This window comes from Dickeya sp. MK7, from assembly GCF_000406305.1.
Lineage (GTDB): Bacteria > Pseudomonadota > Gammaproteobacteria > Enterobacterales > Enterobacteriaceae > Dickeya > Dickeya fangzhongdai.
This window is the reverse complement of sequence record NZ_CM001984.1, coordinates 2,640,412-2,698,082: the sequence shown is the minus strand read 5'-3', so window position 1 is coordinate 2,698,082 and position 57,671 is coordinate 2,640,412. Positions and strand designations below refer to the sequence as shown.

The 57,671-nt window shown below is 59.0% G+C and carries 51 protein-coding genes (1 of these 51 running past the window's edge); 27 read left to right on the top strand and 24 right to left on the bottom strand.

Annotation, left to right across the window (positions count from 1 at the left end; genetic code table 11):
* From DXXMK7_RS11725 to DXXMK7_RS11700, 6 genes are all read left to right on the top strand, one after another.
* Positions 1-1,226 carry the 3' portion of an ABC transporter ATP-binding protein gene (locus DXXMK7_RS11725; protein ID WP_038919241.1) on the top strand. Its footprint begins 475 nt before the window's first position, so only the last 1,226 of its 1,701 coding nucleotides appear in the window; the start codon falls outside the window, past its left edge; it ends in the stop codon at positions 1,224-1,226.
* 12 nt (positions 1,227-1,238) lie between these two features.
* Positions 1,239-2,018: an SDR family oxidoreductase gene (locus DXXMK7_RS11720; protein WP_038919240.1), complete on the top strand. Its 780-nt coding sequence runs from the start codon at positions 1,239-1,241 to the stop codon at positions 2,016-2,018.
* A gap of 61 nt (positions 2,019-2,079) precedes the next feature.
* Positions 2,080-3,282: an amidohydrolase gene (locus tag DXXMK7_RS11715; RefSeq protein ID WP_038919239.1), complete on the top strand. Its 1,203-nt coding sequence runs from the start codon at positions 2,080-2,082 to the stop codon at positions 3,280-3,282.
* On the top strand, positions 3,279-4,535 hold the full coding sequence (locus tag DXXMK7_RS11710; RefSeq protein WP_038919238.1) for a D-amino acid dehydrogenase: 1,257 nt from the start codon (positions 3,279-3,281) through the stop codon (positions 4,533-4,535). Before DXXMK7_RS11715 ends, DXXMK7_RS11710 begins: the two co-directional genes overlap by 4 nt.
* A 79-nt stretch (positions 4,536-4,614) precedes the next feature.
* Entirely contained in the window at positions 4,615-5,292 is a 678-nt protein-coding gene (locus tag DXXMK7_RS11705) for a TetR/AcrR family transcriptional regulator (RefSeq protein WP_038919237.1), read from the top strand.
* Positions 5,293-5,334: 42 nt separating this feature from the next.
* On the top strand, positions 5,335-6,249 hold the full coding sequence (locus DXXMK7_RS11700) for a 4-hydroxy-tetrahydrodipicolinate synthase (protein ID WP_038919236.1): 915 nt from the start codon (positions 5,335-5,337) through the stop codon (positions 6,247-6,249).
* 56 nt (positions 6,250-6,305) lie between these two features.
* Here DXXMK7_RS11700 and DXXMK7_RS11695 read toward each other — a convergent pair whose 3' ends face one another.
* The 6 genes from DXXMK7_RS11695 to DXXMK7_RS11670 form a co-directional block, all read right to left on the bottom strand.
* A complete protein-coding gene (locus tag DXXMK7_RS11695; protein ID WP_038919235.1) occupies positions 6,306-7,223 on the bottom strand; it encodes an aminotransferase class IV in 918 nt (305 codons plus the stop codon).
* A gap of 9 nt (positions 7,224-7,232) precedes the next feature.
* Positions 7,233-8,015 carry an amino acid ABC transporter ATP-binding protein gene (locus DXXMK7_RS11690; protein WP_038658117.1) on the bottom strand — a complete coding sequence of 261 codons (783 nt, stop codon included), beginning with the start codon at positions 8,013-8,015 and terminating at the stop codon, positions 7,233-7,235.
* 25 nt (positions 8,016-8,040) lie between these two features.
* Positions 8,041-8,715 carry an amino acid ABC transporter permease gene (locus DXXMK7_RS11685; RefSeq protein ID WP_038919234.1) on the bottom strand — a complete coding sequence of 225 codons (675 nt, stop codon included), beginning with the start codon at positions 8,713-8,715 and terminating at the stop codon, positions 8,041-8,043.
* An 8-nt stretch (positions 8,716-8,723) separates the two neighbouring features.
* Positions 8,724-9,395, bottom strand: a complete 672-nt coding sequence (locus DXXMK7_RS11680; protein ID WP_038919233.1) for an amino acid ABC transporter permease — start codon at positions 9,393-9,395, stop codon at positions 8,724-8,726.
* 317 nt (positions 9,396-9,712) lie between these two features.
* Entirely contained in the window at positions 9,713-10,867 is a 1,155-nt protein-coding gene (locus DXXMK7_RS11675) for a PLP-dependent aspartate aminotransferase family protein (RefSeq protein ID WP_038919231.1), read from the bottom strand.
* Between the two features lie 30 nt (positions 10,868-10,897).
* Complete coding sequence (locus tag DXXMK7_RS11670) at positions 10,898-12,277, bottom strand: cystathionine beta-synthase (RefSeq protein WP_038920992.1); 1,380 nt, start codon at positions 12,275-12,277, stop codon at positions 10,898-10,900.
* A gap of 338 nt (positions 12,278-12,615) precedes the next feature.
* Here DXXMK7_RS11670 and DXXMK7_RS11665 point away from each other — a divergent pair, with 338 nt between their 5' ends.
* A complete protein-coding gene (locus tag DXXMK7_RS11665; RefSeq protein WP_038919230.1) occupies positions 12,616-14,025 on the top strand; it encodes an MmgE/PrpD family protein in 1,410 nt (469 codons plus the stop codon).
* A 17-nt stretch (positions 14,026-14,042) separates the two neighbouring features.
* On the opposite strand, the gene DXXMK7_RS11660 is transcribed toward DXXMK7_RS11665, so the two are convergent.
* The 16 genes from DXXMK7_RS11660 to sctW all read right to left on the bottom strand — a co-directional run bounded on the left by DXXMK7_RS11660 (position 14,043) and on the right by sctW (position 32,879).
* The gene (locus tag DXXMK7_RS11660) at positions 14,043-14,852 is read right to left on the bottom strand and encodes a transporter substrate-binding domain-containing protein (protein WP_371206764.1); all 810 of its coding nucleotides are present in this window, start codon (positions 14,850-14,852) and stop codon (positions 14,043-14,045) included.
* A 349-nt stretch (positions 14,853-15,201) separates the two neighbouring features.
* Positions 15,202-17,157, bottom strand: a complete 1,956-nt coding sequence (locus DXXMK7_RS11655; RefSeq protein WP_038919228.1) for a methyl-accepting chemotaxis protein — start codon at positions 17,155-17,157, stop codon at positions 15,202-15,204.
* 519 nt (positions 17,158-17,676) lie between these two features.
* Entirely contained in the window at positions 17,677-19,662 is a 1,986-nt protein-coding gene (locus DXXMK7_RS11650) for a methyl-accepting chemotaxis protein (RefSeq protein ID WP_038919227.1), read from the bottom strand.
* 624 nt (positions 19,663-20,286) lie between these two features.
* Positions 20,287-21,516 (bottom strand): peptide antibiotic transporter SbmA, encoded by a 1,230-nt coding sequence (gene sbmA / locus DXXMK7_RS11645; protein WP_038919226.1) that lies wholly within the window; start codon positions 21,514-21,516, stop codon positions 20,287-20,289.
* 196 nt (positions 21,517-21,712) lie between these two features.
* The gene (locus DXXMK7_RS11640; protein ID WP_038919225.1) at positions 21,713-22,204 is read right to left on the bottom strand and encodes an OsmC family protein; all 492 of its coding nucleotides are present in this window, start codon (positions 22,202-22,204) and stop codon (positions 21,713-21,715) included.
* Positions 22,205-22,301: 97 nt separating this feature from the next.
* Entirely contained in the window at positions 22,302-23,381 is a 1,080-nt protein-coding gene (sctU, locus tag DXXMK7_RS11635; protein ID WP_038658152.1) for a type III secretion system export apparatus subunit SctU, read from the bottom strand.
* Between the two features lie 44 nt (positions 23,382-23,425).
* On the bottom strand, positions 23,426-24,229 hold the full coding sequence (sctT, locus tag DXXMK7_RS11630) for a type III secretion system export apparatus subunit SctT (protein ID WP_038658155.1): 804 nt from the start codon (positions 24,227-24,229) through the stop codon (positions 23,426-23,428).
* Between the two features lie 7 nt (positions 24,230-24,236).
* Positions 24,237-24,497, bottom strand: coding sequence for a type III secretion system export apparatus subunit SctS (gene sctS / locus DXXMK7_RS11625; protein ID WP_033568601.1), 261 nt, complete (start codon positions 24,495-24,497; stop codon positions 24,237-24,239).
* A gap of 7 nt (positions 24,498-24,504) precedes the next feature.
* Positions 24,505-25,158, bottom strand: coding sequence for a type III secretion system export apparatus subunit SctR (gene sctR / locus DXXMK7_RS11620; protein WP_038919224.1), 654 nt, complete (start codon positions 25,156-25,158; stop codon positions 24,505-24,507).
* The gene (locus DXXMK7_RS11615; protein ID WP_038919223.1) at positions 25,155-26,255 is read right to left on the bottom strand and encodes a FliM/FliN family flagellar motor switch protein; all 1,101 of its coding nucleotides are present in this window, start codon (positions 26,253-26,255) and stop codon (positions 25,155-25,157) included. The genes sctR and DXXMK7_RS11615 overlap by 4 nt, the downstream gene beginning before the upstream one ends.
* The gene (locus DXXMK7_RS11610; protein WP_038919222.1) at positions 26,252-26,782 is read right to left on the bottom strand and encodes a type III secretion system HrpP C-terminal domain-containing protein; all 531 of its coding nucleotides are present in this window, start codon (positions 26,780-26,782) and stop codon (positions 26,252-26,254) included. Before DXXMK7_RS11610 ends, DXXMK7_RS11615 begins: the two co-directional genes overlap by 4 nt.
* Complete coding sequence (locus DXXMK7_RS11605) at positions 26,779-27,258, bottom strand: hypothetical protein (protein WP_049842486.1); 480 nt, start codon at positions 27,256-27,258, stop codon at positions 26,779-26,781. The genes DXXMK7_RS11610 and DXXMK7_RS11605 overlap by 4 nt, the downstream gene beginning before the upstream one ends.
* Positions 27,245-28,624 carry a type III secretion system ATPase SctN gene (sctN, locus tag DXXMK7_RS11600; RefSeq protein ID WP_038919220.1) on the bottom strand — a complete coding sequence of 460 codons (1,380 nt, stop codon included), beginning with the start codon at positions 28,622-28,624 and terminating at the stop codon, positions 27,245-27,247. The genes DXXMK7_RS11605 and sctN overlap by 14 nt, the downstream gene beginning before the upstream one ends.
* Positions 28,624-29,592, bottom strand: a complete 969-nt coding sequence (sctD, locus tag DXXMK7_RS11595; RefSeq protein WP_038919219.1) for a type III secretion system inner membrane ring subunit SctD — start codon at positions 29,590-29,592, stop codon at positions 28,624-28,626. The genes sctN and sctD overlap by 1 nt, the downstream gene beginning before the upstream one ends.
* Before the next feature lie 11 nt (positions 29,593-29,603).
* Positions 29,604-31,706 (bottom strand): type III secretion system export apparatus subunit SctV, encoded by a 2,103-nt coding sequence (gene sctV / locus DXXMK7_RS11590; RefSeq protein ID WP_038919218.1) that lies wholly within the window; start codon positions 31,704-31,706, stop codon positions 29,604-29,606.
* Between the two features lie 3 nt (positions 31,707-31,709).
* Positions 31,710-32,879: a type III secretion system gatekeeper subunit SctW gene (gene sctW / locus DXXMK7_RS11585; protein ID WP_038919217.1), complete on the bottom strand. Its 1,170-nt coding sequence runs from the start codon at positions 32,877-32,879 to the stop codon at positions 31,710-31,712.
* Positions 32,880-33,201: 322 nt separating this feature from the next.
* Between sctW and DXXMK7_RS11580 the strand changes: the two genes are divergently transcribed.
* From DXXMK7_RS11580 to DXXMK7_RS11535, 10 genes are all read left to right on the top strand, one after another.
* On the top strand, positions 33,202-33,756 hold the full coding sequence (locus tag DXXMK7_RS11580; RefSeq protein WP_038919216.1) for an RNA polymerase sigma factor: 555 nt from the start codon (positions 33,202-33,204) through the stop codon (positions 33,754-33,756).
* A gap of 252 nt (positions 33,757-34,008) precedes the next feature.
* Positions 34,009-35,475, top strand: a complete 1,467-nt coding sequence (locus DXXMK7_RS11575) for a PAS domain S-box protein (RefSeq protein ID WP_038919215.1) — start codon at positions 34,009-34,011, stop codon at positions 35,473-35,475.
* A gap of 32 nt (positions 35,476-35,507) precedes the next feature.
* Entirely contained in the window at positions 35,508-36,149 is a 642-nt protein-coding gene (locus tag DXXMK7_RS11570) for a response regulator transcription factor (RefSeq protein WP_038919214.1), read from the top strand.
* A gap of 441 nt (positions 36,150-36,590) precedes the next feature.
* Positions 36,591-37,574, top strand: coding sequence for a sigma 54-interacting transcriptional regulator (locus DXXMK7_RS11565; RefSeq protein ID WP_038919213.1), 984 nt, complete (start codon positions 36,591-36,593; stop codon positions 37,572-37,574).
* 164 nt (positions 37,575-37,738) lie between these two features.
* A complete protein-coding gene (locus DXXMK7_RS11560) occupies positions 37,739-37,945 on the top strand; it encodes a hypothetical protein (RefSeq protein ID WP_033575736.1) in 207 nt (68 codons plus the stop codon).
* Between the two features lie 81 nt (positions 37,946-38,026).
* Positions 38,027-38,392, top strand: a complete 366-nt coding sequence (locus DXXMK7_RS11555; RefSeq protein WP_038658200.1) for an EscI/YscI/HrpB family type III secretion system inner rod protein — start codon at positions 38,027-38,029, stop codon at positions 38,390-38,392.
* A gap of 121 nt (positions 38,393-38,513) precedes the next feature.
* Complete coding sequence (gene sctJ / locus DXXMK7_RS11550; protein WP_038919212.1) at positions 38,514-39,296, top strand: type III secretion system inner membrane ring lipoprotein SctJ; 783 nt, start codon at positions 38,514-38,516, stop codon at positions 39,294-39,296.
* A 2-nt stretch (positions 39,297-39,298) separates the two neighbouring features.
* Complete coding sequence (locus DXXMK7_RS11545; RefSeq protein WP_038919211.1) at positions 39,299-39,892, top strand: serine kinase; 594 nt, start codon at positions 39,299-39,301, stop codon at positions 39,890-39,892.
* A 74-nt stretch (positions 39,893-39,966) separates the two neighbouring features.
* A complete protein-coding gene (sctL, locus tag DXXMK7_RS11540) occupies positions 39,967-40,569 on the top strand; it encodes a type III secretion system stator protein SctL (protein ID WP_038919210.1) in 603 nt (200 codons plus the stop codon).
* A 298-nt stretch (positions 40,570-40,867) separates the two neighbouring features.
* On the top strand, positions 40,868-42,181 hold the full coding sequence (locus DXXMK7_RS11535) for a lytic murein transglycosylase (RefSeq protein WP_038919208.1): 1,314 nt from the start codon (positions 40,868-40,870) through the stop codon (positions 42,179-42,181).
* Between the two features lie 10 nt (positions 42,182-42,191).
* Here the strand turns inward: DXXMK7_RS11535 and DXXMK7_RS11530 are convergent, their stop codons facing one another.
* Positions 42,192-43,352, bottom strand: a complete 1,161-nt coding sequence (locus tag DXXMK7_RS11530) for an alpha/beta hydrolase (protein WP_038919207.1) — start codon at positions 43,350-43,352, stop codon at positions 42,192-42,194.
* Positions 43,353-43,892: 540 nt separating this feature from the next.
* On the opposite strand from DXXMK7_RS11530, the gene DXXMK7_RS11525 reads away from it, so the two are divergent.
* The 9 genes from DXXMK7_RS11525 (at position 43,893) to hrpN (ending at position 54,989) form a co-directional block, all read left to right on the top strand.
* Positions 43,893-44,942: a hypothetical protein gene (locus DXXMK7_RS11525; protein ID WP_038919206.1), complete on the top strand. Its 1,050-nt coding sequence runs from the start codon at positions 43,893-43,895 to the stop codon at positions 44,940-44,942.
* A gap of 171 nt (positions 44,943-45,113) precedes the next feature.
* The gene (gene rdrA, locus DXXMK7_RS11520) at positions 45,114-47,693 is read left to right on the top strand and encodes an antiviral RADAR system adenosine triphosphatase RdrA (protein WP_038919205.1); all 2,580 of its coding nucleotides are present in this window, start codon (positions 45,114-45,116) and stop codon (positions 47,691-47,693) included.
* Between the two features lie 3 nt (positions 47,694-47,696).
* Positions 47,697-50,285 (top strand): antiviral RADAR system adenosine deaminase RdrB, encoded by a 2,589-nt coding sequence (gene rdrB, locus DXXMK7_RS11515; protein ID WP_038919204.1) that lies wholly within the window; start codon positions 47,697-47,699, stop codon positions 50,283-50,285.
* A 181-nt stretch (positions 50,286-50,466) separates the two neighbouring features.
* Positions 50,467-50,694, top strand: coding sequence for a type III secretion protein HrpF (locus tag DXXMK7_RS11510; protein WP_038919203.1), 228 nt, complete (start codon positions 50,467-50,469; stop codon positions 50,692-50,694).
* The gene (locus DXXMK7_RS11505) at positions 50,681-51,115 is read left to right on the top strand and encodes a type III secretion system chaperone (protein WP_038919202.1); all 435 of its coding nucleotides are present in this window, start codon (positions 50,681-50,683) and stop codon (positions 51,113-51,115) included. Before DXXMK7_RS11510 ends, DXXMK7_RS11505 begins: the two co-directional genes overlap by 14 nt.
* Positions 51,108-53,177, top strand: a complete 2,070-nt coding sequence (gene sctC / locus DXXMK7_RS11500; RefSeq protein WP_038919201.1) for a type III secretion system outer membrane ring subunit SctC — start codon at positions 51,108-51,110, stop codon at positions 53,175-53,177. Before DXXMK7_RS11505 ends, sctC begins: the two co-directional genes overlap by 8 nt.
* 34 nt (positions 53,178-53,211) lie before the next feature.
* A complete protein-coding gene (gene hrpT, locus DXXMK7_RS11495; protein WP_038919200.1) occupies positions 53,212-53,400 on the top strand; it encodes an HrpT family type III secretion system protein in 189 nt (62 codons plus the stop codon).
* Positions 53,397-53,807 carry an HrpV family type III secretion system protein gene (gene hrpV, locus DXXMK7_RS11490; protein WP_038919199.1) on the top strand — a complete coding sequence of 137 codons (411 nt, stop codon included), beginning with the start codon at positions 53,397-53,399 and terminating at the stop codon, positions 53,805-53,807. Before hrpT ends, hrpV begins: the two co-directional genes overlap by 4 nt.
* A gap of 159 nt (positions 53,808-53,966) precedes the next feature.
* Positions 53,967-54,989: a harpin HrpN gene (gene hrpN / locus DXXMK7_RS11485; protein ID WP_038919198.1), complete on the top strand. Its 1,023-nt coding sequence runs from the start codon at positions 53,967-53,969 to the stop codon at positions 54,987-54,989.
* A 171-nt stretch (positions 54,990-55,160) separates the two neighbouring features.
* Here hrpN and DXXMK7_RS11480 read toward each other — a convergent pair whose 3' ends face one another.
* A complete protein-coding gene (locus tag DXXMK7_RS11480; protein WP_082202657.1) occupies positions 55,161-55,562 on the bottom strand; it encodes a cupin domain-containing protein in 402 nt (133 codons plus the stop codon).
* A 350-nt stretch (positions 55,563-55,912) separates the two neighbouring features.
* Here DXXMK7_RS11480 and DXXMK7_RS11475 point away from each other — a divergent pair, with 350 nt between their 5' ends.
* On the top strand, positions 55,913-57,589 hold the full coding sequence (locus tag DXXMK7_RS11475; RefSeq protein WP_038920989.1) for a ShlB/FhaC/HecB family hemolysin secretion/activation protein: 1,677 nt from the start codon (positions 55,913-55,915) through the stop codon (positions 57,587-57,589).
* Positions 57,590-57,671 lie beyond the last annotated feature (82 nt).

Genomic DNA, 57,671 nt, shown 5'->3' with positions numbered 1-57,671 from the left:
TGATCGCTATGGCGGTGGCCTGTCAGCCGAAGCTGCTGATTGCCGATGAGCCGACCACCGCGCTGGACGTCACCATTCAGGCGCAGATTCTGGCGCTGCTGGATCGACTGCGGCGCGAGCTTGCCATGAGCCTGCTGTTGATCACCCACGATCTGGGGGTGGTGGAGCAGTGGGCGGACCGCGTGGCGGTGATGGTCGGCGGGCGCAAGGTGGAGGAGGCGGCGACCGACGCGCTGTTCCGGGCGCCGCAGCACCCCTATACCCGCGGGCTGCTGGCGACGTCGCTGCATCTGGCCGATGACCTGCACTACCGGCGGCAACGCCTGCCGGAGATCCGTCATCCCGACAGCGGCGACGCCGGGCAGGTGTCGGTCGTCACGCCGCCCGCGCGCAGCGTACCGGTTCCGGATACCACCCGGACGCCCCTGCTGTCGCTGCATCGGGTGCATACCCGCTACGCCACGTCGCAGGGCGTGGTCAATGCGGTGAAGGATATGTCGCTGGACATTTATCCCGGCGAGACGCTGGGGCTGGTGGGGGAATCCGGCTGCGGCAAATCGACGCTGTCGAAGACCATTCTGCGTCTGCTGCCCGTTGCCGAGGGCCGGATGCTGTTTGACGGTCAGGATATTACCCATCTGAACGAGTCGCAGTTGCAGCCGCTGCGCCGCCGGGTGCAGATGATTTTTCAGGATCCCTACGCATCGCTCAATCCGCGTCACGACGTCCAGCGCATTCTGGAACGGCCGCTGATTGTGCATGGCGTGACACGGCGCGCCGAGCGTCAGCGGCTGATCGGTCAGACGCTGGAGCGGGTTGGTCTGCCGCTGAGCAGCCTCCATCGTTATCCGCACGCGTTTTCCGGCGGTCAGCGTCAGCGTATCGGTATTGCGCGTGCGCTGGTGGTTAACCCGTCGCTGGTGATCTGCGACGAGCCGGTATCGGCGCTGGATGTGTCGATTCAGGCGCAGATCCTCAATTTGCTGGTGGAACTGAAGAGTGAAATGGGGCTGTCGCTGCTGTTCATTTCGCACGATTTATCCGTGGTGCGCTACATCGCCGACCGGGTGATGGTGATGCGGCTCGGCGAGTGTGTGGAAAGCGGCGATTGCCAGCAAATCTGGCGGCAGCCGCAGCACCCCTATACTCGCCTGCTGCTGGACTCCGTGCCGGGGCGGCAGCAGGCGCCGGCGGACGCCGGCCGTTTTTCCGTGGTTAACGCATAAGGAACAACCGATATGGATTTGGGTATTGTCGGCAGACAGGCGTTGGTATGGGGCGGTAGCCGCGGGCTGGGCAAAGCCGTCGCCCGTCAACTGACGCAGGAAGGCGTGCAGGTCACGCTGTTGGCGCGCACGGCGGCCGCACTGCGTCAGGCGCAGGATGAGATCGAACAGGCGGTCGGCGTGCGTCCGCAGGCGACGGTGGCGGACATCACCCGTCATGAAGGACGACTGGCCGCGTTGGCGGCCTGTCCGCAGCCGGACATTCTGATCAACAACGCCAGCGGCCCCGCGCCGGGCGATTTTCGTGACTGGACGCGCCAGCATTGGCTGGACGCGCTCGACAGCATGATGCTCGGCCCGATCGAGATGATGCGTTTGACGGTGGATGGGATGCGTCAGCGCGGCTTCGGGCGCATCGTTAACATCACCTCCCGCAGCGTGAAGATTCCGCAACTGGAACTGGGGTTGTCGAACAGCGCCCGCTCGGGGCTGACCGGCTTTGTTGCCGGGCTGTCCCGCACGGTGGTGCGGGACAATGTCACCATTAACAATATTCTGCCGGGAATCTTCGATACTGACGGCCAGTGGCAACACATTCAGTCACTGACGACGCAGACCGGCAAATCCTATGAGCAGTTGCACCGGGAGCGAGCCGCGGCCAACCCGGCCGGGCGCTATGGGCAGCCGGAAGAATTCGGCGCCGCCTGCGCGTTCCTGTGCTCGCGGCAGGCCGCGTTCATCACCGGGCAGAATTGGCTGATCGACGGCGGCAGCTATCCAGGCACTTTTTAACCGTTTAACCGCTTAACCGTTGCGCCCGCCGTCGGCAGGCGCAGACCAGAGGGAACACGACATGGCGGACTATGAACAGACGCTGCGGCAGATGGTTCCGGCACTGACCGGGATTCGCCGTCATATTCATCAGCATCCGGAAATCGGTTTTGAGGAGTTCGGCACCGCCGCGTTGGTAGCGGAGAAATTGCGCCAATGGGGGCTGGAGGTGACCACCGGCATCGGCGGCACCGGCGTGGTGGGGTCGCTGCGCGGGAAACAATCGGGCGAGGGCGTGATAGGCCTGCGTGCCGATATGGACGCGCTGCGTTTGCAAGAGAAAACCGGCCTGCCGTATGCCTCGGCGTACGACGGCAAGATGCACGCCTGCGGCCATGACGGCCATACCGCCATGTTGCTGGGCGCGGCGTGGCTGCTTTCCCGCCATCCGGATTTCGCCGGGACGGTGCATTTCATCTTCCAGCCCGCCGAAGAGGGGCTGGGCGGCGCGCGGGCGATGCTCGACGATGGCCTGCTGAACCGCTTCCCGTGCCAGCGCCTGTTCGGGCTGCATAACAAGCCCGGCATAGCGCTAGGGCGCTTTTCGTTGTGCAGCGGGCCGATGCTGTGCGCCAGCGACACCTGGCGGGTGGTGTTCCGCGGCACCGGCGGCCACGGCGGCTCCGGCGCGCACCTGTCGATTGACCCGACGCTGCCCGCGGCGCAGTTTGTATTGGCGTTGCAGACCGTGGTCAGCCGCAATGTGCCGGCGATGGAGGCGGCGGTATTGAGCGTCGGGCATATCGGCGGCGGCGATCCGCAAGCGCCCAACGTGATCCCCGACCGCGTCGCCGTGACCGGCACCGGGCGCAGCTACTCGGCCGTCGTCCGCGAACTGCTGGTAAAACGACTGACCGCTCTGGCGCAGCACAGCGCGCAGGCGTTCGGCGCGACGGCGGAAGTCGATTACGAATTTCAGTATCCGGTGCTGGTTAACGACCGGGAGATGGCAGGGCGTGCGCGGCAGGCCGCCGGTCGGGTATCCGGCGCGAGCGCGGTCGATGGCGACATGACGCCGTTGCTGGGGGCGGAGGATTTCGCCTATCTGCTGGAACAGCGCCCCGGCGCGTTCATCATGGTGGGTAACGGCAATGACGACGACGCGCACGGCAGGCCGCTGCATACCCCGCATTACGATTTCAACGATGCATTGATTCCGGTCGGAGTGCGTTACTGGGCGGAGCTGGTGCGTCAGGAACTGCCGATCGCAGGAGGTATCGCATGAAGGTGATGGTGCTTGGCGCGGGCGTGGTGGGCGTCGCCAGCGCCTGGTATTTGCATCAGCAAGGGTTTGAGGTCGAGGTGATCGACCGCCAGCCCGGTCCGGCGCTGGAGGCCAGTTTCGCCAACGCGGGCGGCGTGTGTCCCGGCTTCGCCGGCCCCTGGGCATCGCCCGGTATGCTGCTCAAGGCATTCCGCTGGCTGTTTGTGCCGCAGGCGCCGCTCAAATGGCGCCCGGCCCTCAGCCCGGCGCAGTGGCGGTGGCTGTGGCGCTTTGCCCGCAACTGCCGGCTTGACGCCTACCGCGCCAACAAAGGCCGGATGCAGCGTATCGCCCACTACAGCCAGCAGTGCCTGCACCAGTTGCAAAACGAGCTGGGGCTGGATTACGCCCGATCGTCGCTGGGGGTGCTGCAACTGTTCGGCAACGAACAGGAACTGGCGATGGCGCACCATGCTTCGCAGGTGTTGACGCAGTTCGGCGTCAATCACCGGTTGGTGGACCGTCAGGAGGTGACCCGTATCGAACCGGCGCTCTTGCAGGCAAACGCGCCGCTGACCGGCGGTCTTTATCTGCCGGACGACGAAGCGGGCGACTGCGCGCTGTTTACCCGGCAGTTAGCTGAGGTGTTGCAGCAGCGCGGCGTGCGCTTCCATTTCAATACCCCGATTGAACGCCTGCGGACGAACGACGACCGGCGGCGGGTGACCGGCGTGGAAACCGGCGCCGGTACGCTGGCGGCGGATGCGGTGGTGGTGGCGCTGGGGTGCGCCTCGGTGCCTTTGCTGCATCAGGTGGGCATCCGGCTGCCGATTTATCCGGTGAAAGGGTATTCGGTGACGCTGCCGATCGTCGACGACACCGCCGCGCCGCGGGTGTGCGTGATGTACGAACACCATAAGGTGATGATCGCCCGTCTGGGGAACCAGTTGCGGGCGGCGGGTATCGCCGAAATTTCCGATTTCAGCACCCATCCGGACGCGAAGAAGAGCGCCTTTGTGGCGAGCGTGGCGCAACGGCTGTTTCCGGGCGCGGGCGACTATCAGGCGGCGCAGCGCTGGTGCGGTCTGCGGCCGATGACGCCGGACGGTCCCGGCTATGTGGGCGCTACGCCGGTAGCCGGCCTGTTTCTGGCTTGCGGACAGGGTTCCAATGGCTGGACGCAGGCGGCAGGCGTCGGGCGTATCGTCGCGGATGTGGTAGCCGGCAGAACGCCGGATATCGATCTGGACGGGTTGACGTTGGCGCATCGTTAACCGACGGACCGGGGGAGAGAGGCCCAGATGCGTCGGGGCAGGTGGATTCACTATAAAGGGGCGGCAAAAAGGACAATCAATGAATACAGCAGCCAAAGAAAAAGAGGTGGATGTTCGCCAGCGCATCCTGCAGGAAGCGATGACGCGTTTCGCCCATAAAGGCAGCGACCTGACTACGGTGCGGGAGATTACCGAAGCGACGCAGGTCAACGTTGCCGCCATCAACTACCACTTCGGTTCCAAAGACGGGTTGTTGCAGGCGGTGCTGGATGCGGTGTTGCAGCCGTTGAACACCGAACGCGGCCGGTTGCTGGACGAGGCGGAGCGGCGGTGGGGCGATTCGCCGCCGCTGTCGGCGTTGCTGGATGCCCTGTTGCGCCCGCTGGTGCAGAGCGCCCGCACGCCGGACGGCGGCCGTATCGCGGTACGGCTGTTGCAGCACCTGCGCGCCACGCCGCAGGGCGAGGTATCGCTGTTGCTGTCGGACCGTTTTGATGGCACCGCCCACCGCTTTATTCAGGCGTTCGTCCGGGCGGTGCCGCATATTTCACGCGCCGAGGCTATCTGGCGCTATGAGTTTGCCCGCGGCGCGGCCATGCACGTGCTGGCGGACGTCGATCCGCGTTCCGGCCGTTTGTCGCTGTTATCGCAGGGATTATGCGACAACAACGACGACGAGCAGGTGCTGCGGCAACTGTTACGGTTCGTCAGCGCGGGCTTCGCCGCGCCGTCGACGGATTCCGCGCCGGGCGAATAACCGTTTTTCATGACAACCACGTTTCATCAGACAGGAATGGCTATGAGCAGAGAAAAAATCGAAGGGTCGTTTGTGGCTCTGATCACCCCGTTTAACGACAACGGCAGCGTGGATTTCGGCGCGTTCGAAACCCTGCTGCAGTTTCAGGAGCAAAACGGCACCGCCGCGGTGCTGATCATGGGGTCCACCGGCGAAGTGTCGATGCTGTCGCCGGAAGAACGCCGGGAAATCATTCGTCGCACCGCCCGTTTCAACAGCGGCAAGATGAAGATCTTTTTCGGTTGTACCGGCAACAATACCGATACCACCATCGACTATGTGCGTTTTGCCAAAGACAACGGCGCTGATGGCGCCATCATCGCCGCGCCTGCCTATATCTGCGCCAGCGAAAGCGATATCGAGCACTATTTTCTGGAGATCGCCGACGCCACCGACCTGCCGCTCGGCATCTATAACAACCCGCCGCGGGTGAAAACCGACCTGCACTGGACGTCGCTGCTGCGCATCTTCAGGCACCCGAACTACGTGATCCATAAGGAATCCACCACCCGTGTCGGCCAGGTGGCGCAAGTGTTGGCGGGCAACCCGGACGTGTCGGTGATGTGCTGCGATTCGCCTAATCTCGGGCTGGTCGTACCCACGATGTCGCTGGGCGGTCACGGCACCGCCAATATGACCGGCAATATCGCGCCGGCGGAGCTGGCGGCGATCTCCCGGCCGTGGCGAGAGGCGGGCGATGCCGAGCGTTTTCGCAATGCGTATCAGCATCTGCTGCCGCTGCTGCACTACACCTATTCCGCCATTAATCCGGTGGCGGTGAAATCGCTGATGAAGGCGGTCGGCCTGCCTGCGGGCAGCCTGCGCCGCCCGCTGCGCGATCTGGACGGCGACGCGCTGGAGCGCGGGGTGCGGATCGTGGCGGAGCTGGGGCTACGCGAGAAGTATGGGTTTTGCTGACTGACGGCAACCGGGGCGCGGCCCCGGTTTTTTGACGTTGCCTGCCGGGCGGCGTATCAGGTTTCGATAAAGGTCTGATAACACGCTTTGAGTTGCTGGGTGATGTGGCGCTGCGTCGGATCAAATTCCCGTCCATCCAGCTTACGCACCGGGGTGATGCCCGCCAGCGTGCCGGTGACGAAGGCTTCGTCGGCGGTCAGCGCCTCCGCCAGCGTGAAATCATCCACCCGCACCGTCAGGCCGTGGGCGCGCGCCAGATCGATCACCGTCTGGCGGGTGATGCCGTTGAAGCAGTAGCGGCCGCTGGAGGTCCAGAGTTCGCCGCGCCGCACGATAAAAAAGTTGGTGGAGTTGCAACTGGCGACGAAACCGTGCGGGTCCAGCATCAGCGCTTCGTCAGCGCCGGCCTCGATCGCCTGCAGCAGCGCCTGAATCAGATTCAGGCGGCTGTGGGAATTGAGCCGCAGGTCGAACACGTCCGGCGTGCTGGTGCGGTAGCTGGAGGTGAACAGCGCCAGTCCGCGTTGTTTGGCCGCTTCATCCACCACTTTGTATTCCGCCACGCACACCACCGTCGCGCCGCCAAGGATAAAGCGCGGATCCTGATTAGGCGTGCTTTTGCGCCCGCGGGTGATCATCAGCCGCAGGTGCGCGCCGTCGGTCATACCATTGATAGCCAGCGTGCGCAGCAAAATGTCGATCAGTTCAGCACGGCTGTGGCCGATCTCCAGCCTGATGGCGGCTGCGCCGGCCAACAGCCTGTCCAGATGGGCGTCGAGGGAAATCAGACGGCCGTTGACCAGCCGCAGGCCTTCCCAGACGCCGTCGCCGCAGACGTAACCCGAATCAAACACCGATACCACCGCCTGTGAGCGATGCACGAATTCACCGTTGACGTACACCTGCACGTCGTCGTTGCGGGGATCCTGCCGGTAAGCCTGGCTGCTGACGGCGGAAGGGGATGAAGCGTTCATGACGACTCCTTAAAACGCGCGTTCGGCGAAGCGGGCCAGAAACGCCTGCGTGCGGGGTTGTTGGGGATGACGCAGCACCTGTTCGGCGCTGCCCATTTCGTGAATAACGCCGTCGGCGATGAAGATCACCCGGTCGGCGAAGTGCCAGGCGAAGCCCAGTTCATGGGTCACCAGCAACAGCGTGCGCCCGTCGTCCGCCAGCGCGCGAATGGTGTGCAGCACTTCGCCCACCAGTTCCGGGTCAAGCGACGAAGTGGGCTCGTCGAAAAGCATGATTTCCGGCTCCATCGCCAGCGCGCGGGCAATCGCCACCCGCTGTTGCTGGCCGCCGGACAGGTTGCCGGGGCGGGCGTGGAGTTTGTCCGCCAGCCCGACTTTCTCCAGTTGCCGGCGGGCAATGACCGCGGCGTCGGCGCGCGGCAGCTTTTTCACCGACAGCAGCGCCTCCTGCACGTTTTGCAGCACCGTCAGGTGCGGAAACAGGTTGAACTGCTGGAACACCATGCCGACGCGCTGACGTACCGCGCACAATTGCTTTTCCGCATAGCGCCGCGCGCCGTCCGGCAACGGTTGACCCAGCACCTCGCCGTCCAGCTCGATGGTGCCGCCGCTCGGCACCTCCATGAAATTCAGGCAGCGCAGCAGGGTGCTCTTGCCGGAACCGCTGCCGCCGATAATGGCGATTTTCTCCCCGCGCCGCACATCAAGGTCGATGCCTTTCAGCACCGGCTGACCGTGAAATGCTTTGGTCAGTCCGCGCAGCCGTAAAACGATATCCTGCGAATCAGTCATAAAGGGTTTCCGGGTTGATAAAAGTTTATCGGGTTGATAAAGGCGAGCGCCAGCGCCGCTCCAGCCGCGCGGCCAGATAGCTGCCGGGCCAGATCAGCACGAAATAGAACAACGCCACCACGGTGAGGATTTCCAGCGGCCGATAGGTATCGCTGCTTAGCAGCCGGCCCTGATACATCAGTTCATTGACCGCCAGCATCGACGCCAGCGAGGTGACTTTGGCCAGTTCGATCAGGCGGTTGGTCAGCGCGGGCAACATGCGTTGCAACACCTGCGGCAGGATCACGCGGCGCAACGCCAGCGGGTAAGACATGCCGAGCGCTTTGGCGCCTTCCCACTGGCCTTGCTCCATCGATTGCAGACCGGCACGGAAGATTTCGGTGCTGTAGGCGGCGGTGTAGAGCGTCAGCGCCAGCGTCGCCGCGCCAAAGGTGCTGAACTGGATGCCCGCCAGCACCGGCAGAGCGTAGTAAAACCAGATCAGCTGAATCAGTACCGGCGTATTGCGAAACAGCTCGACGAACGCCATCACCGGCAGACGGACGGCGCGGCGACGCGCGGTGCGGGCGATGCCCAGCGCCAGCCCAAGCAGAGTGCCGCCGATACCCGCCAGCAGCCATAGCTCCAGCGTGACGCCCAGCCCGCGCAGCAGGACGGGCAACTGTTGCCAGATAAAGCCAAAGTTCCATTGATAGTGCATCGGCGACCTCACTGTACACGGGCGTAAGACAGCCGCCGCTCGACGTACTGGCTCAGCAGGCTAAGGACAAACAGCAGCGTGAAATAGAGCAGCGCCGCCAGGCTGTAGACTTCCAGCGGACGGAAGCTCTGGCTGTTGATCTGCATCGCCTGATACAACAGCTCGCCGTAGGCCAGCGACGACGCCAGCGAAGTGGATTTAATCAGCTCGAACGAGCGTTCAATCAACGGCGGGATCATGCGTCGCAGCGCCTGCGGCAGGATCACGCGGCGCAACGCCAGCGGGCGCGACATGCCGAGCGCTTTGGCGCCTTCCCACTGACCCTCGGCAATCGACAGGATGCCGCCGCGGTAGACTTCGGCGTAAAACGCGGCCGACTGCGCCGACAGGGCCGTTACTGCGGCCGCGAACGGCGACAGGGTCAGCGGGCTGACGACCGGCAGCGCGTAGTAAATCCAGAAAAAATGCACGATGGCGGGCGTGTTGCGGTAAAAGCCGATGAACAGGTGAGCGGGCAGGCGCAACAGCCGGGTGGACGACAGTTTCATGGCGGCCAGCAGCGCGCCGACCAGCATCCCGATCAGAATGCTGGTAAACCCGATGCGGACCGTTCCCCATAACCCGTCCAGCAGCAACGGCCACCAGTGCGGCAGGGCGGAAAAATCCCATTGATAACGCATGTGTTTTTCCCTGATAACGCCAATGGCGTACGAATTGTTATATCGATAATGTTTTTTATATCCACCGCATCTTAGCAGCCGAAAAATGTGATAAGTAAATGCTAAAAAAGCGGATTGATAGCCGATTTTTGGCTAAGGAAAGCGGGAAATTCGCTGAGTCGCAGATAGAAAATTGGGCTTTCGCCGCGTCCGTGCGGCTCACCCGGCGAAGTCGCCTGCCTCAGCACAGTTTTTGACGCCGGAAAAACCCCTCACCCTTGTACTTAAGGGGTTTGTCAGTCATCTGGGGCTGTCGACGACAGCCCTGATAAGCGGGATTACGCCGTCTGGCCGGTTAACGCCTGCCGGATATCGGCGATCAGGTCTTCCACGTTTTCGATGCCGACCGACAGACGCAGCAACTGCGGCGTGATGCCGAGGCGCAGGCGCTGTTCCAGCGGCAAGGAGGCGTGGGTCATGTTGAAGGGCTGGCTGATCAGGCTTTCGACTCCGCCCAGACTTTCCGCCAGCGTAAACAGCCGGGTGCGCTTAATCACCGCGCCGGCGTAGTCGGCGTCGCCGCGCAGCCTGACGCTTATCATGCCGCCGAACGCGCTCATTTGCCGACGCGCCAGCGCATGCTGCGGGTGAGACGGCAGGCCGGGATAGTACACCTGCTCCACCTGCGGTTGCTGCTCCAGCCAGCGCGCCAGCGTCAGCGCGTTGTCGCTATGGCGGGCAAGGCGCAGCGCCAGCGTGCGAATACCGCGCAGCGTCAGGAAACTGCTGAACGGATCGAGTACCCCGCCCACCGCATTCTGCAAAAACGCCAGTTGCGCCGCCAGCTCCTGGTCCCGCCCGACTACCGCCAGCCCGGCGACCACATCCGAGTGGCCGTTCAGATACTTGGTGGCCGAGTGCACCACGATATCGAAGCCCAGATCCAGCGGCCGCTGCAAGGCCGGGGAGGCGAAGGTGTTGTCCGCCACGCTGATCACGCCGCGGCGCTGGGCCAGTTCGGCGATGGCGCGCAGGTCGGCCAGTTTCAGCAGCGGATTGGTGGGCGTTTCTACCCAGATCATGCGGGTTTGCGGGGTGATAGCCTGCTCCAGCGTGGTCAGGTCGGCCGGGTCGACGTAGGTGACGCTCAGTCCGGCGGTACGCTTGCGCACCCGGTCCAGCAATCGCCAGGTGCCGCCGTAAATATCATCCACCGCGACGATGTGGCTGCCCTGATCGAGCAGTTCCAGCACCGTGGCGCTGGCCGCCAGCCCGGAGGCGAAGGCAAAGCCCTGAATGCCGCCTTCCAGCGCGGCGATATTGGCTTCCAGCGCGTGGCGGGTCGGGTTGCCGCTGCGTGAGTACTCGTAGCCGGTGTGCTGACCGGGCGCCGGCTGGGCGAAGGTGGAGGTGGCGTAAATGGCGGGCATCACCGCGCCGGTGCTGTCCGGCGTGTAGCCGGCGTGAACGGTCAGGGTATCGAAATGGCTCATGGTTAATCCTTGTGGTAATCGGTAGAAAGGTCAGCGCACCAGATGCCGCCAGTGATTGAGCACATCGGTGCGGGTGATCAGGCCGAGGAAACGCTGGCCGTCCAGAATCACCGCCACATGCCCGCGATCAAAGGTGGTCAGCAGTTGATCGAACGACGCATCTTTCTGCAAGGTGTTGACCTGATCGGTCATCGCGTCGCGGGCGGTCAGCGAGAAATGGCGCGGGTTAGTCTTGAGATTGTTGAGCAGGTCCCACTCGTCGATCACCCCGACCACCCGGTCGTGTTCCAGCACCGGCAACTGGGAAATGTCGTACAGCCGCATCCGGGCATGAACAATCGCCAGCGAGTCAGCCGGGGAGACCGACACGGTGGCGCCTTCGTTATGGCGATAGGTGATCAGATCGCGCAGGTCGCCCAGCGGCGGGCGTTGGATTAACCCTTGCTCAATCATCCAGTAGTCGTTGAACATCTTCGACAGGTACTTGTTGCCGCTGTCGCACACCAGCGTTACCACCCGGCGCGGTTCGGTCTGGGCGCGGCAGTAGCGCAGCGCCGCCGCCAGCAATGTGCCGCTGGAGGAGCCGGCCAGCACGCCTTCTTTGAGCAACAGCGCGCGGGCGGCCTGAAACGATTCCCGATCGCTGATGGCGTAGGCGTGTTTCACCTGGCTGAAATTCGCCAGCGCCGGCAGGAAATCCTCGCCGATGCCCTCTACCAGCCAGCTTCCCGCTTCGCCCGTGGTGCCTTGCCGCACGTAATCGGTCAGGATCGACCCGGCCGGGTCCGCCAGCACCAGCTCGGTTTTCGGCGACACCTCGGCGAAGTAGCGGCTCAGTCCGCCCAGTGTTCCGCCGGAGCCGACGCCGACCACGATAGCATCGATGTCGTTCTCCATCTGCCGCCACAGTTCCGGCGCGGTGGTACGGTAGTGGGCCAGCGGGTTGGCCGGGTTATTGAACTGGTCGATGTAGAACGCGCCGGGGATCTCGTCTGCCAGTCGTTGCGCGTAGTCCTGATAGTAGTCCGGGTGGCCTTTAGCCACATCGGAACGGGTCAGGCGCACGTCGACGCCCAGCGCGCGCAGGTGGAAGATTTTCTCCCGGCTCATCTTGTCCGGCACCACCAGAATCAGGCGGTAGCCTTTGAGCGCCGCCACTAATGCCAGCCCAAGCCCGGTATTGCCGGCGGTGGCTTCGATCAGCGTGCCGCCGGGCTGCAGTTTTCCCTGCTGCTCTGCCGCCTCGATCATCGATAGCGCGACGCGATCTTTGATCGAGCCGCCGGGATTCTGGTTTTCCAGCTTGGCGAATAACCGGCAGGGGCCGGTATCGAACTGCGTCAGCTCCAGCAACGGGGTGTTGCCGATCAGGCCGAGTACCGACGTAGGTACGGATGTAGGAATAGGCATAGTCATCACCTCGGTTAATAACGAGGTGGACATGGTAAAACTCAGGCATAACGCCATAAAAATAATATAACTAACCATCTATATGCGATTTTTAGAAATAAAATGCTATTTGGCGGTAAAGCCATACAGCCTGATAGCCGTGCGGGTAGATAGACATGCAGGTTGATAGACATATGGGGTGATAGCCATGCAGCAGTATATCCATCCGCTACCGGAACGACGGGTTATGTCGTTTGGTTGCAACCGGTAGCGAAAATGGCATAAAGCAGCCGGAAAACGGAGTGTTATCATCGATATATTTGATATGCCGTCCCTGACGCCGACAGGAATCTAAACCGATGACCTCCTTGAACCACGCCGCTCCGATAACCCTGACGCTGGCCCGCTTTGCCTGCCGGCTAACCCCGGCGGCGATCCCGGCGGTCTGGCGGCGAAAAATTCTGCTGCATTTGTTGGATACGCTGGGGTGCGGCATCGCCGGGCTGGATAGCGAGGTGTTTCAGCAGGCGCAGCGCATGGCGCGCCAGCAGTATGCCGCCGGGACATCGCCGGTGCTGGGACGCCGGGACGGGCTGTCGGCGCTGGGGGCGGCGTTCGTCAATTCGGCGGCGATGAACGCGCTGGATTATGACGACGGCTTTGAGCGGGATGGTCGCGGCATGGGTCACCCCGGCGCCACGCTGGTGGCGGCGGCGCTGGCGGCGCTGGGCGAGCGGCAGGTATCCGGCGCGCAATTGCTGTGCGCGCTGGCGGCGGCCTGGGAAATCAACGGGCGCGTGATTCTCGCTCAGCAACCCAGTCCGGAGCGTTTTCGGCAGGTGTACGGCGTGTGCCAGCACCAGTCGCTGGGCGCGGCGGTCGCGTTCGGTCTGCTGAGCGGCTGCGATGCCGCCGGGCTGGAAAACGCCATCGGGTTGGCGGCGTCGCTGACCCCGCTGCCGGGGCTGCACAAGTACAACTGGCGGCAGCGGCCGCTGGTGGCGTTCAAGGATTATAACGCGCCGGCGACGGAGGCCGGGGTGCGCGGGGTGTTGCTGCACAGGGAAGGCATTATCGGGCCGCGCGACGTACTGGACGGAGAGCACGGGTTCTGGCGCATGATCGGCTCCGACCGCTGTGATGCGTCGCTGCTGGTCGACGGGCTGGGGGATGCGTGGCGGCTGCGCCATGCCAGTTTCAAACGTTACCCGGTTTGCCGCTGGATGCACACCGCGCTGGCGGCGTTTGAGCAATTGCTGACGCAGCAGGCGCTGACGCCGGATCGGATCGTGCGGATTCAGGTCATCGGTAGCCAGACGCTGGTGCAGCAATTCGCCGATACCCAGCTGTTGAGCGAAACCGATGCCCAGTTCAGCGTGCCGCTGGCGTTGGCCTGCCTGGCCTACGGCCTTCCCCGACAGAGCTGGAGCAACGCGGCGGCGCGGCAGGATGCGACGCTGCTGGCGTTTGCCCGCCGGGTCGAGTTAGTGGTGGATGACGAGTTGGATCGGTTGATGGCGGTGCAGCGGCGGCCGGTTAATCGGGTGAGGGTGGTCGTTGACGGGCAGTGGCTGAACGCGCCGGCAGTGGATTATCCGCCAGGGTGCGAAGAGAACCCGATGGCGGAAGCGGAGATTGTGCGCAAGTGCCGCGACAATCTGTCGCGGCGGCTGGGCGATAACGAGGTCGATCGCCTTATTGATACGCTGCTTGAACTGGAACGCCAGCCGGATGCGGCGCTGGCGCTGGCGCCGCTGTTCGCGGGCTGACGTTCCTCGCTCGCCGGTTATTTCCACGCTTCGCGGATCACCGGCGGCACCTTGCTGATGTCCACGCCGCGGGCTTTCAGCGCCTGCTCGTAGAACTGCTGAATCTGACCGGACTGATAGAGCTTGCCGAATTCGTCGTTGAGGAACTGATGGAAGGTCTGGTCGCTTTCCTTGCGGATAGCGCCGCTGGTGCTGACCGCCACAATGGGTTTCGGCAGGATCAGGTTGCCTTTGCCGACTTTAGCCTGTTGCAGCGCCAGCGCCGGATGGAAGTAGGACAACGCATCCACCCGCACGGCATAAAACGCCGCCACGCCTTCATCCATGTTGGGGAAACGCACCAACTGCGCTTTCGGCAGATTTTTGGTCAGCAGCAGGTCCGGGCTGGACCCGAGCGTGACGCCGATTTTGACATCCGGCCGGTTGAGGTCTTCCCAGTTGGTGACGCTGATGCCGTCGCGCACCAGCACGCCCTGGGCATACCAGAAGAACGGTTGTTCAGGAAAATCGACCGCTTTCTTGCGCTCGTCGGTGGGGTCAAGCACCAGCATGGTGTCGATCTGGCCGGTTTGCAGCGCGGCGACCGCGTTGCCCCAGGTGGTTTCCACCGTCACCAGCTTAACCCCAAGGTCTGTCGCCAGCACCTTACCGACCTGATAGCCGATACCGTCCCATTCGCCGGTCGCCGCGTTCTTGAAATACCAGGGTTCGCCCTGCGCCACGCCGATGCGCAGTTCGCCGGTCTGTTTGATGTGTTGCCAGGTGGAGGCAGGCGCTTCGGCCCGAGCCAGCCAGGGCGCGGCGACCAGCGCCAGCGCGGCAATCATGGTACGAAAAGATAAATGCATAATGTCCCCGTGTGTGAATGGTTAAGCGCCTGTCTCCGTGGGGATGTTACATGCCAGTGTGAGCCTGGTTACGCCGGTCATCCCCCGATAAAAATAGGCGTTGAATTAATCAATAAATAAAAGGCGAGCACCACGCGCGGCATCGGCTTATTGCATAAATAATGCTTAAATATCATTAACATGATGACGGCGCGCTCAGGCAGTATTGCAGGAAATCACCGCGACATTAAATGCGAAGAGTGACTGAGCTTATGCGCTGGGTGGTAAAACGAGGAAAGTGATAAAACATGGCGGGCGACGCCCGCCATGATGAGGCTGGATTAACGGGTTAGAACGACTCCCACTCGTCGTTGCCGGAGCGGGTGCCTGCTCCGGCGCTGGCCAGCATCAGCGGTTTTTTAGCGCTGACGGCGCCGGGTTTGTGCGCGGTGCGGGCAAAGCGATGGCTGTCGTCATTATCGAGGCGGAATATCGAGACGGCCTGTTCCAGCGCTTGCGCCTGCTCTTCCAGTGAATTGGCCGCGGCGGAAGACTCTTCCACCAGCGCGGCGTTCTGCTGGGTGGTGGCGTCCATTTCGGCTACCGCGTTGGAGATCTGATTGATGCCGCGGCTCTGCTCGTCGGAAGCTGAGGCGATTTCCCCCATGATGTCATGCACATGGGCGATGGAACGGATAATCTCGTCCATGGTTTTGCCGGCGCTTTCCACCAGCGAGGAGCCGGTATTCACCCGGATGACCGACTCGCCGATCAGGGTTTCAATCTCTTTGGCGGCCTGGGCGCTACGCTGGGCCAGGCTGCGTACCTCACCGGCCACCACCGCGAAGCCGCGGCCCTGTTCGCCGGCGCGCGCCGCTTCCACCGCAGCATTGAGCGCCAGAATGTTGGTCTGGAAGGCGATACCGTTGATGACGGTGGTGATTTCGGAAATGCGCCGGGAACTGACGGCGATTTCGTTCATGGTGCTCACTACGTTGGTGACGATCTCGCCGCCTTTGGTGGCGTTGCCTGACGCATCGGCCGCCAGTTGCGAGGCGTGATGCGCGTTGTCGGCGTTCTGTTTCACCGTTGAGGTCAACTGCTCCATGCTGGCGGCGGTTTCCACTACCGCGGCCGACTGTTGCTCGGTGCGGGAGGAGAGGTCGGTGTTGCCGGCGGCGATTTCCGACGCGGCGGACGCCACATTGCTCACCCCCTCGCGAATGGTGCCGATCATCTCGCGCAGTTTGTGGTTCATCGCATTCATCGCCGTCATCAACTGACCCAATTCATCCTTACGGGTGACGGTGATGGAGGCGGTCAGGTCGCCCTGGGCGATCCGCTCAGCCAGCGACAGACTCTGACGCAACGGGCGGGTAAGTTGCAGGGTGATGCGCCAGGCCATCAGCACGCCGATGGCGATAATCGCCAGCCCGATGATCCACTGCTGGTATTGCGACTGGCGGGTAATGTTATCCACCTTATCCAACTGGGTTTGATAAAGCTGGGTCGCAGACTGGTTAAGAACCAGCGCGATATCCGCCATGCGCTGAGACGCCGCGTTCTCTTCCTGATAGGCCGCCATGTAAAGGGTGATATCCCCGCTGTAGGTGGCGAAAGGCAGCCAGGTCTGATTCAGCCAGGCCTGCTGCTCCGTGCTGAATTTCGGCAGCGCCTGCGTGATGGCGCGTTGTGCGGTGTCCAGCGTCTTGCGAAGCGCCGTTTCAGTTTCGGCGGACGGCATCAACGTCAGTTCATGGGCGGTGTCTTTAATATCAGACAGCCCCTCGTTGATATACATAAATTCCAGCCGTAATTCCGCCGGCAGCGTGGCGGCATCAAATTTCCCGCGCAGGGTATCAATGATTTTACCGATGGTATCCTGAGATAGTTTCTGACCGATAGCGTCCCGCTTCTGACTGGCGCTGATCAGGTTTTCCCGCGCGACATTATATTCCTTGCCGGACTGGATAATCCTGTCCAGTACAATACGGGTGTCCGCATCCCATTTCATTGTCTGGGCGACATTCAGCGATTGCGTCATTTTATTTAGCAATTCGCCGTTTTTATTAATCGCCGCATAATCATGGGTATATTGGAAGCGCAGACGCTCCCGCCGGGCCTCTTCCAGATAACTGTTAATATTATTGCTGATAATGGATTTCTGGGAATACGCATCAATATTACGAAAGCCATTGATCCCTGACAGCATGATTATCGCCGCCATTAATAATATCAGTCCGAATCCCATCGCCAGCTTCACACCGACTCTGAAATTGTTATAAGCGCCAAAAACAGTATTCATTGGGCCTTCCTTTTTCTTGATTTACCAGGGTAGTGACGGGGAAAAAACCGAATTGAACATATCAACGTGTTATCGCTTCAGAGGCGTGAACGCTGAAGCTATTTCTTACTGTTATGGTTATAGGATAGTCGACGGCGATGCTGCCGTTTTATAAACAGGCTGTTACTGTCGCGGACATCATAACCTCATCCCAGGAACAGGGAAAGATAATGTAAAAATTATGTTTCATTTTTGTAAAATTCTACAGTGATATTATCAATCAGCTTATTGAAAGAAAGTATAGCCACGGTTAACGCCTCATTTGTTTTTTTAATTTTTTAAGTGACGGACATAAAAACGTAATAAAGGCTGAGTTCAGGAGTAATTTCGGGCGCGGGTTTGGCTGGAAAGACAAGTGATGAATGGCAGGATAACGCTGCGGGAAAGGGAAGGGAGCGATCGGAGACTGCGTTGAAGTGAATAAAATATACACAGCATGGCCGTTTATCGCCATGCTGTGTTGCCGGTGGTTAAAACCGGTTAGAACGATTCCCAGTCATCTTTGCCGCTGACCGAAGGGCGGCTCACGACAGTGGTTTTGGCGACGGTGGTTGCTTTAGCGGCGGATGTCGTCAGCTTCAGCGGCTTACTGACGCTAAGGCTGGCGCGTTGCGCCGGGCGCGTCGAAACGTCGTCATTACCGAGGCGGAACACCGATACCGCATGTTCCAGCGTTTGTGCCTGCTCTTCCAGCGAATTGGCGGCGGCGGAAGACTCTTCCACCAGCGCGGCGTTCTGCTGGGTGGTGGCGTCCATTTCGGCTACCGCGGTGGAGATCTGGTTGATGCCGCGGCTTTGCTCGTCAGAGGCCGAGGCGATCTCGTCCATGATGTCATGCACATGGGAGATGGAGCGGATAATCTCGTCCATGGTTTTGCCGGCGCTTTCCACCAGCGTGGAGCCGGTATTCACCCGGGTGACCGACTCGCCGATCAGGGTTTCGATCTCTTTGGCGGCCTGAGCGCTGCGCTGGGCCAGATTGCGCACCTCGCCCGCCACCACCGCGAAGCCGCGGCCCTGTTCACCGGCGCGCGCGGCTTCCACCGCGGCGTTGAGCGCCAGAATGTTGGTCTGGAAGGCGATGCCGTTGATGACCGAGGTGATTTCGGAAATGCGCCGGGAACTGACGGCGATTTCGTTCATGGTGCTCACCACGTTGGTGACGATCTCGCCGCCTTTGGTGGCGTTGCCTGACGCATCGGCCGCCAGCTGCGAGGCGTGGTGCGCGTTGTCGGCGTTCTGTTTCACCGTTGAGGTCAACTGCTCCATGCTGGCGGCGGTTTCCACGACGGCGGCCGACTGCTGCTCGGTGCGGGAGGAGAGATCGGTGTTGCCGGCGGCGATTTCCGACGCGGCGGACGCCACATTGCTCACCCCTTCACGAATTTCGCCGATCATCTCGCGCAGTTTGTGGTTCATAGCCGCCATGGCGGACATCAGCATCCCCAGTTCGTCGCGGCGAACGACGTTGATGGAGGCGGTCAGGTCGCCCTGAGCGATCCGTTCAGCCAGCGACAGGCTCTGATGCAGCGGACGGGTAATCTGCAGGGTGATGCGCCAGGCCATCAGTACCCCGATAGCGATAATCACCAGACCGGTAAACAATAACTGCCATTGCGAACTGGTGGTGGTGGCGCTGACCAGCGACAGCTGGCGTTCATACAGTGCGCTGGAGGCGTTATCCAGAATCACCGCGGCTTCCAGCATGGCGCTGGTGGCGGTATTTTCGTCCTGGAAGGCACGCATGTAATCGTTGATGTAGCCGTTGTAGGCGGAGAACAGCCCCCATGATTGGTTCAGCCAACCCTGTTGTTCGGGGCTGAAGTGGGGCAACGCCTGGCTGACGGCGGTCGTTGTAGCGGCGAGCGCCTTGCGCAGGCTGGATTCAGACTGGGTGGACGGTTGCAGCAGCAGTTCGTGAGCAAGGTCGCGAATGCCCATCAGTTGTTCGAACAGCGTGATGAATTCCAGTCGTAATTCCGGCGTCAGGGTGCTGCCGTTGAACTGGGCGCGCAGCGTATCGAGCGTTTTGGCGCTGCTGTCCTGATTCAGTTTCTGCGCGATGGCGTCACGTTGGCGGCTGGCGGTGATCAGCGCTTCGCGCGCAGGCTGGTATTTTTTGTAGGCCTCGTTCAACTGATCCAGCAATTGCTGCGACGCGGGCAACCAGGTTAATTGATTGGCCTGATTGAGCGACTGACCGACTTTTTCCATCAGTGTGCCGGTTTTATTAATGGCGGCATAATCGTGAGTATATTGAAAGTTGAGACGTGCCCGGCGGGCCTCGTCCAGATTGTTATTAATGTCGTTACTGATAATGGATTTATTGACGTAGCCGTCAATGTGACGAAAACCATTTATGCCTGACAGCATGATGAAGGCAGACATGATCAAAATCAGGCCAAACCCAATCGCCAGCTTAATACCAACCTTTAGATTGTTATAGGTATGTAGAATTGTGCTCATCAAGGGATTCCTATTGGGGCTAACGCTTTGATAACGCAAGATCAACAGAGGATGCTCATCTGTCTACGTCCTTGTTTTTTCAGAATAAAAAATATCTAATTTCCAGAGGTGAGAAAAAACGCGTGAATAGTATCACATTTCTTAGAGATATAAATAGCCTGCTGGCTAATCACCTGGCCCGCTATTTACCGGTTTTTGTTACGAGTTAAATTATATGGTTTACTCTTTTTTTGTTTTTTATTTGTTAAATGATTTCGCGTACTAGTCTGGAGATATGTTCAGGGTTGTCTATTTTGCTGTTCATTCCAAAATTCAGCCTGAAATAAAGCATTAAATCCTATTTTTTTATTTTATTCGCTGGCGGGGAGATAACGTTTTATCGCATTTTTTTCCCTTAGCTGATAAATGGCGGTGTGAAAAAAGCGCACTTTTTGTTGCGATGGCGTTCAGGTATCCGATTTTTCCAACGGCAATCCCAACCGATTTTTGATGCTGGCGCAGGCGGCGTCTCGCATTGCCCGGGCGGGGCGCCGGCGTCTGTCTGAATCCGCCGGCGCCGGGATGATGGCGTGATGTTGCAGGGTTCCGCGCTGCCGCTCGGCAGCGCGGAAAGGGGCTCACCTATCAGGCGCCGGAAGTCATATCCGCGGCGTCGCTGGTCATCGGCACGTCCTGAATTACCGACTCGAAACTGCGCAGACGTTTATAAATCGACATCAGTTCCACGATGGTGGTCCAGGAGTTGATCAGGTACTGGAACGAACCGCGTACCTGATCGAACACGTTGGTGATCTGGGTCATCAGGCCGAGCGTCAGGCTGCCCGCCACGATCGACGGCAGCAGCATGATGATGCCGAACACGTTGTCGCTTTGCAGATAGAGCACCCGCGCGATATTGAAATAGGTGTAATGGAAGTAGAGACGGAAATAGTTTTTCCGCACATTGCCGAACAGCTGTTTTACCGTGGGCGGCGTGGCGCGGCTGGCGTCATCCTCGCCATACACCAGTTCTTTACGGTAGGCGGCTTCCACCCGCTGGTTGTTGAATTCCAGCCCCGGCAGTTTGATACCGATTAATGCCAGCACGCCGGTGCCCGCCAGCGACCAGATGATGGCGGCGATCACCAGGCCGTAAGGAATTTCGCCGATCAGCGGCAGCGATTTGACGTGAGACGAGAGGCTGACCAGCACCGGCAAAAAGGCGATCAACGTCATCAGCGATTTCACCAGATCCACCCCCAGGCTTTCCACCGTGGAAGCGAAACGCATGGTGTCTTCCTGAATACGCTGCGCCGCCCCTTCAATGTGGCGCAACGCTTGCCAGTGCGAGGTGTAGTAGTCGTTCATGGCGGTACGCCAGCGGAAGACGTAATGACTGACGAAAAACAGGTTCAGCACGCCGACGGTCACCGCGGTCAGCGCGATACCGAGGAAAATCAGCAACTGCTGGTAAAACGCCTGAATAGTCACCGCGTTCGGCGCGCTCAGCGCTTTCTGGATCAGATCGTAAAACGGGACGTACCAGTCGTTGACCGCCACGCCGACTTCGACCGAAAAGTAGGTCACGAAAATGATCAGCGAGGAACCGAGAATCGACCAGCGTTGCCAGGGATGCGGGTTTAACAGCGCCCAGGCGCCGGCGAATATGGCTACGCACAGCAGGTAGTAACCGTAGAACCACAGAAAGGCGGGCGACAGAAACCGTATCGCGCCTTGCGGCAGCGGTTGGGTGATGTGCAGCAGGCTATCGCCCAGCGGTCGCCCCCAGCTATACCAGATGATGACGGCTACCAGCGACCAGAGCAGCGCGGAGGAGAAAAACAGTTTGGGGTTGGGAAAAAACGATTTGAACATAAACGCACTTCTATCCGTAAAAGGAGAATAACTGCCGTGATAGCAAATATTTAACGCAGACGCAGGATTATATTGAAACGATTTTTGACTGGATAACGATTTTCTTTACGCAGCAATAAGCAAGGCGACGCAGAAATAAGCAGGACGCAAAAAATACAGAGCGGCGGCGACAGGTACAGATATCGCCGCCGTGGTGTTACTGGCAAGGCGAGGGCGCGTCGACCACGATGTCCGGCTGGTGGGTGACGGTAAAATTGACCGAGCGGGCGATAAAGCACATCTCGTGAGCCTGATGATGTAACGCGAGAGCGGTTTGCGCGTCGCTGTCGGCGCTGATCACCACGCGCGGACGCAGCGTGACCGACAGAAACTGCCCGGCGCCGCCAGCCTCTTCCACCATTTCCCCTTCCGCCCGATCGTCGTAGGCCAGCACCGTGACGCCGGCTCCCGCGCACAGCCCGAGATACCACAGCTTGTGGCAGGCGGACAGCGACGCGACCAGCAGCTCTTCCGGATTCCAGCGCGTTGGGTCGCCGCGGAAACTCGGGTCGGATGAGCCGGGCAGCGTCGGTTTGCCCGGCGCGCAGATATCATGGTCGCGGCTGTAGCCGCGATAACTCTTGGTGCCGGTGCCCTGGTTGCCGGTCCAGCTAACCTGGACCTGATAGCGATGAATTTTGTCTGCCATGTCGCCCTCGTATTCCGATTAAAAAATATTCGGCTGTAGTTTAACAGGCAATGGCGTCGATGCCATGACGGCAGCAAACGGCGACGCGACGCGCCCCTTAGCCCATCTCGATCACATCCTGAGGCGGCAGGTCTTTCTCCAGCTGTCGTAACACCCGGTAAACCTGCGCCACCGGTTGCAGGGTATCACGCGGAATGTAGTGACCTTCCGGTATCCGGTACAGGGTGCGCGCCAGCCAGATAAAACGGATTACCGGCACCCCGGCCTGATGGGCGCGGGCGATCAACGCCTTGGCCTGATCGTCTTCACCTTTGAGCAGGATGCGCGGCAGCGGTGTTTTGCCGGGGCGGTAGAACAGCGCCACCGCGTAGTGGGTTGGGTTGACCAGCAGCAGATCGGCGTCCTCCACTTTGGGTTTGGCGCGCGGGCTGGCGGGCTCGTTGAGGATTTCCTGCGCCACCGATTTACGATGGCCTTTCATGTGCGGGTCGCCTTCCGAGTTTTTAAACTCGTTGCGGATATCTTCATGACTCATGCGCTGCTGTTTGAGGAAGTAGTATTTTTGCAGGCCGAAGTCGAGTAACCCCAGCGCCAGCAGTGCGGAAAGGGTGGTGCGCGCCACGCTTTTCAGCACGCTCTCCACCCCTTTCCAGAACGCGGTCAGATCGCCGTAAGCCAGCTCCACCAGCCACTCCAGCTGCGGCATCACCACCAGCCAGAACACCAGCCCGATGGTCACCGCCTTCAGGATGTTGGTCAGCATGTCGGTGAGTTTGCGCATGGTGAACATTTGTTTGATCTGGTTGATCGGGTTGAGGCGGTTGAAGTCAATTTTCAGCGCTTCGACGGCAAACAGCGGACCGTACTGGATCCAGCCGCCCACGACGCGCATCAGCAACGCCACGCTGATGGTCAGCAGGCAGAAGGTCGCCAGCAGCGACAGCGCTTCACTGAAAATTTCATCCGCCGCGTGGCCGAACGGGTCAGTGATGCGGCTCACTGGTAACTGCATCAGCGCCTGTAACTTGCTCATGCCGCTGTCGGTCAGCGCCAGAATCATCTCCAGCAATGCGAAGCTGATCAGCAGCTTGGGTACGTCCTGACTCTGTCCCACTTCCCCTTTTTTGCGGGCGTCCTGCAATTTTTTGGGGGTGGGTTTTTCGGTTTTTTCACTCATCGCAGTACCTCGTGGTTACTAACCGTATCTCGCGTTTTGCCATTTCAGGGCGATGCCTGAAAAAACAGCGGGAACAGGTGTTTCAGGTCGGTGAGCGCCTTGAGCCGGCCTTCGCCGAGAAACTGCAGCACCGGCATGTAGAGCACGAAAAACGCCATGCCGGCCAGACACTTGGCCGGGGTGGACAGCACGTAGACCTGCAACTGCGGGCTGTAGAGACTGAGAATGGCGATACTGAATTCCAGCAACAGCAACAGCGCCACCAGCGGCCCGGCGTACACCACCATGTGCTGAAAGGTGTCTTTAAGCAGGTCGAGATAGGTGTGAAACCCCTGTTCCGACAACGGCGGCAGGAAGTCTAACGCCGGCCACAGCCGGTAGCTGTCCCACAGTAACTGGGTAAAACCGGGAAAACCGATGGTGATGATCAGCAGCATGATGAACAGCTCTTTCATCATGTGACCGAGCGGGGTAGCGTCGCTGCCCAGCGCCGGGTTGAGCTGGCCGCCGGTGAGCGCGCCGCGCTGGTTGTCAAACAGCGCGCCGACCGACTCGAACAGCCAGAACGGCATCGCCAGCACCACTCCGAGCAGCAGCCCGATCACCAGCTCTTTGAGCAGCAGGCCGGGCAACATCGGCCAGGTGAGCGTGGTGGTCAGCATCTGTTGCTGGATGGCGCCGGCCGGCACCAGCGCCAGCGCGATCGCCACCGCATTGCGCAGCATGCCTTTGATGATGGTGAACGAGAACAGCGGCACCAGGAACAGGCACGGATACAGCCGGGCCACGCCGAGCGTCAGCGCGTAAATAAAATCGTAGATATTCTGGATTGTGGCGATGGAGAACATGGCCGCCTCACGCCCGGGTTTGTTCGATCATGTTGAAAGCCATCATCGCCAGTTGGATCAGCTCTACGCCGATCCAACGGCCGGTCATGGCCAACACCAGTCCTACCGCCACCAGCTTGACGGCAAAGGGCAGGGTTTGATCCTGCAACTGCATTACCGCCTGCAACAGCGAAATCAGCACGCCGACCACCACCGCCACCAGCAGCGGCGGCGCCGACAGCATCACCACCAGCACCATCGCCTGTCTAAACAGATTGAGCGTTTCCATGGTCGCCTCACAGATAGCTGTAGAACAGGCCGTCGAGCAGGCGCGTCCAGCCGTTGACCAGCACGAACAGCAGCAGCTTGAGCGGCAGCGAAAGGGTGGTGGGCGCCACCATTTGCATCCCCAGCGCCAGCAGCACGTTGGAGACAATCAGGTCGATAACGATGAACGGGATATAAATCAGAAAACCGATCTTAAACCCGGCCTGCAGTTCCGACAGCACATAGGCCGGCAGCACCAGCAGGATGCTTTGGGTGGTGATTTTTTCGGCCATCGCCGCCGGCCACATGCGCAGGCTGTTTTCATGCAGGTGGGTAAGAATGTCCGGGTCGGTGTTGCGCGACATGAATTTCTGCAACGGTTCGATACCTCGGGTCACGCTGCTTTCCAGCGCGTCGAGACTGCTGAAATCCACCGGCGCGTCCTGAAAACGCTGTTTGATGTCGCTGAATACCGGCGCCATCACGAACAGCGTGGCGGCGAGGGCGATGCCGTACAACGCCATGTTGGGCGGCACCTGCTGCACCCCGATGGCGTTGCGGGTAATCATCAGCACCATGGAAACCTTGAGAAAGCAGGTGCAGACGATCATCATCAGCGGAATCAACGACAACGTGCCCAGAAACAGGGCAAACATCACCGGGTCGAAGCTGCCCGAGGTCATAACGATGGCTCCGGGGCGATGTCTCCATCCACGCCAAGACGGCGGGTGATTTGCAGCCCCAGCCGGCCTTCCACGTCCACCAATTCGCCCAGCGCCAGCGGTTGCTCGCCGTGGTACAGGGTCGCTTCGCCGGGCGTCGCCTGCTGCAGGGTCAACACCGTGCCGGGGGCGAGCTGCTGCAAATCCTGCAACGTCAGCGTCAGGTAGCCGCAGCGCACGGTCAGCGCCAGCGTCAGCGGCGGCAGCGCATAGCCCGACGGCGCGCCGGTGTGATTGTCGCTATCCGGGGCGTGCTGCGACGTCTCGGGAACGGCGTAGGTCTCAAAAGGGGTTGCGTCGTCAAAGGGTGTTGTCACGGGACATTCCTCCAGTTCTGTCACGGTAAACCAGTAAGGGGCGAGCGCATCCATCCTGAGCTGCCCGGTCAGCCGCCGGTCGGCCAGCGTGATGCAGCCGTTGCCCTGCGGTGAAAAGTACTGTTTGAGTGGACAGATCAGGTCGCCCGGTTCCAGCGTCGCCAATTGTTCGTGTGACAATGTCATGTCTGCCAGCGTCAACGGCACGCGCATCGCCAGATGACCGGGCAGCGGGTAGCGGGGCGCGTACCACCCCGGCTGGCTTTGCCACTGCTGCAAGGTCCGGGTCGATGTCCGCAACCGGCTGCGAACCCGGAAATCCCCGCGGATAACCTCCAGCCACAGCGTCAGGTCGCCCTGCGCTTCGCTGTCCGGCTGCGGCGATGACGCCGGCTGAATCTCGCCGAACAGCTCGCGCAGCGCCGGGCTGAGATGGTGGTTATACTGCGTCCAGTACCAGTCGGCGGTTTCCGCGGCGGCGTCGGGGCCGGGCGTGAGCGCCGGGCAGGCGGAAAGCAGCGACAACAACGGCGCGGCGTTGTCGTCCAGCCACAGCGTGCCGGCATGGCAGCGCCAGCGGCTTTCCTGCCCGCCGGGCGGCGCGTCGTCCGCCAGTTGCAGGCGTAATTCGCCGGGCTGACCGTCCAGCATGAAGGCAAAGCGGTGCGCCGACGCCAGCTGGCGGGAGAGCGCGGCTCGCGCCTGGCTGACCGGGCGCAGCGTCCGGGCGAGCAGGATCATTCCTCGTCCTCCCGGCTTTCAAACTGCAGGCGCACCGGCGCGCACAGCGTATCCGCCAGCGAACGGCGGCAGGCGTCGCGCTGGCTTTTCAACTGCTCGTAGGCGGATTTGCCGAAGCGCAGCGAAACGTCCCAGCCGCTGGCGGGCAGCGTCACCATCCGAACATCCACGCTGCCCAACTGCGGCAGTTGCAGACTGAACGACAGCGGTTCCCCGCGGCGCAATAGCGGCATGTCGGTCAGCGACGACTCCAGCGCCGGCCAGTACGCCGGTGTGACCGGTTCCGACTGCGACGGGGCATCGGCGAAGGCATCCAGATTCAGCGACGGATTCAGCGCCAGCGGTGGACCGAACGGCAGCCAACTGGCGTCGGGAAAGCGCATTTCCGGCTCGTACAGTTCGCCGAACGGTTCCCAGAGGGCATCGTCGTCGTAACCGTAGCCGGGGAAATCCTGCTCCTGACCGTGCGGCAACGGGCGCAGGGCAGGCAGAGAGACATCTTGTGTTGCGGGCAGATGAGGGGTCATATCGCCTCCTGATAGGTGGTTAACAGAAACTCCAGTTTTTCAACGGCTTTCTGGCAGAGCCGGGCCGCCTCCCGGGCCTGGCCGACCTGCTGCTGCCGGTTCAGATACTGTTGCTGCCAGTCGGTACACAGCAGCACCTGCGCCTGAATCTGACGAATATGCTTTTGCTCCTGCTCCAGCTGGTTTTTCAGCGACTCCAGCGTCTGGGTTTTACCCAGCGCCTCGCGCAGGAAGATATCGCGCTGTTGCTGCCAGTCGGCCTGTAACTGTTTCAGTTGCGCCTGTTGCGTGCGTAGCGCCGCTTCGGTTTGCCTGAGCGTCTGTTCGGTCTGGCGTAACTGGCGCTCGGCGCGGCTGAGGCGCTGCCGGCGGATCGGCAGCAACTGGTTAAGCACGGCGCCCAGCTCCTGCGCGCTGCTGTCCGGCTGCTCTTCTTCCATCGCGCTGACGGGTTTCATGGCGTTAGAGATTGGCATATTGGCTCAGCTCTTCGAGTTGCGACTGAATGTGGTCGAAGCCCTGCGGCTCGCGCATCGCCTGTTGCAGAAAACGGTTGATGTCGTCGTTGGCGCTGACGGCGGCATCGGTAAAGGCGTCGTGTCCCGGCTGGTATTCACCGAGGCGGATCAACATTTCCACCTGCTTGTAGGCGGCCATCAGCCGCCGCACCGCGTTGGCGTGGCGGGTGTGTTCCCGCTCGACCACGTTGCTCATGGTGCGGCTCAGGCTCATCAATACGTCGATCGCCGGGTAGTGGTTGCGTTCGGCCAGCCGGCGCGACAGCACAATGTGGCCGTCGATCAGCGACCGTACTTCGTCGGCCACCGGGTCGTTCATCGAGTCCTGTTCGATCAGCACCGAATAGAGCGCGGTAATCGCGCCCTGACGGGTTTGCCCGGCGCGTTCCACTAGCCGGGGCAACAGGGTGTAGACCGAGGGCGGCAACCCGCCGCGCCCCTGCGGCTCGCCCAGCGCCAGGCCGATTTCACGCTGGGCGCGGGCAAAGCGGGTCAGCGAGTCGATAATCAACAGCACCTGTTTGCCCGCTGCGCGAAAGGCTTCGGCGATGGCGGTGGCGGTAAAGGCGGCGCGGGCGCGTTCCATACTGCTGCGATCGGAGGTGGAGCAGACCAGCACGGTGCGGCTGCGCAGCTGCTCGTCCAGCTCGTGATCGAGGAATTCGCGCAGTTCGCGGCCGCGTTCGCCGATCAGCCCAAACACGATGGCGTCGCACGGCGTGTTGCGCGCCAGTTCCGCCAGCAGGGTGGTTTTGCCGCAGCCGGCGCCGGCGAATATCCCGACGCGCTGGCCGCAGCCGATAGTCAGCAGGCCGTCGATGGCGCGCATACCGGTGGGCAGCGGGTCGGCGATGCGTGGGCGCTCGGTTGGCGGCGGCGCGTCGCCGATCACCGGGATGGGGTTGGCGTTGAGCGAGCCCGGCTCGACAAACGCGCTGTGGCCGCCGTCTTCCAGCGGACGGCCGAAGCCGTCCAGCACGCTGCCGAACAGCGCGTCGGACACCTGCACGCAATGCGGCTGGTACAGCGGCGTGACCACCGCGCCCTGCGCGATGCCGTCCAGCGCGCCCAGCGCCGATAAAAAGGTGTTCTCCGGGCTGAAGCCGACAATTTCCGCCAGCACCTGCGAGCTGTCGTCACGCGCCACCAGACACAGGTCGCCGATGCGGGCGTTCGGCAGGCTGGACTCCAGCAGAATGCCGCTGATGCCGATGATCTGCCCCTGTCGCGTCACCGGCGAATACGCCGCCAGCTGGCGTTGTTGCTGTTGCAGCCACTGGCTCAGTCGGGGATAGCGGGTATCGATTGCGTTCTGCGCGTTCATCACCAGTTCACCTTGATCTGTTGTTTGCCGCGAAACTCGATCTGGCTGTCGTTGATGCTGACCAGCCGCAGGTTGTCCACTTCGTCGCCGACGAAGATGCGTCGCCCGTCCGAGGTCACCACGTTGGCTTTCGGGCCGCTGGTGACCTGCACGATCTGAAACGGCAACTGGTCGTTCTTCACGGTGGTGTGGTTTTCAATCTGCAAGGCGGTGACATAACGCTGGTGGAATTGCGCCAGCATGCGCGCCAGCCGGGTGTGCTGCGCGGGCGGCAGCGCGCCACTCAGCACGATGCGGTTGTTATCCTGACTGGTCGAAACCAATCGCTCCAGTTCGCGGTCGGTAAGCATGGTTTGCAGGGTGCTGTTCAACTGCGGCAAGGTGCCGATCGGTAAACGGTTATCCTGCGGCGGCGGCGCGGACGGCATCGCCGCCGTTTCCTGCAACATCCAGCTACCGACGATCATGAACAGCAGCACCGCCAGCAGCAGGTAGCTGAATTTGGCCCACAGCGGCAGGCGCGGCTTTTCCCGGCGCGTCACCGTCGGTTCCGGCGTCGGCGCGGGGGGCGTGTGCGAGGCGGCGGCGTCAGGCGGGGCGTCTTGCGTGCCGGTGACGGCGTCGTCGGCGGCCTGGTCGTCGTCCGGCGGCGTTTCTTCCGCCTCATCCTGCCAGGGGGTGTCGGCGCTCACCACGCACAGCCAGATGCCGCCGGCGGCGAACGGCGTGCCGGGCGGCAGCCAGAGCGATTGCGCCGCCGCGTGGCCTTCGCTGTTGCTGACCGGGCCGTCCAGTACGGAGACCAGCCAGCCGTCGGGTTGTTTTTCCAGCAGGCAATGCTGCTCACGGATGCCGGGATCGTAGAGCACCATATCCGCCTCATCGGCGGAACCGATACGCCATGAGGTTCCGCTCAGCGGCAGCGCGGCCCCACGGTGCAATCCGGTCAGAACACGGAGTTCAAACATTTTGCGTTATCCTATGCGTTAAAGGGGTCAACCCGGTCCTGCAGGTCGATACGGCCCGCTACGTTGATCGACAGGTGCGATTCCAATTCGGTGAACGACAGCACCGGGACATGATGGAATTCGTCCTGCAACAGAATGCGCAGCGGACTGCGCAGGTCCTGCGCCACCAGAATCAGCGCCGACGGCGGCGTCATCGGCGGGAACGCCCGCCGCAGCTGACCGAGCAGGACGGCGGCGTATTCCTGGGTCAGCGCGAAGAAGGTTTCGTTTTGCGTCTGGCGCAACGCGTCGCGCAGCAACTCTTCGGTTTCCGGCGTCAGCAGCCAGACGGTGAGGCTGTCGTCCTGGCTGTACTGGTGGCAAATCTGGGCCTTCAGCTCCAGCCGCACGTAGTCGGTGAGGGCGTTGATGTCGCGCTCGTGCTGACCGACTTCGATCAGCGCTTCGGCAATCGGCCGCACCGAGCGCAGCGGCACTCGCTCCGACGCCAGCCGTTGCAGTACGCTGGCGAAGCGCGATAACGGCATGATGCGCTGCAGTTCCTGCGCCAGCTCCGGCTGTTCGGCTTCCAGCCAGGCGAGGATCGATTTGGTTTCCTGCAGGCCGATAAACTGCGCGCCGCTGCGATGAATCGCGTTCTCCATGCGGCTGAGGATCAGCGCATCCGGGCTCCAGGGGCTCAGTTCCGGCTGCTGCAATAGCGGATGTTCCGGCGTCAGCCACAGCAGGTGGTGTTCGTCGCGGGCGGACAGGCCGGGCATCATGCCGTCGTCCAGCGTCTCTTCCGGCAGTTGTCCGCGCGGCACCGCCAGCAGCGGCACGCCGAAGCTGGCCCGCAACTGCGGGATTTCATACACGCAGAAGCGGAACTCATCCTCCGGCACGTTGGGGTTAAACTCGATGTCGAACGACGGCAGCGTAAAGCCGAAGTGATACACCAGCCGGTTGCGCAGGCGACGGATGTCCTGTACCAGCACCGCGGCGGCGGCGGCGCCTTGCCACACGGTATGGAACTGCAACAGGTAGGCGCGGGTCGGGTTGAAACGCCGCAAATCCTGATAGCCGTTCTGCTCGGCGGGCATGCTGTCGTCCGCCAGCAGCGCATCCTGCAGGCCGCTCTGTTTGACGCGCCACAGCTGAAATAACCCGCTGCCGAGCGACAGCAGGCTGATGATGAGAAACACCAGCGTCGGCATCCCGGGCAGCAGCGCAAACCCCAGCATGCCCACCGACGAGATGATCCACGCCTTGGGCTGGCTGGTCAGCTGCTCGGCGATCTCGCGGCCGATGTTGTTGTCCATTTTCTGGCCGTCGGCGGAGACGCGGGTGATGATCATCCCGGCGGTCAGCGAAATCAGCAGCGCTGGAATCTGGGCAATCAGGCCGTCGCCGATGGTCAGCACCGAGTAAATGTGCATGGCGTCGCCGGCGGCCATGCCGTTTTGCAGCACGCCGATGGCGAAGCCGCCGATCATGTTGATGAACACGATCACCAGACTGGCGATGGCGTCCCCTTTGACGAACTTCATCGCCCCGTCCATAGCGCCGAACAACTGACTCTCCTTGGCCAGGTTTTCCCGTCGCTGGCGAGCCTGCTGGGAATCGATCAACCCGGCGCGCAGGTCGCTGTCGATGGACATCTGTTTGCCGGGCATGGCGTCGAGGGTGAAACGCGCTGCCACTTCCGCCACGCGCTCCGACCCTTTGGTGATCACCAGAAAGTTCACCACCGTCAGAATCATGAAGATCACCAGGCCGACCGCCAGATTGCCGCCTACCACGAAGTTGCCGAACGCCTCCACCACGTGACCCGCATCCTGTTGCAGCAGGATCTGCCGGGTGGTGGAGATGGACAGCGCCAGCCGAAACATGGTGGTCAGCAGCAGCACCGCCGGGAAGGTGGAGAACGCCAGCGGTTTGGGCAGGTACATCGCCAGCACAATCAGCAGTGATGAAATACAGATGTTGAACGCAATCAGCACGTCGATCAGGCCGGTCGGCAGCGGGATGATCATCATGAACACAATCGCCATGACGATCACGGCGCCCACCACCTCGGAGCGCTGCATGGCGCTCATGGCAAAACGGTTAAGCCAGGCGATCAGCACAGCCATCGGTTACCCCTTGTTCCGAGATCGGTCATTCATCGGTTTGGTTTCATCCTGCTGCTGCTTTTCGTATTGGGCGAAATCGCCGATCAGGCTACGAATTAGCTGCAGGGCGGTGAGGCGGTTTTTGGCGTCGCGCCACAGCGGGTGCGGCAGGTCGTTAACCAGCGGCAGCAGGCCGTTGAAAAACAGCAGCTGGCGCTGGGCGTCCTGCCCGGCGACTTCACGGCCCAGGTTGTGCAGGTCGCGGGCGTAGGCGCCGTTGGCGCTCAGGCCGATCAACCGCCGGGTCAGTTCCACCGCGCCCAGCGTGCATTCCGGCATGCGCGACGCCAGTCGGGCGAGCAACGATTGGCTGGCCGACAGCGTATGGCTGAGCTGACTCGAGTCGTTCAGGCTGCTGAGCATTTTGCTGAGCGCATTCTTCGAGATGGACGGCGCCAGCGAGGCGATATCCGCCGCCAGCGCCCGTTGCAGCGTACGCAGCCCGGCGGCGAAGTGCTGGGCGTCAAAACGCTCCAGCAGCGCGTCGAGCAGGGAGCTGGGCGACTGTTGATGGACGATGCGCTGGTAGTAGAGGTCGCGCAGCGCCTGTTTCTGGTTCGGGTCGGTGCTGAACAGGGAAATGGCGGCGGCGGTGTTCAACCCCGCCCGGACTTCCGGCCCTTTTTCCTGATGCAACTGGTCCAGACTCTGGCTGGTCGACTGCGCGAGTGAGGCGTCCTGCTGCTGTTGCGCCTGGCTCAGCACATGGCGCAGCACGATATCGCTGCGTGCGGCGTCGCCGCCTGCCGCCTGCATGATGGCCTCGACCGATGGCGGCGATGACTGGCGCAGCAGCGCCTGCATCTGCCGGATCTGCTGGTCCAGCGTCGGGTGCTTCGGATTTTCCAGTAGCTGGAACAGTTCGGTCAGTTTTTCGATGCGTTCGATGTTGGCCAGCATGCGGCTTTGCGGCTGGCTGATTTGTCGCCGGTTCAGCGCCTTGCTTTTGCGTTCGACCTGCTCGCCGAAGCTGGCCGCGACTTCTTCCATCGAGTCATGAAGGGTTTTGTCGTGCGACGGTCTGGCTTCGCTGGTTTTGACCGGCGTGCCGACCGGCTCCTGATCGTCAATATCATTGGCGATGGCCGCGCTGCTGGTATTGAGCACGGAAGAAACGTTGTTGAGTGAAATCATGGTCCTGTCCTGCCTGAAGCAGCCTCTGCTTTAACGGTGTGCTGTTATGTGGCCGGACCGGGAAGCGGGTTCCCATTGAATGATGTAAGTCAACGAAAATAAGTAACTTGGTGTTATTATAATCTTGATTACTATTTGGTTGGTTGGTTCTGCAAAAGCTTGCAATTCAGGCCGGATTTTACCGGCAAAAAATGGCATGAAAAGCCAGTGTGATAAAAAATAAAACACTATATAACAATAAGTTAATTCGTTTTTATTGGCTGGCACGCGCCTTGCTCTCCCAGATGCGCCAATTAGGGCATAACGATGGAGAGTTAATGAAATGGAAACGATTGCACTGAAACAAATGGACGCGTGTCAGCTTCATACCCCTGCCAATACCGTGGACTGGGAGCAGGTTTTTCGCCTGCATGGCAAGCGACTGCAAAACTTCATTCGCAAGCGCGTATCGAACCGTGAAGATGTGGAAGATTTACAGCAGATGACCTATCTGGAAGTGCTGAAAAACCGCGAAAAGTTCGCCGGCGCCTCGCGCCCGGAAACCTGGGTATTCGGCATTGCCCTGAATCTGGTGCGAAACCACTTCAAACAGGCGCGTTATCGTGCCGTCGATATCAGCGACGATGCGTTGGAAGCGATGGAAATTCTGTCGACGGATATCGATCCCAGCCGCATTACGGAGTGCGATCATTCGCTGAACCGCGCGCTGACGGCCAGTGCGCACCTGCCGGAGGAAACGCGTAAGATGTTGATGATGCTGCTGGATGCCGATGTCAGCTATCAGGATATCGCCGAACAGCTCAACATTCCTATTGGCACTGTACGTTCGCGTCTTTCCCGCGCCAGGGGATATCTCCGCCAGGCCGTTGATGCATAAGTTGAATCCCCCGTGCGGCAGCCTGGCGCGGGGGCTCGCTTATATTGCCATGCCCCGGGAGGGCATCTCCCTTGAGTCAGGGGAGGAGAAGGAACCTGTCAGTATCAGGCTGTGTACCCGCACGTCGTGCGGTGAACAGCCTAACAGGGCCGCAGGCCACCTTCCCCGGGGGCGATTTCTGCGGCTTTCCTTTCTGCTGTCGGCGCCCGGTTTACGGGGGCCGGCAGGCTTAGCGATAGCAAGGAGATGGCAATGTTATATACCCCGACTTCCCCACAACCCCACCATCCGGATGACGTACCGCCGCTTGAACTGGTGGATTTCGCCTTTAGTCGTATCAAAGATGCTATTTATATTGTCAACGACATGGAGCAGTTTTGTTACGCCAATGATGAAGCCTGCCGCATGCTGGGCTACAGTCGCCGCGAGTTTCGTCGCATGCGGATACAGGACATCGACCTTGGCTGGACAAAGGAAGAGACCAACCGCCACTGGAGCGATCCCCGCTGCTGGAAGCGCGGGCTGACGTTTGAAACCCGGCATAAAACCCGCTTTGGCATGGTGCTGCCGGTCGAGGTCAGCGTGAATCATTTTCTACATAAAGGACGAAAGTACAGTATGTGCGTAGTAAGGGATATTCGTGAACGCAAGCATATCGAACAGTTGGCTTACGCCCGTGAGCAGGAGTTCCGGGCGCTGGTGGAGAATACGCCGGATCTGATCACGCGCTTTGATCCGCAGCTCAACTGCCAGTACGCCAATCCCGCCACACTGGCCCACCTGCGTTTTACCGCCGAGCAGCTGCGCGGGCGGCGGCTGACCGATCTGCTGCCGAACGCCCGCTGCGCCCAGCGCATTCTGCAACTGGTGCAGATGGTGGTGGATTCGGAAAGCAGCGTCGAAGGCGAGCTGGAGGAAGACATCGGCGCGACGGAAACGCGCCACCGGGTGATTCACCATATCCGCTGTGTGCCGGAGTTCGATCAAAGCGGTAAGCTGACGTCGATCCTGACCGTCGGGCGCGATATCACCGCCATCCGCTATGCCGAAAAAAAGCTGGAGGATTCCCATATGCAGCTGCGGCTGCTGGCGCGCCAGCGGGAAATCTCCCGCGAAGAAGAACGCAAGCACATCGCCAGGGAGATCCACGATGAGCTGGGGCAGCATCTGACATCAATGCGCATGAGCCTGTCGCTGATGCGTATGCAGTTCGCCCGCGATAACCCGCATATGCTGACGCAGCTACAGAATTTGATGGCGCTGTCTGATAAAACCATTCAGGTGGTGCGACATGTTGCGACCCGGTTACGTCCCAACGTGCTGGATATGGGGCTGACCCCCGCGCTGGAGTGGCTGCGTGATGATTTTATCCGCCAGTATCGCTGCCCTTGTCTGTTGCGGGCGCCGGAGCCGGAAGTGGTGCTGAATGACGAATGCGCCACCGCGGCGTTCCGGGTGGTGCAGGAGTCGCTGACCAATATCGCCCGTTACGCCGAGGCGACGCAGGTAGTGATTGCGCTGGAAAACCGCGAAGGATTGATCGTGCTGAGCGTGCGCGACAACGGCAAAGGGTTTGACGCTCAGGCCCGTAAACCTCACGCCTTCGGTCTGATGAGCATGAAAGAGCGCGGCCGGATGCTGGGGGGAGAAGTGGTAATAGAAAGTCAGCCTGGCGTAGGTACGCTGGTTCGGCTGACGTTTCCGCAGGATACCGCGTAGAATAGATTTTCTCTGGAGAGGACGAAACGCGAATGGATAGACTCATAAAGCTGATGATCGCTGACGATCACGTAATTATGCGTGAAGGATTAAAGCAGATCTTTGCATTAGACGAGAATCTGGAAGTGGTGGCGGAAGCGGGGACCGGGTCGCAGGTGCTGGCGCAACTGCGGGAGAGCCAGATCGATTTACTGCTGCTGGACATGAGCATGCCGGGCATTTGCGGCGAAGAACTGATTATCCGCATTGTGGCGCAGTATCCGCGTCTGCCGATTCTGGTGTTGAGCATGTACAGCGAACCGCAGATCGCCCGGCGGGTACTGAAAAGCGGGGCGCTCGGCTATATCACCAAAGACAAAGACCCGGAAGCGCTGCTGTCGGCTATTCGTCGGGTGGCGCAGGGCGCGCGCTATATCGACCACAGTATCGCCGAGCAGATTGTGTTTGCGGATTGCCAGACCCGCGGCGACGGGCGCCATGAACTGCTGACCTCGCGGGAGCATCAGATCATGGTGATGCTGGCTCAGGGACAGGGGGTTAACGCCATCGCCGAAACGCTGGCCATCAGCAACAAAACCGTCAGCACCCATAAATCGCGGTTAATGGAAAAAATGCAGTTCACCACCAACGCGGACATTGTGAAATATGCATTGAGCCAGCGTTTAATCGCCTGACAGTAACCTATTGTCCTCCCTTCGCTGATGACCTTGCTGTAAGACAATGCCATGACGAAGGGGGGAACCACGCCTTCAGTGCCCGGAACGCCGCCAGCGTCATTGTCTCCGGGGTCAGATTATTCCTACTTTTCGCTCTGAAATTCCTACCACAACTTCAGCGGTTGGCTGATGGTTTGTTTTGCCGTTGGCGGTAATGCTTACACACACCATGAATAATTTGTTAATACTCGCAGGTTATCGATTGTTAAGTGTTAAGGAATTGTCAGGACGACAATGGGGCTATTGGAACTTAAAACCGTGCCAGCGTTCAGGATTAGGGTGTATCCCGTAATGATGCAATGACAGCTACTGATGGCGATGTTGCGGCGGGAGACAGTCTGGAACGGGATAGATTCGACAGTTTGATAATGGAATACAGAAAAAGGTACAGGAGTTGTCATGACGATAAGGAATAGCAATGAATCCGTGCAGTCACTTCATTGTGTCTCCCATGAGTCCTCGTTAACGCATCCGTCGGAAGATATACATGGATCGCTATCTTCTCTCATCCACACTATTGCGCCCCTTAACGTTGATATCGTACTGGAAGGTGAAACCGGCACCGGCAAAGACACGCTGGCGCGCCGTATTCATCAGCTTTCCGGTTGCGCCGGCCCGTTGGTGGCGGTGAACTGCGCCGCCGTGCCGGAAACGCTGGCGGAAAGCGAGTTGTTCGGGGTGGTGTCCGGGGCTTACACCGGCGCCAGCCGGTCCCGCGCCGGGTACCTTGAAACCGCGGACAAAGGCATTCTGTTTCTGGATGAGATCGACAGTATGCCGCTGACGCTGCAGGCCAAAATGTTACGGGTGCTGGAAAGCCGCGGCATCGAACGGTTGGGCAGCACGCAGTTCAAACCGGTGGATATGCGGGTGATCGTCGCCACGCAGACGCCGCTACAGAAGCTGGTGGACGAAGGGCGTTTTCGGCGCGACCTCTACTTCCGGCTGGATACGGTAAAAATCCAGCTGCCGACGCTGCGTTCGCGCACGGAAGTCATTTTGCCGTTATTCCAGCGCTTTTTGCGCGAAGCGTCGGCGCGGCTGAAACGGCCGGTGCCGGGTCTGTCGGCCATCATTCAGGAACAACTGCTGATGCACGGCTGGCCCGGCAACATTCGTGAACTGAAAGCAGCGGCCGAACGCTGGGTGCTGGGGCTGTCGCCGGTGCCGATAGCCGCTGACGGCGACGGGCAGGGAATGGGGGCGGATACGCCGCTGACCTCGCTGAAAGTGCGCCTGCGCCGTATTGAACGGTTCCTGATTCAGGAGGCGTTGCAGCGCAACGACCACTGTATCGATACGGTGGTTAATGAGCTGGGCATTCCTAAACGCACGCTCTATCACCGCATCAAGCTGCTGAATGTGGCGGCGCGCGGACTGTAATTTATCGGCTGTATCCTGTTATCACCACCAGGGGAAAAAAAGTGAATATCTTTCGGAACCACCTCTCGCTATCTCCTACTTAACTTATGAACACGATGACTGTGTAAGTCGCAAAGTTCATTAGCGAAATCACTTTATCAATCAACTGTTAACTGGAGATATCTATCATGATGGGACTTTCTAACGCAGCAGCATTGGCAGGCATGCAGACTCTGGACAAAACCATGGCTTCTACCACGGCGATGACCACGGCCGCCCAGGCGCAAAAAATGAAAACCGATGCTATCAGCTCAATCACCGACGGTCAGATGGACTCCGCCACCAAAGCCATGAACTCCGGGCAGAAAGCGGCAAAAGCCATCCAGTTCTGATGTTGTGTAGGTAGTCGACTACCGGGGGGAAGTTCCCCCGGTTTTTTGTCACATTAACATCCATCAAAGAGGAACGGATTCATGATGAAAATCACCCGCGTCAATGAGCTTCAGGGACTGATCGGTGACGGTGAGCCGCGCAGCGTTGATATTCCTGCGCAATCGGATGTGACCTGGTTTAGCGCCGCGATGGAACCCGCCGCGCCGGCAACGCCGACAGCGGACAACAAGGCCTGGCTGGGCGCGCTGGCGGAGAAATCCGATAACCTGGAAAACCTGTTGCAGAAAGCAGAACGTCAGGTAGGCAAAAGCATCAACAGCAATAACCCAAAGGATGTGATGGATGCCACCCGGACGCTGTCCTCGTTTTATCTGGAAAGTTTGCTCAATGCCAAAGTGGTGGCTAAAAGCGTCCAGAGCCTGGAAAAACTGACCAACCTGCAATAGCCAGGATCAAACCTGTAATCAACACGATCGTGATGAGTTAACACTGTCGTGATTAGTCAACGCCATCGTGACTAATCCAATCATGATCGAATCATGAACAACTCACAATAATGGCACCATGATGAGTAAATCCGTCCTGCACCGATTCCTGACCCTGCTGCTGGCGTTGCTGATCGCTGGCTGCGGCGATCGCGTGGAACTCCATCGCGGTCTTTCCGAAAACGATGCCAACGAAGTGATCGCCGCGCTGGGGGGATATCACATCGGGGCGGAAAAGCGCACGGAGAAAGCCGGCGTCAGTATTCTGATTGATGTCAAAGACATGGAACGGGCGGTCAATATTCTCAACGCCGCGGGATTGCCCCGTCAGGCCCGTACCAATCTGGGCCAGGTGTTTCAGAAAACCGGTGTGATCTCGACGCCGTTGGAAGAACGCGCCCGTTACATTTATGCCTTGTCTCAGGAAGTGGAATCCACACTCACGCAAATTGACGGCGTGCTGGTGGCTCGGGTTCATGTCGTGCTGCCTGAGCGTATTGCACCGGGGGAACCCATTCAACCGGCGTCCGCCGCGGTATTCATCAAATACCGGCCGGAGCTGGAGCCGGACAGTATCGAACCGCGTATCCGCCGCATGGTGGCCAGCAGTATTCCGGGACTGGCCGGCAAGAGCGATAAAGATCTGGCCATCGTGTTTGTTCCGGCGGAACCGTACAAAGATCATATTCCAACCGTGTCGCTGGGGCCGTTTCAGTTGACGCCGCAGACCATGACGCAGCTGCAATGGCTGGCCGGGTTGTTGGCGCTGGGGCTGGCCGGCGTGCTGGGCTGGCGTTTCGGCAAGCCCTGGTGGGAACAACAGCAGGCGCGCAGGAAATCGGCGCAACCGGACGCAGGGGCTTAAGCATGATAAGCGTAGCCGATGACAACGACGCCCTGCGCTGGAGCCGATGGTGGTGCTATGACTGCCTGCGGCAGGCGGACCCCAGCTGGCGGGACGCGACGGTTTTCAGCGAGAGCGAGATGGCGCTGGCGCCAGTGCACCATGCCACGATGCGCCGTTGTCTCGGTGTGGTCGAGGCGTTTCCCCCTGCGCCGGAGAGCACGTTGCTGCAACTCGGGCAACTGGAGGTGGGGCGGCGGCGTCAGGTGTTGCAACTGATGGCGGCGGTATGCCGCGAAACGCCGGGCGACCTGCCGGAGACGCTGGCCGTCTGGTGCCGGCGACTGGCGAAAGCGCTACGCCCCGGCCTGTGGCTGCCGCCGTCGCTGGCGTTTGACCAGCACCGGGAGCGTGATGCGCTGATTGTTCTGCGCTGTCGTTTCCCGCCGGCCTGTTGGTCGCGGCTGCAGCTGTTGTACCCGCGCGACTGGCGCGACGGCGCCGGTCGGCCGCTGGGCGAGGCGTTGCCCGCCAGCCGTATCGCCAGCCTGTGCGATGCCATCATCTGGAAAGCGGCGGATGGCAACCCGGCGGCGCATGAGGGCGGTTTAGTATAAAATAATTTACCAACTAAACTATATTGAAGGTAAATTATCAATCGTAAGCATCATCGACATCAGGGAGGGAGAGTATGTTGACCAGGCGGTGTTTAAAACTGGTGGCCGGCACGGATGTGCAGGAAGCAGAACTGATCCGGGTTGAACAATTGCAGCAGCATCAGCGCGGGCTGGCGGTGATGGCCGAAGCGCGGCAACAGGCGGATGCGCTGCTGGACGAGGCGCGCCAGCAGGCGCACGAGGCGATCGCCATCGCTACCGGTCAGGCGGAACAGCAATTCTGGCAGCAGGCGGATGAGATACTGCGCGGCTGGCAGCAGGAACGCGAGCAGATGGAAAACTGGCTGCTGGCGCGGTGCGGTCAGTTGCTGAGCGACGCGATGACCCAAATTCTCAAAGCGGTGCCCGACGCTGAACGCTACCCGGCGCTGTTGCGTCAACTGCTGCGCACGCAGGGCGGAGAAGGGCGCGGCACGCTGTACTGTCACCCCGACCGTCAGGCCGATGTCGCCGCCTGGCTGAGCGAACACAGCCATCTGGGCTGGAAACTGAGCCATGACGACGCGCTGGCGCAGGATACCCTGAAATTGATCACCGCGCAGGGCGTCATGACCCTGAGCTGGCAACGGGCGGTCGAACAGCTGTTGCCGCAGGCGGAGGTGCTATCGTTAAACTGAGTGCGACGGCGAGAGCTGGAGAGCAGGAGACAAGGCCGCAATACGCCGTTACGAAAACAGAGGGAATACTACGGATAAACTCTGTCAGTGACACTTATGTCAGCGGTGGTCTGTATATTCCCGCCGGTTGCTGCACTATTACTGTCAGAGATGTTGCACGATTCCGGCGGCGTCCGACGACGATGTTCCGGCAACCCTGATCGGGCCGATGATGTTACGGACCTGCTTTTGGCCTGTTTCCATACCCTAAATAATCCAAGTTACGGTATGACGGGTATATCTCTTATGGAATAGTCAAATGGTCAATAACAGAACACAGGCATCAGCAATGATGTCGATGGCAAAGGTGATGGTGTTGCTGATCGGTACCGGGGTGCTGAGTTCATGCGCCCACACCCATTACCCCTCACGTGAATGCCGGGATATTGAGGGCTTGCTGAAATCGCACGGCGTCACTGACACGCCAGCGGGGTTGCCGACGCCAGACGAAAGTTTTGAACAGTGGAAAGCCGTGCTGCGTCAGGAGGTCCTTTCTCAGGGCATTACAGCCGGCACCTTTGATAACGCGTTTGCTGGTTTGACGCCGGACAGCGACGTGGTGGCGGCCACGCAAAAACAGCCTGAGCTGGTCACGCCGGTGTGGACCTATATTGAACAACGGGTGACGCCGGAGAACATTGCGCAGGGGAAAACACTGCTTAAGCAATACGCTGGGGCGGCGGCTCGTATCGAGCAGCGTTATCAGGTTGAACCGCCGCTGTTGTTCGCGTTTCTCTCCATTGAAAGCCATTATGGCGCCAATACCGGTGATAAAGCGGTCATTCGCTCGCTGGCTACGCTGGATTACTACAATTATCGTCGGGCGTTTAACCGGCAGAATTTAATCGCTGCATTACGCATGATTCAAAACGGCGATGCGCGGCCGCAGCAGATAAAAGGGTCCTGGGCCGGGGCGATGGGGATGCCGCAGTTTATACCGACTTCTTACCTGCAATACGCCGTGGATTTTGATGGCGATCATCACCCCGATATCTGGACCTCATTCCCGGACACGCTGGCGTCGGTGGCGAACTATATGCAGCAGGCCAAATGGAAAGCGGGCGTCCCCTGGGGATTTGAAGTGACGCTGCCCGCCGGTTTTGACTATTCCCTTTCCGGTCTGGATAACCAGAAAAGCGTTGCCGACTGGCAGGCGCTCGGGGTGAAAACCGCGGTGCCCGGAGATCTGGCCGCGCTGTCTTCGGAGCAAGCCTCGATATTGCTGCCGGTCGGGAAGAATGGCCCGGCGTTTCTGGTGACGGCGAATTTCCGCGCCATTCTTCGTTATAACAATGACATTTCCTATGCGCTGACCGTCGGCTTGCTGGCGGATAACTACCAGCGCGAGACGCCGGTGCTCAAGCCCTGGCCGCGTCAGGAGACGCCGTTAACCCGTAAAGAGCGCGAGGCGCTGCAAATTCTGCTGCAGGAAAAGCAGCTTTATCAGGGTGCTATCGACGGCAACATTGGCCGTGCCACGACGCGGGCGATCCGCGCCTATCAGCAGCAGGAAGGGTTGCCGGCGGATGGGTATCCTGACCATGCGCTGCTTGAGAGACTGCGCTGTCGTTAAACGCCGGCGTTTAGCGCGCCGTCACGATATCGTGCGCCGTCCGCACCAGCAGTTCGGCGCACGATTCCGTCATCGGCCCCAGCAGACCATGCAGGCCGAGGGTATGCCCGACATCCGGCAGCAGGGTGATATCGATATGCGGAAAGCGGTGTTTTACACCCTCGAACCATGCCGCTTCGGCGGCGGCGTTCAACTGGGTATCCATCATGCCGAAATAGCAGACCACCCGGCTTTGACACCGTACCAACTGCTCAATTTCCGGCTGCTCATTCTGATACCACTGTTTCCACCAGGCGTAGGATGACTGGGTGAACGGCGCGTCGGCCGGCCAGGGCTCCCGATCGTCGTGGCTTAAAACCATGTCGCGCTGCGTATTGAAACTGGCCTGCAGCCTGGCGGTCATGCTGTCGAAGTCTGCTTCATCCCAGTATCCCTTGTAGGGCAACAGGCTGCTGATGGGTTGTAAAAAAGCCAGCGGACTGCGGCCGAATCCGTTTTTCAGATCCTCCAGCGTGAGCCGGTCGCCGGTGTGTGGGATCGCCTTGAGCCAGGCGATGGTGCGGTGGATAAGCTGCCATTCCAGCACGTGTTTCATGGACGAAAAACCCGGTGACACCAGCATCAGGGCTTTGGCGGCGACCGGATAACGCGCCACCATGCGCCCGATGTTGATGGCGCCTTCGGAGTGACCGAGCAGGATAAGATTGTGACGGTCAATATGCGGCAGTTCGCTGGCATACCGGTACAACGTATACAGGTCTTCATACTGGCTTTGCGGGGTCACCGTCTGGCGGACGGTGGCGTCGATAAACATCTGCCGGTAAGCCAGTTCGCGGTTGAACAGGTATTCCGGGCTATCCAGCGTGTTGTCGCGCAGGTTGCCTTTGACGCCGCGGCAGTCAAACCGTAGCACCGCCAGCCCGGCGGCCAGAAAATCCTGCGTCAGACAGCTAAAGACAAAATCCGCCTGGGTGCCGCTGTCGCCAATCAGATAGTGACGGTCGTGCATGCCGCTGCCGGGCGCCAGCATCACCAGCGGATACACGCCCGCCGGTGTCTCCGGATAGTTGATCTGACCGGTCAGGGTCGCGTTCCCATCCTGCGATCGCAACGCAAACGGGTACACCGGGTATTTTTCATTCAGTTCGTCATTTTCAAGATAGGTTTTCACGGGGATTGCTCCTGATTGTCCGGCACGCCGTCCGGCAATGTAAGACGGTTGATGCGCCGCCGCATTGCGCTGGCGCAGGTCCGCCCGGTTTTTCTATCGCCGGCATGACCCGGCCTGTGCTGCGTTTTTTCCCTCTCGCGTGACTCACCACTCCTCCTTTTTCGGCCGTATTTTCCCGCCGGTCGACCACACAACCTCCGCGCCGTTAACCGACGGGCATCATCCTGTAGTCTGCACGTGTTCAGCGCCGCCGGTCAGCTGAAAGGCTGTGATGGAAGGCCGGCGCTGTAATGAATCGTTATCGCAATGGACGCGGCGTCGCAGGCTCTAATGCCGTCGACAATAGACTTCATTCCGCTTATCCGGGCGCGAGCGTTCCCGGCCTCTCTCTGGTTCTCTGGCGTGTTTGTCCGGGCAGGTTCGCCGTTGTTACGGCCTGAATTCGCGTTGTTCTGACGCAGCATGCCGGCCTGCGCCTCCGCTACATTGCCTGACGAAGACACCACTGATCTTAATCGATTTAAAACCAAGAGGTTACATATGGAAAAGGTACTAATCTGGTTCTGCGGCACCGGCACCACCAAACAGGATTTTCTCGCCAACGTTGAAATCAGCGGCTTTAGCGCCGTGGTCGCCATTGACGGCATAGGCACCGCCGCGATGCTGACAAAAACCCAGGCGCTGGCAAAACGCGCCGGCTGGGGCGGCAGTTTTGTGGATATGAGTGAAAAGGTGGGCGTGCTCTACGATCAGGTCAACGGTTATGACGACCGTGCCGGCGTGGTGACGCTGGACAGCCTGTTCCCGCTGGTGGATTACCTGAAAACGCTGAAAGAGTACCAACTGGTGGTCGGCGGGCATAGCCGCGGCGCGGCGGTCGGTTTAACCGAGTTTCTGGCCGAGCTGTACCATCTGGCGGTGCAGAATCAGGCGGCCGGCGTGTGGGCCAATGCGAAAACCATCCGGCTGGTGGTGGTGGACCCGGTGCAGGGGCAGCAGGATTCCGACAAGGACACCAACGCGTTTAATGCGATTCTCAAAGATAAAACTCTTGCTCAGATTCTGGCCGAACTGGAAACCAAATGGTTTGGCGGGCGGGAAGTGTTCGACACGCTGGTGTACAGCGCGCGTTACGATGCCCGCTCCAGCTTTGCCTTCGATTCCCGCTGGTATCGCTTCATCACCGAGCAGATGGGCAAACAGGCCGGCCCGGCTAAACGCGCCAAACTGGTGATGGCCGGTTTCCGCCATTCTGCGCCGGTCAGCAAAGAGGATGAAATCTCCGCGCTGTATCAGGGCAAAGGCGTGGCGCCGATTGCGTTTCTGCAACAGCTGGTGTCGTTCGACCCCAACTGGGAGCAATCGGCCCGCCTGCTGAGCCAGATTGAAAACGGCTATCTCGACCAGCTCGCCGCCGGCGCGAAAACCGATCTGATCAGCCTGCTGGACAAGCAGACCAGCCTGCTGTCCTACGGCATCACCGGCCTGATCGGCGGTAAATCGCTGCAGAAAACGCTGTCGACGGATAACCCGCAGAAACCGGAGTACCGCCGTTTTTACCGCTATCAGTATGGCAAGACCACGTTTTAATCTTCCTTCGGTTTAATCCACAGACCACAGGCCGCTATCGGGGATAGCGGCCTGTTTTACTTTCCTGCTTGATATTTTCATTAATCCTGCTTATCTGTTTGTCTCCTTCCTGTAACAGCTACAAATAGAGCGTCATGCTTTTGTGACTAATTATTTTTAAAGGGATTAGTTGTGGGCGAAATTATTCTTAATCTGGATTTACCGGAATATCAGGACGACTTTCTGTCAGAAACAACAGACAGCAACCAGCTTTGGCAACAGCAGGCGAACAGAAAGCTGGTCGCTCTTCTCCAAAAGATGGGGAATGATGCCCATCGCTATAAAGAACAATGTCAACACGGCAAGAAAATACCCCATCAGAAGCTGAGCAGTTATCATCACGCTGTTTTTATCAGTGGAGCACGCGGCGCTGGGAAAACGGTGTTTCTGAAAAATGCCAAAGCGATTTGGCAACATGAAACCGACAAGCAGGACAAGAAACCTAGCTTGCATTTTATGCCAGTGGTTGACCCGACATTACTCAATATAAACGAGCGTTTTTCTGAGGTGATCATCGCATCGGTATATGCAGCGGTGGAAAAGAAATTAAACAGTCAGGATATTGCACAAACGCTGAAAGATGATTTTTATCACCAGTTGAAAGCCTTGTCCGGCGCGCTGGTCAAGCCAGTGGAACTGGAGGAATTACGTGGGATTGATCGTATCCAAAAATACCGTTCCGGCATTCATCTTGAACAGTATTTTCACCAGTTCCTGATAGCCAGTGTCGAGTTACTGGGCTGCGACGCGCTGGTGCTGCCCATTGATGATGTGGATATGAAAATCAAAAATGCCTTTGAGGTGCTGGACGATATCCGCTGCCTGCTTTCCTGCCCGTTAGTGCTGCCGCTGGTAAGCGGTGATGACAAACTCTATCGCCATCTGGTGACCATGCAATTTGAAGGTGAGTTAGTCAAAAATAAAGAAGCCAGCAATGCGGAAGAAGGGCGACAAGACGCGGGACGATTATCGGATGCGTATCTCACCAAAGTGTTTCCGCATCACGCCCGTTTGCCATTACAACCCATCGATCAGTTATTGCCGCAGTTGGTCATTCAGGATAAAGAATCTGCTGAGCCAATAGCCTATAGCAAGTACGACACTGCTATTAAAGATATTTTTTATCCGTTGTGTAACGGGCTGGAACGCAGTGCGGACTGGCCTCGACCCGCCAACGCCCGCGAAGTGACGCAATTGGTGCGGTTGCTGCCGCCGCGTGTGCTCAAATCATCGCAGGATAACCAGGAAACACTATGGCGTAATTTTAGTGGTTGGGCGGAAGCCAAACAGGATGGGGCGGCGTTGACTAACGCTGAGTCTTATCTGTATATCCGTGCCGCACAACAGCCAGAGGCGTTTTCGTTAGCCGGACTGATTGCCTTTAATCCTTTACTACAAAAAGAACGCTATTATTGGGCGAAAAAGCATTTTTACTCGCAGCAGGTTGAACGGATAAATGAACTAAAAAAAACAAGTGATCGTGGTGATGATTTTAACAAGAAAATTCTGGATGCCGTGTTTTCTGATAACATGCCGGTACTTCGCAGTATGCCTGCGTTGGAATATATTAAAGAGCCGCTATTTGTATCCAGCGATGTAGTCAATAACACGTCGGAAGGCCGCATTTTTATCGCGCTCTATACTCACCGTGATTATTACAGCCAGCAGAAAGGTCGTCGCTATCATATTTTCTTTAGTCGGTCGTTTGAAATTTTGGCATGGTCAATGTTGGCGGTGACTAATAATATGCCTCCTTCTCTTTCTTCATCATCTTGTGATATTAAATCCATCATTGGTAATGTTTTTAAAAACATTCCTTTCTATTCTGTTTTTGCCATGAGTCCAACCAAATCGATTGATGAGAATGAGTCGAGTGATGATCTGGTTGATGATAAAGAAGAAAAAAATCAGCAAGAAATAGATGAGTTTGTTAAACAGATATACTCCTGGGTAAATCAATATCAAAACACATTGTCCGATTTGTCAGGGCGAAACCTGATATCACTCATCACCGCCGTATTTAATAAAGTATTTACTCAGTTACATATTTTACGCGGTAATTTTGATGTAAGAAAAGACGATTTCAGGGATGAATATCTGTCAGATATGGCAAAGCGCTTCAGTTATATCTTTATTAATGCACTGGCATCATTTGTGCGGGATGGTGAAGTCGTCAACACCAATGTGGCAGTCAGTGCTAGTTCAGCAACAGTCAGGGATAATGCTACCTTTCTTAGTAGGGACAGAACATTGGTTAGAAATTTGAAGGGATTATGTCCTGTTGAAGGATGGGATGCCATTGATGAAGATAAATTTAAGCATGAAGATTTTTTAAGATTGGTCAATGCGATGAGTGTTCATCCTATTTTTACATTATATGACACCCAACTTTACCGTATCGGTCTGCAACATAGTAGTGGAGTAAGTGGAAATATATGGTTCAAGATGACTTCTGAATCGAGGTTTTCCTCTATGAGTGCAAATGAATTGAAGAAGGATTATTTTGATCAGACGGGAAGTAAAGTAATTAAAACGAGAGAAGTCAAGGAATGGGCGATTAGTCAATTCGATATCGCTAAATTAATGTTTGATAGGCTCAATGAATTACGTAATGACGATTCTAAGACACGAGAATGGATTGATGGAAAAGGATATACAGCCCGACTTTATAATGGATTGCGTCAGGCATTAGATAGCAAAACTGAGGATTAACCCATGTACACCCAGGACCCGCGCTGGTTAATCCCTTGTGCCTGTCTGGCTTCGGACCGGTTATTTTATTTCCATTTGCAGCAGCATATCGGGCAGCGTAATGCGCCGGATTTTGATCAACAGGAAGAGCAGCGTTTATTGACGCGAGCGGCAAAAGATTACCAGTTCTATTTTGGCGAGCGGCTACGTAATGAGGACATCGAACACAATTTGCGTAGCTGGGCATTGCCATCATCAACAGTGAGCAGTTTTACCCTACTGGGGCAACTGGCGGACGAGTTTTTGCTCTGGCAAGGCAACGGTTTCGACGTGCGGCGGGAGCGACTGGAAGCCTGGCTCATGTTGTGCTCGGTGTTGGATCCGGCCTGGATTATTGCTCAGGCCTATGTGCAACTGGTACGCCAGCGGGTGCTGGGTGAAGGGGAACTGGTGGCGTTACTGACCGTGCAGAACCCGTTTGCCTTTCCTGCTGAACAAAGTGATAACCACTATGCTGATAACCATGTGCACTTTAACGGCCACGGTTATGCTTCGCTGTCGATGTTGAGCTTTGTCGAGGGGGAGGTACGCCTAAAACCTGATATCGCATGGCCACAGCGGGAAGAGTATCACCTGCTGGAGAGTGAAAAGCTGGATAAACAGCAATTGCCTCGCTGGTTGTCGGCCTATGTGGCTTGCTTATTGGCTGCCATTTATCCCACAAGCACAGAGATGGATACCTCTATTGACCTTGGTATATTGAACAGAGCGCAAACATTGCCCCTCACTGAAATCGAACGCTGGTCATTGCGCGATGCCGCCCGTATTTACCCACCCGACAGCGCCCAACAGCAGCTGTTATATGCCGCGACGCAACAGGATCACGCCGGTCCTCAGCGCTGGCTGCTGTTTTGCACAGGGCTGCTGCTGGGCGCGCCTAAGACGGATTACGACAGTGCGCTATCGAACCTGATTCGGGTCAGTATGATCTTGCGTAACTACATGGTGGTGTCGGCTGTAGGATTAGGGCAGTTTGTGGAGTATTTCGGCGCTGATGTGCGGCGGGTGGACAAACATTTCTTCAGGCAGCAAGTACCTCGTTATGATTTAGGCCCGTCGGTTTCGCGGGAATACCGCGTGTCGCCGGGGGAAGTGATTGGTAATGAGCGCAAACCCAATATCTATCACCACAAGTTAACCGACTTTTTTGACCAGCATGCGCGCTGGCATGTGCCGGGGCAAGCGCATCTGGTGGTGCATTTCACTCGTGGTTTCCCAAAGAAAACCGCTGCCAGCCGATATGACAAACGGCTAACCACGTTTCGGGCGCAGTTGCTTAAGCAGGTACGGGCGCTGGAGGATTTCTCCGTCTCGAACACATTACAGGCAACACAGTATCAACCGGAGATCACCAGACCTCCACGCACGATTGATGTGCGGCAACTGGTACGTGGCTATGATGTAGCGGGCAACGAAAATGCGCTGCCCATAGAGGTGTTTGCACCGGCACTGCGGGTGCTGCGCGCCGCCAGACAATCAGCAGGGATACCGTTTTCCCAACGTTTGACGCGCCCGTTCATTACTGTGCATGCGGGTGAAGATTACAGCCACCTGCTCAGTGGATTGCGGGCGATGGATGAAGCGGTGGAATTCTGCCAGTTGCGGGAAGGCGATCGTATCGGTCACGGGTTGGCGCTGGGGGTGAATGTGCAGCACTGGGCACAGCGTCAACGACGCGCCTGGCTCACCGCCGGTCAGCATCTGGACAATCTGGTGTGGGCCTACCATCAGGCGGTGCAACTCTCCCGGCATACGGTAGAACATATTCCGGTCATGCATGAATTGCGCGATAAAATCCACCACTGGTCACAGTGGATGTTTGGCGACACCTACACACCGAACCAACTGTATGATGCCTGGTTGCTGCGTCGCAATTGGCCGGACTATCAGGCGATGCAAAGCGAAGGCGCGAATCTCCACGAGTGGGTGCCGGATGCCCAGCGGCTGATGGCGCCATCCTCAACCAGTGAGGACAATGCAAACGTGGTGTCGCTTTGGCAACGTCGCTATCTGGATAGTGGTTTGCCTGAACGCGAGCGTGACAGGATAAATCACACCATTTCGGTGAACTGTTTACCGCAAGAAAGCGAACATTTTGCGATTACCCTTAGCTACAAAGAAGATTGGGTTTCTGCGGGAGAGCTTCGACTGTATGAAGCGATACAGGATTTTCTGATGGAGAAATACAGTCGGCTTGGTCTCGTTATTGAAGCCTGTCCGACCTCAAATATCTATATCGGGCGCTTTGAGTACTATCATGAACACCCGCTGTTTCGTTGGAACCCGCCACAGCCGGACTGGTTAAAACCGGGAGAGAAGTTTAACCGCTATGGATTGCGCTCCGGCCCGCTGGCAGTGTGCATTAATACGGATGACAGCGCGCTGATGCCGACCACTATTGCCAACGAGCATCGCCTGATGCGGGAAACTGCGGTGCAATTTTTTGGCATTGGCACCTGGATGGCGGATTTATGGATCAACACGCTTCGTGAAAAAGGGGGTGATATATTCAGACGTAACCACCTTGATCAATTGCCCGTGTTGCCGAATTAAGCGTTAATTGACGGGGGCAGGTGTGGTTTTTTCACTCTCTCCCGTTACCTTGATCTAACCGCAATCGTCCTCCACAAACCGATTTCCATTCATCTTTCCCTCACCCGATGGAACCGCCGTTACTCCCCGGCCACACAACTGCAGGCCAACCATACCAGCTTAATCAACGGGAGTAGCAACCATGTCTTCATCTTCACCTATTCAGCGCCGGCTGGACGGCGCGTTTGTCGATGCGCAGTCCCGGCTCGACGAGATGGCGATGACCGTCTCGGAGGGGGAGGTCAGCGCGGCGGATACCTATGCCTTTTATGAAGCCAGCATGGACTATTCGAACGCCAACTGGGCCGCCGGGCAGATGCTGAGCGTCAAGCACGGTCTGGCGAAGGCCATCATCAATGACTTCAACTGAGTTGATCGGGGTCATCGAACGCTGGCTCAACAGCGCCGCGGGCCAGTTGATGCTGCACATTGACGGCAGCCCGGTGGTGTTGACCCGTTATCACGATGGGGTGGGCTGTTCCGCCGTCGTCACGCTGTCGGTCAAGGTGGATGACCGGCTGTTGCACAAGGCGCTGCGCTACTCGTCAGCCGCCGTGTTGCGACTGGGCATGGATGCCGCCGCGCTCTGCTGGTCCGCCGCCGACGAGCAATTATGGTTACTGATGCGACGCGAGCCGGATGACCCGATTCGGCTGTGTCGCTCACTGGAAGCGCTGGTTAATCAGCGGGATGTCTGGCAGAGCCTGTTGGCGCCGCTTGCCAGACCGGCATCGCCGCCGTCGCTGAATCTGAAAACACTGGCTTTTTTGCAAGGAGATCAGCATGCGTAACGCGCTGTATGCACTATTGTTCAACCTCTACCGCCTGTTCTGCTGGTCGCTGGTGCTGATGGGGATGTTGCCCATCGCCCATGCGGCGACGCCGTCTGACTGGAGCAAAGGCGCGTATGCCTATTCCGCCGAACAGACGCCGCTGTCGGCGGTATTGCAGGATTTCGCCAACAGCCACGGCGTCGATCTGGTGTTGGGCAACATTCAGGATATCAACGTAGAGGCTAAAATCCGCGCCGACAACGCGGTGGCGTTTCTGGATCGGCTGGCGCTGGAGCACCGTTTTCAGTGGTTCGTCTACAACAACGTGTTGTACGTCAGCCCGCAGGATGAACAGACGTCGGTGCGCATTGAGGTGTCGCAGGATGCCGCGCCGGACATGAAGCAGGCGCTGACCGGCATTGGTTTGCTGGATGCGCGTTTCGGCTGGGGGGAACTGCCGGAAGAGGGCGTGGTGCTGGTCACCGGCCCGGCGGAGTACGTCAACCTGATCCGCAACTTCAGCCAGCAGCGTGAAACCAAAGAAGATCGTCGCAAGGTGATGATCTTCCCGCTGCGTTATGCCTCGGTGTCGGATCGTACCATTCAGTATCGCGACCAGCGTCTGGTGATCCCCGGCGTGGCGACCATTCTCAATGAACTGATGGATGGCAGCCGCAACACGCCTGCCGGCGCGTCGGCCGCCGCCAGTGGTATGGGCAACGACGGTGCGATGGCGGCCGCCAGCGGCGGCGGGCAGGATGCCAGTCAGGCGATTGAGGTCAATGCCCGCGCCATGCTGGCTCGGCTGGCTAGCCGCAGCAGCGGTGGCGCCGGCGCAACGGCCCGGCGCAAGGATCAACTTAACGGCAAGGTATCGGCGGATGTGCGTAACAACGCGCTGTTGATCCGCGACGACGAAAAGCGCCGGGACGAATACCAGCAACTGATCGACAAGATCGACGTGCCGCAAAATCTGGTCAACATCGACGCGATCATCCTGGATGTCGATCGCACCGCGCTTTCAAGGCTGGAGGCCAACTGGCAGGGCAAACTGGGCGCGGTCACCGGCGGCGCCAGCATGATGTCCGGCTCCAGCACGCTGTTTGTCAGCGATTTCAAGCGTTTCTTCGCCGATATTCAGGCGCTGGAAGGCGAAGGCACCGCGTCGATTGTCGCCAATCCGTCGGTGCTGACGCTGGAAAACCAGCCGGCGGTGATCGATTTTAGCCGCACCGCCTTTATCACCGCCACCGGCGAGCGGGTGGCTAACGTACAACCGGTGACGGCCGGCACCAGCCTGCAGGTAACGCCGCGCGTGGTCGGCCACGGCAGCTTGAGCAGCATTCAGCTGGTGATCGATATTGAAGACGGTCAGGTGGAAACCAATACCGAAGGCACCGCCTCCGGCGTGAAGCGCGGCACCGTCAGCACACAGGCGCTGATTGGCGAAAACCGGGCGCTGGTGCTGGGCGGGTTCCACGTGGAGGAGAGCGGCGATCGTGATAAGCGCGTACCGCTGCTGGGCGATATTCCCTGGATCGGTAAACTGTTCACCTCGCGTCAGCACGAAGTATCCCGCCGCGAACGGCTGTTCATTCTTACCCCGCACCTGATTGGCGATCAGAACGATCCCACCCGATTTGTGTCGACGGATAACCGCCGCCAGCTCAACGACGCTATGGGGCGCGTGGCGCAGCGCAACAGCAAAACCGATCTGTTCGGCATGGTTGAGAACGCCATGCGCGATCTGGCCAGCGGCCAGACGCCCGCCGGATTCACCATCGACAGCAGCGGGGCGCGCCTGTCGGAGTTCTGCCGCACGTCGCCGTCGCTGAGTTATCAGAGCAATCGCCATCAGTGGTACAGCAATTTGACCCTCAGTCTGGCGGTGGGCGTGGTGAAAAACACCGGCACTCGCCCCCAGCGTTTTGATGAAGCCAACTGTGCCGGCAGCCGCACGCTGGCGGTAGCCGCCTGGCCGAAAACCACGCTGGCGCCCGGCGAATCCACCGAGGTGTATCTGGCGCTGTTGCCGGCCAAAAACGCGCAGCCATCGCGCGCGTCACTGATTAAACCCTGACGATTTACCACCATAGCCTTTAGGGAGAAAAGCCATGCGTTATCAACTCTTGCTGGTGCTGTGCGGTTCGCTGCTGCTCAGCGCTTGTGCCGCCCGGGCGCCGCTTGGCGCCTGCGATTCGGTCAGTTGCCGTCCCGAACCGGATAACCGGCAGATGGTGATCTGGTGGCAGACGGACATGCGCCCCGGCGCCGTCGATTTTACCCGGGTGAGTGTGCCATGACCGACAACATCACGGTTTTTGAAAGCGTTACGACGTTTATGACGGCGATGAACCGGCATCAGGCGGCGCGCTGGTCGCCGCAATCCGGCGTCGATCTGGTGTTTCAGTACGGTGATACCGGCCGCGAACTGATGCTGCAGATTCAGCCGGGGCAACAGTATCCCGGCATGTTGTGCAACATGCTCGGCCGTCGTCATCAGCAGGCGGCGGAGTGCGATGGTTGCCACCTGTGCCTGAACGGCAGCGACGTGCTGATTCTTTGGTGGCCGCTGCCGCCGACGCCTGATACCTATCCGCAACTCATTGAACGCCTGTTTGAGCTGGCGGGGCTGACGCTGCCGCCGGTTTCGGCGGAGCGAGCGGTACGCCCGCAAACCGGCGTCGGCATTGCCCGGCCGTTGGGGTGACACGCGGTTTTTTACGGTAAACCGGCGCCAGCGGGGAACCGTTTCGCCGCTGGCGTCACTCAGTAACAAGTATCCATCATGATGCCCGCATCGGGATCGGAGCGGGCATCCGTTGCAGATACTTTTGCGAACACCTGACATGAATGAGGAAACGAAATTATGCAAATTACGATCAAAGCGCACATCGGCGGTGATTTGGGCGTCTCCGGCCTGGGCCTGGGCGCTCAGGGGCTGAAGGGGCTTAACGCCGCGACATCATCCCTGGGTTCCAGCGTAGACAAACTCAGTAGCACCATCGATAAGCTGACTTCCGCGCTGACGTCGATGATGTTTGCCGGCGCGCTGACACAGGGGCTGGGTGCTGGTTCGAAGGGGCTTGGTGCGGGTAATCAACTGGGCCAGTCGTTCGGCAGTGGCGCACAGGGTGCGAGCAACCTGCTGTCGCCGCCGAAATCCGACAGCGATGCCTTGTCAAAAATGTTTGATAAAGCGCTGGACGACTTGCTGGGCCACGACACCGTGACCAAGCTGACTAACCAGAGCAACCAACTAGCTAACTCGCTGCTGAATGGCAGCCAGATGACCCAGGGCAATATGGATGCGTTCGGCAGCGGCGTTGGCAACGCACTGTCGTCGATTCTGGGCAACGGCCTGGGTCAGGCGATGGGCGGTTCTTCGCCGCTGACGCTGGGCGCCGGCGGTTTGCAGGGGCTGAGCGGCGCCGGATCGTTCAATCAGCTGGGCAACGCCATTGGTATGGGTGTGGGTCAGAACGCGGCGCTGAACTCGCTGAGCAATGTCAGCACCCATGTCGACGGCAACAACCGTCATTTCGTGGATAAAGAAGATCGTGGCCTGGCTAAAGAGATCGGTCAGTTTATGGATCAGTATCCGGAAATTTTTGGTAAGCCGCAGTATCAGAAAGATGGCTGGAGTTCAGCGAAAACTGACGACAAGTCCTGGGCCAAAGCGCTGAGCAAACCGGATGATGACGGCATGACCGGCGCCAGCATGGACAAATTCCGTCAGGCGCTGGGCATGATCAAAAGCGCCGTGGCGGGCGATACCGGCAATACCAACCTGAACCTGCGCGGTGCGGGCGGTGCGTCGCTGGGTATCGACGCCGCGGTAGTCGGCGACAAGATCGCCAATCTGGCGCTGGGTAAGCTGGCCCACGCCTGATACGCCTCGGTTGTCCGATAAAGCGGAAAAGAAAACAGAGACGGGGAAGCCTGTCTCTTTTTCTTTGTGGAAACCGGGGCTTGCTGACAAACGGACCGCGCGCCGAAACGCAGGCCGAAACGCAGATAGCCGCCCGGCGGCTATTGTCATGTAGCGTGCCTTGACCCGGCCTTATGCGTTGTCATCCACCACCCGGTACAAACGCACGTTTTCCCGTTCATTGGCGTCGTTGCGCGCCACAATCGCGATAGCGTCTTCCTCATCGCTCAGGTTGCGAGGCTGGTGGGGCACGCCGGGCGGAATATAGAGAAACTCGCCGGCCAGATGGAGGCAGGTCTGCGATAAATCAGTGCCGTAACGTGTTTCGACCCGCCCCTTCAGCAGATAGATCGCGGTTTCGTAATCAACGTGGTAGTGCGGTTCCGCTTCCGCACCGGCGGGAATCACCACGATATTCATGGAGATGTGCTTAGCGCCGACGGTATCGCGGGAAATACCGACAAAATAGGGTAAATTCTGCTGTGTTTCCGTGGGATTAACCGGTCTGACAATCTTGAGTTGGTTCGTCATCATTTTTTCTCCGTCTGGTGCTGCGACCCGAAATAATCAGTTCTGCAAATGAGGCGTGGCGGAGAGATCTCACACAATGTATTGCTTAAAAAGCGAGCAACTGTTACATCCGATGAAAATTCAGTTTCCGTATGTTTACATTTCCTTTCGCCATACCTCGTGACGCCAGCAATTCTTTTTAGGTTTTCTTTTTATAGAAAATTAAATTATTCATTTAAAATCAATAAATTGTTTTTAAATGTCGTCGACTTTACTGTCAGCTGAATTGTAAATATTTGTATTGTTTTTGAAAGAAATGCGCATTATTATTTCGGCAATTTTTACCATCTGTTTCTATTACATGGACGTGCATGATGTTTGTCAGTAGCAGGAAAACTGGCCTGATCGTCTGTTTTTCCCTCATTGGTTACACCGCCTCTGCGTTTTCCGCTCTGTTGGATCCAGCGGAGCGAAACGAAACCCAGCAACGCCAGTCGGAAGTGATTGAGCAATCCCGCCAGCAGCGGGAAGCGTTGCAACAATTGAACAATATCGTGCAGGCGCCGCTGAAAGCGGACAACGCGTCGCAAGGCCCCTGTTTTACCCTGCGCGAGATCCGCTTCAATCACAGTACCTTGCTGGGCCCGCGCGACCAGGCGGCGCTGACCGCCGGCTACCTTAATCGCTGTAACAACCTTGAGCAGATCAACCAACTGGTGCACGACGTCAGCAACTGGTATATCCAGCGCGGCTACATCACCAGCCGGGCGTTTCTGAGCGAACAGGATCTGTCGGGCGGCGTGCTGCAACTGGAGATCCTGGAAGGGCGGCTGGAAAAGATCACCATCAATAACCAGACGGAACGGATGACCCACACCGCGTTTCCTGCGCGGGAAGGGGAGATCCTGAACCTGCGCGATATCGAACAGGGCATGGAGCAGATGAACCGCATGCCGTCCCAGCAGGTCACGATCGAGATTCTGCCGGGCAGCCAGCCGGGGTATTCGGTGGTAAACCTGACCCGTGAGGCTCACCTGCCGTTCACCGGCGGGCTCACCTTCGATAACAGCGGCCAAAAAAGCACCGGCGAACAGCAGCTCAACGGCAGCCTGGCGCTGGATAATCTGTTCGGCGTGGCCGATCAGTGGTTTATCAGCGCCGGTCACAGCAGCCGCTTTGCCACCAGCCATGATGCCGAAAGCCTGCAGGCCGGTTTTTCCATGCCGTATGGCTACTGGAACCTGGGTTATAGCTACTCCCAAAGCCGTTATCGCAATACGTTTATCAGCCGCGATTTTCCCTGGCATTCCACCGGCGACAGCGATACCCATCGGCTATCGCTCTCCCGCGTAGTGTTCCGCAACGGCACCATGAAAACCGCCATTGCCGGCACGCTCAGCCAGCGCACCGGCAATAACTATCTTAACGGAACGCTATTGCCGTCCAGCAGCCGTAAGCTGAGCAGCGTGTCGCTGGGCGTCAATCACAGTCAGAAACTGTGGGGCGGGCTGGCGACCTTCAACCCGACTTACAACCGCGGCGTGCGCTGGCTTGGCGCGGAAACCGACACCGATAAAAGCGCGGACGAACCGCGAGCCGAGTTCAATAAGTGGACGCTGTCGGCCAGCTATTACTACCCCGTTACCGACAGCATCACCTACCTCGGCAGCCTGTACGGCCAGTACGCGGCCCGCGCGCTTTACGGCAGCGAACAACTGACGCTGGGCGGGGAATCCTCCGTGCGCGGATTTCGCGAGCAGTACACCTCCGGCAACCGGGGCGCCTACTGGCGTAACGAGCTGAACTGGCAGGCATGGCAACTGCCGGTGCTGGGCAACGTCACCTTCATGGCGGCGGTCGACGGCGGTCATCTCTACAACCATAAACAGGATGATTCGACGGCGGCCTCATTATGGGGCGGCGCAGTCGGCGTGACCGTCGCCAGCCGCTGGCTGAGCCAGCAGGTAACGGTGGGGTGGCCGATCTCCTACCCGGCATGGTTACAACCCGACACTATGGTGGTGGGTTACCGGGTAGGTTTGTCGTTTTAACTCATTTAATAAAGTCGTTTTAACACATTCAATAAATCAACATATTTTTCAATGCTTTCATGGCATTGAATTTTACATGCAG

Excerpts from the sequence above, each read along its gene's own strand:
- DXXMK7_RS11720 (WP_038919240.1), top strand. The coding sequence starts at position 1,239 with ATGGATTTGGGTATTGTCGGCAGACAGGCGTTGGTATGGGGCGGTAGC.
- DXXMK7_RS11715 (WP_038919239.1), top strand. The coding sequence starts at position 2,080 with ATGGCGGACTATGAACAGACGCTGCGGCAGATGGTTCCGGCACTGACC.
- DXXMK7_RS11710 (WP_038919238.1), top strand. The coding sequence starts at position 3,279 with ATGAAGGTGATGGTGCTTGGCGCGGGCGTGGTGGGCGTCGCCAGCGCC.
- DXXMK7_RS11705 (WP_038919237.1), top strand. The coding sequence starts at position 4,615 with ATGAATACAGCAGCCAAAGAAAAAGAGGTGGATGTTCGCCAGCGCATC.
- DXXMK7_RS11700 (WP_038919236.1), top strand. The coding sequence starts at position 5,335 with ATGAGCAGAGAAAAAATCGAAGGGTCGTTTGTGGCTCTGATCACCCCG.
- DXXMK7_RS11695 (WP_038919235.1), bottom strand. The coding sequence starts at position 7,223 with ATGAACGCTTCATCCCCTTCCGCCGTCAGCAGCCAGGCTTACCGGCAG.
- DXXMK7_RS11690 (WP_038658117.1), bottom strand. The coding sequence starts at position 8,015 with ATGACTGATTCGCAGGATATCGTTTTACGGCTGCGCGGACTGACCAAA.
- DXXMK7_RS11685 (WP_038919234.1), bottom strand. The coding sequence starts at position 8,715 with ATGCACTATCAATGGAACTTTGGCTTTATCTGGCAACAGTTGCCCGTC.
- DXXMK7_RS11680 (WP_038919233.1), bottom strand. The coding sequence starts at position 9,395 with ATGCGTTATCAATGGGATTTTTCCGCCCTGCCGCACTGGTGGCCGTTG.
- DXXMK7_RS11675 (WP_038919231.1), bottom strand. The coding sequence starts at position 10,867 with ATGAGCCATTTCGATACCCTGACCGTTCACGCCGGCTACACGCCGGAC.
- DXXMK7_RS11670 (WP_038920992.1), bottom strand. The coding sequence starts at position 12,277 with ATGCCTATTCCTACATCCGTACCTACGTCGGTACTCGGCCTGATCGGC.
- DXXMK7_RS11665 (WP_038919230.1), top strand. The coding sequence starts at position 12,616 with ATGACCTCCTTGAACCACGCCGCTCCGATAACCCTGACGCTGGCCCGC.
- DXXMK7_RS11660 (WP_371206764.1), bottom strand. The coding sequence starts at position 14,852 with ATGATTGCCGCGCTGGCGCTGGTCGCCGCGCCCTGGCTGGCTCGGGCC.
- DXXMK7_RS11655 (WP_038919228.1), bottom strand. The coding sequence starts at position 17,157 with ATGAATACTGTTTTTGGCGCTTATAACAATTTCAGAGTCGGTGTGAAG.
- DXXMK7_RS11650 (WP_038919227.1), bottom strand. The coding sequence starts at position 19,662 with ATGAGCACAATTCTACATACCTATAACAATCTAAAGGTTGGTATTAAG.
- sbmA (WP_038919226.1), bottom strand. The coding sequence starts at position 21,516 with ATGTTCAAATCGTTTTTTCCCAACCCCAAACTGTTTTTCTCCTCCGCG.
- DXXMK7_RS11640 (WP_038919225.1), bottom strand. The coding sequence starts at position 22,204 with ATGGCAGACAAAATTCATCGCTATCAGGTCCAGGTTAGCTGGACCGGC.
- sctU (WP_038658152.1), bottom strand. The coding sequence starts at position 23,381 with ATGAGTGAAAAAACCGAAAAACCCACCCCCAAAAAATTGCAGGACGCC.
- sctT (WP_038658155.1), bottom strand. The coding sequence starts at position 24,229 with ATGTTCTCCATCGCCACAATCCAGAATATCTACGATTTTATTTACGCG.
- sctS (WP_033568601.1), bottom strand. The coding sequence starts at position 24,497 with ATGGAAACGCTCAATCTGTTTAGACAGGCGATGGTGCTGGTGGTGATG.
- sctR (WP_038919224.1), bottom strand. The coding sequence starts at position 25,158 with ATGACCTCGGGCAGCTTCGACCCGGTGATGTTTGCCCTGTTTCTGGGC.
- DXXMK7_RS11615 (WP_038919223.1), bottom strand. The coding sequence starts at position 26,255 with ATGATCCTGCTCGCCCGGACGCTGCGCCCGGTCAGCCAGGCGCGAGCC.
- DXXMK7_RS11610 (WP_038919222.1), bottom strand. The coding sequence starts at position 26,782 with ATGACCCCTCATCTGCCCGCAACACAAGATGTCTCTCTGCCTGCCCTG.
- DXXMK7_RS11605 (WP_049842486.1), bottom strand. The coding sequence starts at position 27,258 with ATGCCAATCTCTAACGCCATGAAACCCGTCAGCGCGATGGAAGAAGAG.
- sctN (WP_038919220.1), bottom strand. The coding sequence starts at position 28,624 with ATGAACGCGCAGAACGCAATCGATACCCGCTATCCCCGACTGAGCCAG.
- sctD (WP_038919219.1), bottom strand. The coding sequence starts at position 29,592 with ATGTTTGAACTCCGTGTTCTGACCGGATTGCACCGTGGGGCCGCGCTG.
- sctV (WP_038919218.1), bottom strand. The coding sequence starts at position 31,706 with ATGGCTGTGCTGATCGCCTGGCTTAACCGTTTTGCCATGAGCGCCATG.
- sctW (WP_038919217.1), bottom strand. The coding sequence starts at position 32,879 with ATGATTTCACTCAACAACGTTTCTTCCGTGCTCAATACCAGCAGCGCG.
- DXXMK7_RS11580 (WP_038919216.1), top strand. The coding sequence starts at position 33,202 with ATGGAAACGATTGCACTGAAACAAATGGACGCGTGTCAGCTTCATACC.
- DXXMK7_RS11575 (WP_038919215.1), top strand. The coding sequence starts at position 34,009 with ATGTTATATACCCCGACTTCCCCACAACCCCACCATCCGGATGACGTA.
- DXXMK7_RS11570 (WP_038919214.1), top strand. The coding sequence starts at position 35,508 with ATGGATAGACTCATAAAGCTGATGATCGCTGACGATCACGTAATTATG.
- DXXMK7_RS11565 (WP_038919213.1), top strand. The coding sequence starts at position 36,591 with ATGACGATAAGGAATAGCAATGAATCCGTGCAGTCACTTCATTGTGTC.
- DXXMK7_RS11555 (WP_038658200.1), top strand. The coding sequence starts at position 38,027 with ATGATGAAAATCACCCGCGTCAATGAGCTTCAGGGACTGATCGGTGAC.
- sctJ (WP_038919212.1), top strand. The coding sequence starts at position 38,514 with ATGAGTAAATCCGTCCTGCACCGATTCCTGACCCTGCTGCTGGCGTTG.
- DXXMK7_RS11545 (WP_038919211.1), top strand. The coding sequence starts at position 39,299 with ATGATAAGCGTAGCCGATGACAACGACGCCCTGCGCTGGAGCCGATGG.
- sctL (WP_038919210.1), top strand. The coding sequence starts at position 39,967 with ATGTTGACCAGGCGGTGTTTAAAACTGGTGGCCGGCACGGATGTGCAG.
- DXXMK7_RS11535 (WP_038919208.1), top strand. The coding sequence starts at position 40,868 with ATGGTCAATAACAGAACACAGGCATCAGCAATGATGTCGATGGCAAAG.
- DXXMK7_RS11525 (WP_038919206.1), top strand. The coding sequence starts at position 43,893 with ATGGAAAAGGTACTAATCTGGTTCTGCGGCACCGGCACCACCAAACAG.
- rdrB (WP_038919204.1), top strand. The coding sequence starts at position 47,697 with ATGTACACCCAGGACCCGCGCTGGTTAATCCCTTGTGCCTGTCTGGCT.
- DXXMK7_RS11510 (WP_038919203.1), top strand. The coding sequence starts at position 50,467 with ATGTCTTCATCTTCACCTATTCAGCGCCGGCTGGACGGCGCGTTTGTC.
- DXXMK7_RS11505 (WP_038919202.1), top strand. The coding sequence starts at position 50,681 with ATGACTTCAACTGAGTTGATCGGGGTCATCGAACGCTGGCTCAACAGC.
- sctC (WP_038919201.1), top strand. The coding sequence starts at position 51,108 with ATGCGTAACGCGCTGTATGCACTATTGTTCAACCTCTACCGCCTGTTC.
- hrpT (WP_038919200.1), top strand. The coding sequence starts at position 53,212 with ATGCGTTATCAACTCTTGCTGGTGCTGTGCGGTTCGCTGCTGCTCAGC.
- hrpV (WP_038919199.1), top strand. The coding sequence starts at position 53,397 with ATGACCGACAACATCACGGTTTTTGAAAGCGTTACGACGTTTATGACG.
- hrpN (WP_038919198.1), top strand. The coding sequence starts at position 53,967 with ATGCAAATTACGATCAAAGCGCACATCGGCGGTGATTTGGGCGTCTCC.
- DXXMK7_RS11480 (WP_082202657.1), bottom strand. The coding sequence starts at position 55,562 with ATGATGACGAACCAACTCAAGATTGTCAGACCGGTTAATCCCACGGAA.
- DXXMK7_RS11475 (WP_038920989.1), top strand. The coding sequence starts at position 55,913 with ATGTTTGTCAGTAGCAGGAAAACTGGCCTGATCGTCTGTTTTTCCCTC.